This window comes from Endozoicomonas sp. G2_2 (genome assembly GCF_017744135.1).
Lineage (GTDB): Bacteria > Pseudomonadota > Gammaproteobacteria > Nevskiales > Salinisphaeraceae > Salinisphaera.
Window position 1 is genome coordinate 57,421 of sequence record NZ_JAGHQU010000010.1, and the last position, 46,785, is coordinate 104,205.

The window sequence follows — 46,785 nt, forward strand, 5'->3', positions numbered from 1 at the left end:
GTGGTGGAAGCACACGTCGGTGTTTGCGGTCGCGCGGCCCGTGCATGAGCGGCCTGACAGGCACGAGCCGCGGCGGTAAGATCGCGTCATGCACAGATTCGTGATCCGCCCGCTCGTTATCGCCCTGATTTCATCGGCCTGCGCGGCGACGCCCGCGCTGGCACAGCCTAACGAGGCGCGGCCCGCGGTCGACCCGCCCGCACATGCAAAGCCGGTGAGCAGCGACCGACAGGATTTCGCCACCTACCCGTTGATCACCGATCGTATCGCGCAGCGCGGTGGCATCAACGGCAATATTTCGGCCACGCGCACGGTCGAAGGCGCGCTTTCCCGGGTCACCTACGAACTGGCCGACAACGCCGATCTCGACGAGATCGCCGCCGGCTATGCCCAACGCCTGGGCACCGCTGGTTTCGACATCCTCTATGAATGCGAAGGCGGGGATTGCGGGCCGACATTCCTGCGCGCCTCGCCGGGTTACCGTGTGGCCGCCGAGCGATTTCGTTCGGCGACCGATGGGCAGCGCTACCTCGCGGCGCGCAAGGCCGACAGCAGCGGCGATGTGTATGTCGGAATCCAGATCGCGACGACCAACGTGGGCGTATCCGCGCAGGTAGACACGCTGCGGGTGAAACCCCGCGAGATCGGGGCCATCTCCGTGAATGCGGCACAGATGGCCAACGATCTGGATACCAAGGGGCGGGTCGCGCTATACGGCATCTTCTTCAATACCGACAGCGCCGAGGTGAAGCCCGAGTCGCGACCCACGCTGTCCGAAATCGCCAAGCTCATGGCCGAGCGTCCGACCCTGCGCCTGCTCGTGGTCGGCCATACCGACAGCCGCGGCACTTTCGACTACAACATCGATCTGTCGCAGCGGCGTGCCGGGGCGGTTGTCGACACACTAGCCACGCGCTACGGCGTCGAACGCGAGCGTCTCAAGCCCTGGGGCGTCGGCTATGCGGTTCCGCGCGCGAGCAACAACAGCGATGTGGGCAAATCGCAGAACCGCCGGGTCGAGCTGGTCGTCTGGTAGCGGCGGGGCGGGCGCTGCTCAGCGCAACGAGAACACGATCGGCACAACGAGTTCGAGCCGGTTCCGGCGCATCGATGACGGCATGCGCGGCAGCGGCTCGGCGCGCGCGAGCATCTGCTGCGCGGCGCGATCCAGCAGTTCGGAACCCGAACTCCGGGTGATGCGCCGGGTGACGATACGGCCGGACTGGTCGACGACGATATACATCCGCACCGTGCCCTCGGTTTCCGTCTGGCGGGCGGCCTGCGGATATTCCTTGTGGCGTGAGAGCCAGGCGCGCAGCCGCACGATGTAGTCGTCGGTGGACTCGTCGCTGTTGCCATAAGCGCCGTTGGCATCGCTTTCGACTTCGCGGGTTTCGGTTTCCGCGATCTCCGGCGCCTGCGCGGTGACCTGCTCGGTGGGATTCACCGTTTCGGTCATGCTGATCGGCGCGACCGCGACCGCGTCGACCGGTTCTGCCGTTGGCGCTACGGCCGGCGCGGCTTCGATGGTTTCGGCGGCTGCGCTGGACGGCGCGGGCTGGGTCTGGGATGCCGTGCTTTCGGCCGGTGTCGGACCGATATTGGCTACGGCTTCCGGCGCATCGGGCGGTGCCGGGCCGGTGGCCTCCGGCGCGCTGGCTTCGGCCGCCGGGGGCGCGGTCGCCGACGCCACTTCAGGCGCGGGCGCATCGACCGGCGCCTCGGCCGCCACCGCTTCCGGCGGCGGGCCCGGGTCGAGCCGGTCGAGCGAGACCATGACGCCTTCGGGCGTGTCCACCGGCTCGTGCTCGGTCAGGCCACCGATCAGGAACACGAGCAGCAGCAGGCCGTGCGCGAGCGCGGCCACACAGATCGCGAACAGCCATTGAACACGGGTGATATGCATCGCCGTGACCTGGCCTATTCGGGGGCGATGGTGATCAGACGCAGCTTTTCCCCGCCCGCGTCGCGTAGCGCCTGCATCACGGCGACCACGCGCGTGGCATCGCCCGCGCCGTCGGCCTTGAGGCGCAGCGCGAGGGCTGGGTTGGCCTCGATCTGCTCGCCGACGCGTTCCTCGAGCGCATCGAGATCCACGGCCTGGCCGTCGATCGCGATATCGCCGCCGGCCGACAGCTGAATCTCGAGCCCGTCACGCCGCGCCTGGGCCTCGCTGGTCGATACCGGCGGCTGGATATCGAACGCTTCCGGCGATGCAAGACGCCCGGCGAGCATGAAGAAGATCAGCAGGAGGAAGACCACGTTGGTCAACGGCAGGATCGACTCGTCGCCGTTGCCGCGTGGACGTTGTCTGCGTGAAAACTGCATGCGGGCTGCCTCAGCGACGTGCGCCCGCGCGGGCCATTTCCATCAGCGACAGGCGTTGCACGCCGGCGGCCGAGAGCGCATCGAGTATGCGCACCGCATCCTGCAGTTTGACCTGTTCCGCCGGGCGGACCAGCACGCGCCGGTCCGGTGCGTCGGCAAGCGCGATGCGTACGCGCTGTACCAGTTCGTCCATGCCCACGTAGCGGCCTGCAAAGCGAATGCCGTCGAGACGTACATCCACGAGCAGAGCCCCTTCGACCGACGGGGCGCCGCTGCCTTCGGCCGGTGCGTCGAGCACGATCGAGTGCAGATCGAGAAAGCTCGACGCGAGCATGAAGAACAGCAACAGAATGAAGACGACGTCGATCAGCGGCGTGAGGCTGATCAGCGAACGTCGCCGTCCGGTTCGCGCGCTGTCGCTAAACGAACGGGGTGTCGTGGCCGTGTTCGTCGTCATCGTCGCTCAGCGATACGTTGGACGTGCGGGCGAGATCGACCGTGAATACGCGGGTGACCACGCTGTCCATCTCGTGGGCGCAGCGATCGATGGCCCGCTCCAGCCAGTTCAGGGCAACGATCACCGGCATCGCGACCGCCAGCCCGATGGCGGTGGTGAGCAGCGCCTGCCAGATGCCGCCGGACAGCACCGCCGGGTCCACCTGGCTGCCGGCCTGTTCGAGATCGCGAAAGGCCTCGATCATGCCGAGCACGGTGCCCAGCAGGCCGAGCAGCGGCGCGAGCGAGGCGATCACTTCGAGCGGGCGCAGATGGCTGCGCAGCGATTCGAGCATGTCGCCGCCGTATTGCATGATCTCCTCACGCAGTACGGGCTCGGGCACGTCCGGCCGATCGCGCAGCTGAATGGCGCGCGCGAGGGTACGCGCGGCCGGGTTCGGCGAGCGCCGGGCACTCGCGGCAGCCGCAGTCGCGTTGCCGCTGCGATAGATCTTGAGCGCGGCGCGGGCCGTGCGGCGGTCGTTGATGCGCACACGGCGAAACTGCAGCAGCTTGGCCAGCACGATCGTGATCGCGACCAGCGACATGAGCAGCAGCAGCATCACCACCGGACCGCCGAGCGTGAGCATGTCGCGGGCGCCGTTCATGGCCTGCATAAACTGGTTCACGCCGATACTCCTCGCATTCTCGAACTCCGGCCGGTCTGGATGGGCAGGGCTGCTTGCATGTTCCGGCTACTTGATGAAGGGCACGTTCCCGCGCTGGGAAACCGACAGCAACGACAGGCAGTCGTCGCGGGCGCCGCTGTCGTCACGGCATTCGATGACGTCATTGAGCAGCAGCTGGCCGATATCCTGGCAGGCGAGGTTCTTGATATCGAAGACCTTGATGCTGGTCTTGTTCTTCGGCATCGGCCCGATCTGCACGGCCAGCCGGCGGGCCACGATGCCGTCGTTGTCGAACATCACCACATCGAGCTGCACCGCGTCGAAGCGCGCATCGGTCAGATTCTGGGTGACGAGATAGGCGCGGCAGGCGCCATCCACCGGCTCGAGCTTGTTGAGCTCGACCTCGATGCCGCCGGCCTGGGCGAAGGCGCTGGAACTCGCGATCAGGGCGATGGCAGCAATCAGTGCACGTATGAGCATGGCGGTATCCCGAAAATGATGATCGGCCACGAGCAGCGCCGGTCACGCGAAGCCTGCGCGCCGGGCGGCGGCGCCGCTGCGTGTCCGAAGTCCCGCAGCGGCCACCGGCATGTGTGGCTTGTTGTTTTTTAAATCATTGCCAGTATTGCTGTCAGTCCACGCTGGCGCAACCATGAACCCACGATATCGACAGCTGCCCGGCACGTCTGCAGACTGCTGGCTGTTGCATTGATCAGGAGCGACTCTTGACCGTTTTCTCGCAGATGGCGGCCGCGGGCCACGAACAGGTATGTCATGTCGCGGATGCCGATACCGGACTTCGCGCCATCGTGGCCGTGCATTCCACCGCACTGGGCCCGGGTCTGGGCGGTGTGCGCATACGTGAATATGCCGATGAGCAGGCCGCGCTCGTCGACGTGCTGCGCCTGTCGGAAGCCATGAGTTACAAGGCCGCCTGTGCGGGGCTGCGCTGCGGCGGGGCGAAGGCCGTGGTGCTCGGCCCGTTCCCGCGCGACCGCGAAGCGGCCATGCACGCGCTGGGCCGCGCGGTCGACGGCTTGTCGGGCCGCTACGTGGCGACCGAAGACATGGGCATGACCGAAGCCGACATCGCATTGCTTAACGAAGTGACGCCGCATGCCGTGGGTCGCAGCCTGGAAGCCGGCGGCTCGGGCGATCCCTCACCGCACACGGCCGATGGTGTGATCGCGGGCATGCGCGCGTCCCTGCGCGCCGCGGGCCGCGCGGTCGATTTCCAGGACCTGCGGGTCGCGGTGCAGGGCTGCGGCAATGTCGGACTCGGTGTGATCGAACGTCTCCTGGCGGCGGGCGCCACGGTGATCGCATCGGATATCAGCCAGCAGGCCCGCGAGCGCGCAGCCGGCGCAGGCGCGCAGATCGTCGACAACGATCGGATCCACGCCGAGTCGGCCGATATCTTCGCGCCCTGTGGTATCGGCGCGATCCTGAACGCGGGCAGCATTGCCGAGCTCGGCTGCGCGATCGTCGCCGGTGGGGCGAATAACCAGCTTGCCGAGGCCGAGGATGGCGAACGCCTGGCCGCGCGGGGCATCGTTTACGCGCCGGATTTCGTCATCAACGCGGGCGGGCTGATCAACGTCAGCGACGAATTGGACAGCGAAGGCTACAACGCGGAACGGGTGCGTTTTCGGGTGGCGTCCATCGAGAGCACGCTCGACGAAGTGTTCGCGCAGGCGAGCGCGCAGGGCGAAACCACCGAGCGTGTCGCCATGGCCATGGCCAAGACGCGTATTGAGGCCGGGTCGAGATAAATCGGGTAAGTCGCTGACAAAAAAGAGCCGCGCCCCGGGGCGCGGCTCCAGCTGGTCGAGGCGGCGGCTGTGTTCAGGCAGCGTTGTCCCAGTCGGGGGCGAACGATGGGTTGATGATGCGCCCATCGCTGGCATGCAGCGCCGAGATCTCGCGCATTTCCTCTTCGGTCAGCTCGAAATCGAAGATCTCGAAGTTGTTGGCGACATGCGCCTTGTTCGAGGAGCGCGGGATGGCGATTACGTCATCGTGCTGGATCAGCCAGCGCAGCGCGACCTGGCCGCCGTTCTTGCCGTGGGCCTTGCCGATTCGCTCCAGCGTCGGCTCCTTGAACACGCGACCCTGGGCGAGCGGGCAGTAGGCAGTCAGTGCCATGTCGTGTTCGGCCAGCTTGTCGAGTACCGGTTGCTGGCTGATATAGGGGTGATATTCAACCTGATTGGTCGCCAGCGGCGCGCCGGTTTGCGCCGCGGCCTCGTCGATCAGGCGGGTGGTGAAGTTGCTGATGCCGATATTGCGGGCCAGGCCCTGTTCGCGCACGTCGTTAAGCGCGCCCAGCGTTTCCTTGAGCGAGATCTCCGGGTTGGGCCAGTGCAGCAGCAGCAGGTCAACATAGTCCGTGTCAAGTTTCTCGAGACTATCGCGGACCGAAGCCTGCAGATCACCATCGGCGAACCGGTCGGTCCAGACCTTGGTCGTCAGGAAGATGTCTTCGCGGGCCACGTCCGACTGCTTCAGGCCACGCCCGACCGCTTCCTCGTTCTTGTATATCTGGGCGGTGTCGATATGCCGATAACCCACCTCGAGCGCATGGGCGACCATCGATTCCGCCTCGGCGGGCTCCAGCTCAAACGTGCCGAAGCCGAGTGCCGGTATCTTTGCGCCATTCGCATTGATGTGTTGCATCGATAACTCCTGTTCGTGCGTTCCCACTTAGGTAAGGTTTGTTACTCATGCATTCAATCGAGATCGCCGGTATGCACAACACCTTGTCCCATCGGGCAAAAGCGTGACGGGACGCCTCGCACGCGCCTTCAAGCTCGAAGCCGGCGAGTTTGTTCCTGTCGCCTGGTCGTTCGGCTATTTCTTCTGTCTGCTGTGCGGCTATTACATCCTGCGCCCGCTGCGCGACGAGATGGGCATCCAGGGCGGGGTGGATGCGCTGGCCTGGGTTTTCTCGGCCACTTTCGTTGTCATGCTCGCGGTCGTGCCCCTGTTCGGCTGGGCGGTGGCGCGGTTCTCGCGCCGCGGCGTCGTGATCGCGAGTTACGGCTTCTTCGTCGTCAATCTGCTGCTGTTCTTCGTGCTGCTGCGCGCCGAGATCGCGCCGGCATGGACCGCACGCGCGTTCTTCGTGTGGGTGAGCGTATTCAACCTGTTCGTCATCTCGCTGTTCTGGAGCGTGATGAACGACGTGTTCGACAAGCACCAGGCCCTGCGCCTGTTCGGGCTGATCGCCGCCGGCGGCAGCCTGGGGGCGATCGCGGGGCCGGGCCTGACCACGCTGCTGGTGGAACGCCTGGGCCCGATCAACCTGCTGCCGTTATCGGCGGGGCTGATGATCGCTGCCGTGGTCTGCGCGCTGCAGGTCATGCAGCGGGCCGGGGCCGCGTCCGGCGCGCCCCCGACGGCGAGGGTACGCAGCGAAAGCGTCTGGGCCGGGGCGACCCATGTGGCGCGTTCGCCGTATCTGCTCGGTATCTGCGTGTTCATCGTTTTCTATTCGGCGTTGTCGACCTTCCTCTATTTCGAGCAGGCGCGCATCGTCGAAGGCGCGTTCGAGAGCAGCGCCCAGCGCACGCAGGTGTTCGCGGTCATGGATCTGGCCACGAACACGCTTACGCTCGCGCTGCAGTTCTTCGCCACCGCGCGCCTGGTGACCTGGCTCGGCCTGCCGGTGGCGCTCGCCATGATTCCGGTCGCCGTTGGCGCCGGCTTCGGCGCGCTCGGGCTGGCGCCGACGCTTGCGGTGCTCGTGGTGTTTCAGGTCGTGCGCCGGGCCGGCAATTACGCGATCACCAAGCCCGCGCGCGAGATGTTGTTCTCGGTCGTCAGCGCCGAGGACAAGTACAAGGCGAAGAATTTCATCGATACCGTGGTCTATCGTGGTGGCGACGCCGCCAGCGGCTGGCTTTTCACCGGGCTCTCGGCGATCGGCCTGGGCCTGTCGGCGCTGGCGTTCGCGGCCGTGCCACTGGCCGCGATCTGGGCCGGCGTCGGTATCGCGCTCGGCCGCGCGCGGCGCGACTTGGCTCGACAGGACGAAGACCGCGCGTTCACAACGCCCAACCAGAGAGGACGTCAGACATGAACCGATCCGACTCGATACTCGACAAGCCGTTGACCCGCCGCCGTGTGCTCGGCACCGGCGTGGCCGGCGCGGGGCTGGCGATGCTGCCCTGGCAGACCGCGCTCGCGGCGAAGATGGACCCCCAAGCCGCCGACAAGGCCATGATCAAGCGCGCGATCCCGGTCAGCGGGGAGAAGGTGCCGGCGATGGGCATGGGCTCGTCCGGCTCCTACGAGCGCCTGTCGTCGAGCAGTGCCGAGGAGCTACGCACGGTGATGAAGGAATTCGTCGCCATGGGCGGCACGCTGGTCGATACCTCGCCGTCCTACGGCAACGCCGAGACCAATATCGGCAATATCGCGCGCGAGACCGGCGTGCGCGAGCAGTTGTTCATGGCCACGAAGGTGCGCAAGACCAGCCGCGAGGCCACGCTCGATCAGTTCCGTGCTTCGATCGATGCGCTCGGCGAGCCGATCGACCTGCTCCAGATTCACAACTTCATCGGTCTGGACAACCAGTGGGCCACGCTCAGGCAGCTCAAGGAAGAAGGGCGGGTGCGCTATATCGGCATCACCCATTACCTGACCAGCGCCTTCGATGAGCTCGAACATCAGATGGCGACCAAGGAACTGGATTTCGTGCAGTTCAACTACTCGATCATGACGCCCGATGCCGAGGAGCGCTTGTTGCCGATGGCGGCCGATCACGGCATCGCGGTGCTCGTGAACCGCGCTTTCAACGACGGCCGCATCTTCAGCGAAACCAAGGGCCAGGCGCTGCCGGAATACGCCAAGGAATTCGATTGCTTTTCCTGGGCGCAGTTTGCGCTGAAATATGTGCTCGCCAACGAGACCGTCACGTCGGTGATTCCTGCCACCAGCGATCCGGAACATCTGCGCGACAACATGCACGCCGGCTACGGCAAACTGCCGGATGCCGGCCAGCGCAAGCGCATGCGCGAGACGATTGCCGCGTTGTAGGTCCCGGCCTAATAAAAAGCCCGCGCCCGGCGGTTGCCGGGCGCGGGCGTGAGGGCCGCGTAACCTTGCCGACTCAGGCCGCGTTTTCGAAACGCAGCGTGGTGTCGTCGCCGAGGTCGACCTTCACCGTATCGCCAGCGGCGAATTCACCGGCGAGTATGCGCTTGGCCAGCGGGTTTTCCACCAGCGTCTGGATCGAGCGCTTGAGCGGACGCGCACCGTAGACCGGATCGAAACCGGCCTCGGCCAGCTTGTCGAGCGCGGCATCGCTGATCTCGAGCGTGAGTTCGCGCTCGGCCAGGCGTGCGTGCAGTTCGCGCATCTGAATCCGCGCGATGGAGCGGATCTCGGTCTGCGCCAGCGGATGAAAGACCACCGATTCGTCGATCCGGTTGATGAACTCGGGCCGAAACTGACTCGCCACGACCTCCATCACCGATTCGCGCATGGTCTGGTAGTTCTCTTCGCCGGCCAGTTCCTGGATCAGCTGGCTGCCCAGGTTCGACGTCATCACGATCACGGTGTTGCGAAAATCCACCGTGCGCCCGTGACCGTCGGTGAGTCGCCCGTCGTCGAGCACCTGCAGCAGGATGTTGAATACATCGCCGTGCGCCTTCTCGACCTCGTCGAGCAGGATCACCGAATAGGGCTTGCGACGCACGGCCTCGGTCAGATAACCGCCCTGTTCGTAGCCGACATAGCCGGGCGGGGCGCCGATCAGCCGCGCCACCGAATGGCGCTCCATGAACTCGGACATGTCGATACGCACCATGGCCTCTTCGGTGTCGAACAGGAAGGTGGCGATCGCCTTGCACAGCTCGGTCTTGCCCACGCCGGTGGGGCCGAGGAACAGGAACGAGCCGATCGGACGTGCCGGATCGGACAGGCCCGAGCGCGAACGCCGGATCGCGTCCGACACGGCCGATACCGCCTCGTTCTGGCCGATCACGCGCTCGTGCAGCGAATCCTCCATGCGCAGCAGCTTCTCGCGCTCGGACTCGAGCATGCGATTGACCGGAATGCCCGTCCAGCGCGACACGATCTCGGCGACTTCCTCGTCGGTCACGTTGTTGCGCAGCAGCTTGGTTTCGGCCGGCTTCTCCTCGGCCGCCTGCGCCTCGGCCAGCTCGCGCTCGAGCTGCGGGATACGCCCGTACTGCAATTCCGACATGCGATCGAGATCGCGGGCGCGCTGGGCCGCCTCGAGCTCCTTCTTGGCCTGCTCGAGTTCCTCGCGCTTGTTGGCCGCGCCGGTGACCGAGGCCTTTTCCGATTTCCAGATCTCTTCCAGATCCGAATATTCGCGCTCGAGCGCGGCGATCTCGTCGTCGAGTTTTTCCAGCCGTTGCTTTGAGCCCTCGTCGGACTCCTTGGACAGCGCCTGTTTCTCGATCTTGAGCTGGATGAGGCGCCGATCGAGACGGTCCAGTTCTTCCGGTTTGGAATCGATCTCGATACGGATCTTGGAGGCGGCCTCGTCGATCAGGTCGATCGCCTTGTCGGGCAGCTTGCGGTCGGTGATATAGCGCTGCGACAGCTTGGCCGCGGCGATGATCGCGCCGTCGGTAATGTCCACGCCGTGGTGGACCTCGTAGCGCTCCTTGAGCCCGCGCAGGATCGCAATGGTGTCTTCCACGTCCGGTTCGTCGACCAGCACCTTCTGGAAGCGGCGCTCCAGCGCGGCGTCCTTTTCGATGTTCTCGCGATATTCATTGAGCGTGGTCGCGCCGATGCAGTGCAGCTCGCCGCGCGCCAGCGCCGGCTTGAGCATGTTGCCGGCGTCCATCGAGCCTTCCGCCTTGCCGGCGCCCACGAGGGTATGGATCTCGTCGATGAACAGGATGATGCGGCCTTCCTGCTTGGACAGGTCGGAAAGCACGCCCTTGAGACGGTCCTCGAACTCGCCGCGATACTTCGCGCCGGCGATCATGCCGCCGAGATCGAGCACGAGCACACGCTTGTCGCGCAGCGACTCGGGCACCTCGCCGTTGATGATGCGCTGTGCCAGGCCTTCCACGATCGCGGTCTTGCCCACACCGGGGTCGCCCACGAGGGTGGGGTTGTTCTTGGTCCGACGCGAGAGCACCTGAATCACGCGGCGGATTTCCTCGTCGCGGCCGATCACCGGGTCGAGCTTGCCCTGTTCGGCGCGCTCGGTGAGGTCGATGGTGTACTTGTCGAGGGCGCCGCGCTGCTCCTCGGCGTTCGCGTCGTCCACGTTTTCGCCGCCGCGAATCTTGTCGATCTGTGCCGTTACGTTGTCGCGCGTGGCGCCGGCTTCCTTAAGGATCCGCCCGGCCTCGGACTTGTCCTCGAGCGTGGCGAGCACGAACAGTTCGCTGGAGACGAACGAGTCACCGCGCTTCTGCGCGAGCTTGTCGGACAGGTTGAGTACGCGCATCAGCGCCTGGCTGGCACCGACATCGCCGGTGGCCTGGCCCACGGTCGGCAGGTTGTCGAGCGCCTTGAGCAGGCGATTGCGGATATCGCGCACGTCCAGGCCCGCGCCGTCGAGCAGCGGGCGTACGGTGCCGCCTTCCGTATCCAGGAGGGCGAGCAGGACGTGCAGCGGCTGGATTTCATTATGGTCACGGCCGACGGCCAGGCTCTGGGCCTCGCCGAGTGCGGCCTGCAGCTTGCTGGTGAGTTTGTCCATTCTCATCGGGTCGTTCCTTTTGGCTGTGGTCACGCGCCGCTTGGGGCGTGCGTCGTCGCTATGCCCTTGTTTATAGGTGCTGCCGCAAACAATTCAACCATCGTTTGAAAGATATTTGCCGGCGTTCGCGTTTGTCGCTGATACCCGAATACGATAACCGCGCTGATATACTCGCGCGAGCGCCGAATCCGGCCTGCGACGATTTGTTTTCACCGGGGTTTTAATGACCAAGGCCTACAACGACGCTGAGTTCATGCTCAGCGAAGAGGCGCGCCCGTTGCGCCTGCTGTCCGAATATCTCGAACCCAGAACCCGGCTGGCTGAACTCAATGTCCACCGTGCGCTCATTTTCTGGGGCTCGGCGCGTCTGCGCCCGCGCGAGGACGACCCGGTCGACGAAGCCGTGGATTTCTACGCCCAGGCGCGAGAGCTCGCCGCGCGCATGACCCGCTGGACGATGGAGACACACGCCGCCGATGAGCATTACTATGTCTGTACCGGCGGGGGGCCGGGCATCATGGAGGCGGCCAATCGCGGCGCGGCGGACGTCAATCGCGAATTGTCGATGGGCTACAATATCGAGCTGCCGCATGAGCAGGGGTCGAACGCGTATATCAGCGATGCGCTGAACTTCGAGTTCCACTACTTCTTCATGCGAAAGTTCTGGTTCATGAACGTCGCCAAGGCGTTGATCATCTTTCCGGGCGGCTTCGGCACCATGGACGAGCTGTTCGAGATGCTCACGCTGATACAGACGGGCAAACAACCGCGAATTCCGGTAGTACTCTATGGCAAGAACTTCTGGGACCGACTCATCAACTTCGATGTTTTCGTGGAATTGGGGCTGATAGCAGAGCGCGACATCGACCTGTTCTACCGAGCGGATTCGGTCGATGACGCATTTGATTTCCTCACCGATGCGCTTGCGCAAGATACGGTGACCGCACAAAGCCGGCACGGCTGACTGTCATGGCTAACGGATCATTCAAGAAACAAGGCAGCGCTAAGGGCGGCGCAAACCCCAGCGCGCGACTGCTGGTCGCCGGCTGGATCGGCAGCATGGTTCTGGTGGCATTGCTCACGGTGATGCTCACCTACGAGTTTTCGGACGAGGACACCGGCGCCGGCGATGCCGGAAAGCCCGAGGCGGGCCAAGTTGCCCAGTCCGGCCAGGATGACGACGGCGTCGTCGAGTCCTCACCGGACACGCAGATCGAAGACAGCAGCGCGAATGACCAGGTTGCCGCCAACGCGCCGGACGAGCCCGAACAGCCGGCCGAGCCGCAGTTCATGCCGAACCTCAAGTTCGCGGGCCGGGCGGGCATCGTGCAGCTCGCGGCCTCGAGCCTGCCGCCGAGCGACACGGTTGCCGAGTGGTGCCGCACGCTCGCCGAGCGCGTGAATGGCGTAGCGTCCAGCGACTGCATGTCGGGTGCGTTCGCCGACTCGGGCCACAAGTCTGTCAACGGCCGCCCGCTGATCGTGCGTCAGATCGAGCCGACCTCGCGTCCCGGCGCGGGACGCGTGCTGCTGATCGCGGCCACCCACGGCGACGAACTGAGTTCTGTCGGTACGGTGTTCAGCGGGATGAACATGATCGACGAGAACGGCACCGACTACCAATGGCGCGTCGCGCCAGTGATGAACCCGGACGGCCTGTTCCACGAGCCGCCGACCCGCGTGAACGCCAACGGCGTGGATCTCAACCGCAACCTGCCGACCGCCGGCTGGGCCAAGGAATCGCGGGACTACTGGCGCCGCGTGGGATTCGAGAAACGTCGCTTCCCGGGTGAAAGCGCCGGCAGCGAACCCGAAAACCAGTGGCTTGCCGCGCAGATCAAGGAATTCAAACCCAACGTCATCATCTCGATGCATGCGCCGTATGGCGTGCTCGACTACGACGGCGATTTTCCGGCGCCGCAGAAGATGGGCAGCCTGAACCTGCATCGTCTGGGCGTTTATCCGGGCTCGCTCGGCAATTTCGCATCGCGCATGCAGGGCATTCCGGTGATCACGGTCGAACTCGACGACGCCGACGAGCCGCCGAGCGATGGCGAGATCGAGCAGATGTTCACGGACCTCAACGGCTGGCTCGACCGCTACTTCCGCAGCGTCCGCCAGGCGAGCGCCGACGGCGGCAACGCCGCGTCCGACGCGGGCTAGCGCGCATACGGCGTCGCGCATCGCGCGGCGCCGTTTTCCCGACGTTTCATGTTGGATCGAACGCCGTCGTGTCCGGCAGGCACGCGCGGCGTGCGAGATGACTGCGCAGGCCGATCGATAGCCGCTGCCAGTCGCGCGGCTCGTCGATATCGTCTCGAACGGGTGCCTCGCTCACCGCAAAACCCTGGCGAGCCAGCGCGGTTCGCGTCGCAATCGCCACGTGCGGCGTGCTCCAGCGCGGGCCGCGAAAGATCTGCGGGCGAGGGCGATTGAGCCCGATACCCCAGTACCCCCCGTCCCGGGTTGGCGCCAGCCATGCGCGTGGGCCATCGTGCGCGAGCGCACACCGGGCCTCGTGCAGCCACGCACCGGCGAGCGCGGGCTGATCGCTGCCGATCAGGATGACGCGCCGCGCGTAGCGCCGGCCCAGGGCAATGCCCCGGGCCATGCGCGTTCCCAGATCGCCGCGGGCTTGCCGGTGGCAGGTCACCGCGTAGCGGCGCGCGAGATGGCGAAGGAACGGATGGCGGGTATCCGGCGCGCACGCTATAAGTACACGGCCGCACGTCGCGGCGCGGGTCATCGCCACGGCGTGCTCGAGCATCGCACGGTAGATATGCGCTGCACGGCGGCTGCCGACGCCTCGGGCGAGGCGTGTCTTGCAGCGTCCGGCGACGGGTGCCTTGGCAAAGATCACCACGCAAAAATCGTCTTCAAGTGACGAAGCTGCGTGGTTTGCGTTCGGGGGGTTGGCAACAGACATAAGCCTGCTATCATACGCCGCTCGCTCGCCGGCAAGCGGGCAAGAAAACGGGGCCGTAGCTCAGTTGGGAGAGCGTCGCGTTCGCAATGCGAAGGTCGGCGGTTCGATTCCGCCCGGCTCCACCAGTTTTCGAGAAAGCCGCTCATCGAGCGGCTTTTTTTATGCGCGGCATCGGCCACGGCCTGGGCGCCCCTCGGGCTTGTCAAACCTCTCGCAGACGCGATTTCCTTCCGGCCCGCGTTTGACCATCGTCGTAGACGCGGCCGGCCAAGTCGCTGATTTGTCGCGCAGATTAGATTTAGGATAAGACGCTTAACGCCGCGTTCGTTGAATCCGCGCGAATGCCCCACCGACACTCCCTCCCACAACGACAAGACAGGAGGAGAGTCATGATCATCTATGGTGTGGCGCTGCTGGCGGCCTGCATGCTGGCCGGCAACGTCATCGGCGAGCTCATTGGCATCGCCATCGGCGTGAGTTCCAACGTGGGCGGCGTCGGTATTGCGATGCTGCTGCTGGTTTTCGTGGTCTATCGGCTGCAGAAGGCCGGCTGTCTGGATACCTCGTCGCGCCGTGGCGTGGAGTTCTGGAGCTCGCTCTATATCCCGATCGTGGTCGCGATGGCGGCGAGCCAGAACGTGGTCGGCGCCGTCACCGGCGGGCCGGTCGCGCTGGTGGGCGGTCTGGCGGTCGTGGCGGTGAGCTTCGCGCTCGTGCCGGTCATCGCGCGCCTGGGCAAGGGCAAGTACGCCGTGCCGCTCGACGATATCGAAACCGAGCGGGGTGCACGCGATGAGTGAACGTCTGCTCGATGTGTTTGCCAGCAACGGTCTGATCACGGCGTTTGCCGCCGTGGGGCTGCTGATGCTGGTCTGTAATCTCGTGTCCCGGCATCTCACGGCGGGGCGCATACACGGTTCCGCGATCGCCATCGGCGTGGGGCTGGTGCTGTCCTATATCGGGGGCGTGTCGACGGGCGGTGAGGATGGTCTCGCCGACGTCGCGCTGTTCTCCGGCGTCGGGCTCATGGGGGGCTCCATGCTGCGCGACTTCGCGATTGTGGCCACGGCCTTTGGCGTCGACGTCGAGGAGTTGCGCAAGGCGGGCTTCAACGGCGTGCTCGCGTTGTTCGTGGGCATTATCGTCCCGTTCTTTCTCGGCGGTGCGATCGCCTATGCGTTCGGCTATAGCGACCCGGTGGCGCTTACGACGATCGGTGCCGGCGCGGCGACGTACATCGTCGGCCCGGTCACCGGCACCGCGATCGGCGCGAGCTCGGATCTGATCGCGCTGTCGATCGCCATCGGCCTGGTGAAGTCCATTTCGGTGATGATCGTCACGCCCATGGTCGCGCGCACGATTTCGCTGAACAATCCGTCGGCGGCGCTGGTGTTCGGCGGCATGATGGGGACCACCAGTGGCGTCGCCGGCGGTCTGGCGGCCACCGATCCGCGCCTGGTGCCCTATGGCGCCATGACCGCGACGTTCTACACCGGGCTGGGCTGCCTGCTCGGGCCGTCCGTGCTGTATCTGGTGGTGCGTGCGCTGCTCGGTGGCTGATCGCGGGGCGCGGTCGCCCGCGCGGGCCGCGTCAGCCGGTGACGGCGATCGCGGCCTGCTCCAGCGCCACGATGCGTTCGTCGGCCGCGCGCGATTTGAGATAGCACAGCCCCAGGGTCTGGGTGACGCGCTGGTTCGGTGTCACCCGCGCGAAGGACAGTGCACCGGGGTAGATATCGTCGATGCGCTTGGGCAGCAGGGCATGGCCGACGCCGCCCTTGACCAGGCTGGCGAGCGTGAAGATGTCGTTGGCGCGCAGCACGATCCGGGGCGTGATGCCGGCTTCGAGGAACATGCGATAGCTGTCGCGTCCGGTGGCGAACTCCTGGGAGAGCATCACGAAGGGCGCGCCGTCGTAGCGGCGCAGATCGACAGGCAGGGCGGCGTTCGGCGGGGCATCCGCGGCCGCGCTGGCGATATGGATCTCGTCCTCGAACAGCGGTTTGACGACGCGGTGGCGCCGCCGGCCGAGGCCATGCACGCAGATCAGCGCGGCATCGATATCCCCGGCCTGGAGCTTGTCTTCCAGATCGGCGTTGGAGCCGAGCACCAGTTCGATATCGCAGCCGGGGACGCTTTCCTTGAGCGCGTTGATGATGCGCGGCACAACGGCCACGGTGAGCGAATAGAGCGTGCCGATGCGGAAGATGCTCGGCGAGATACCGGCTGCCGCGCGCGTTTCGTCCACGCTGCGCTGGATGCGTTCGATGATGTCGCTGGCGTGGCGTTCGAGCACGAAGGCCGACTCCAGCGGCTCCAGCGAGCGGCTGCGGTGCGCGAACAGCGGGCAGCCCACGGCAGCTTCCAGCGAATGGATCGCCTTGTGCACCGACACGCTCGACAGCGACAGCGCTTCGGCGGCACGCGCCAGGTTTCTTTCGCGCATGAACACGAGAAAGATCTCGAGCTTGCGCAGGGTAATCTCGTCGCTGCTCACGATGGCCGTCCCGTGCCCGAAAAATCGACGTTAACAAAGCAAACGGCGGGTTTATTGAAACCCCGCGTGGCGCATTCTAACTTGAGCGCCGCGCAGGCCAGCCCGACAGCGAGACAGGACAGAGCATGACCGAACGCAAATGGACGACGCGACGCGACGACAAGCGAGCGCGCATGGACAGCGTGGCCTCCTGGCTGGACGCCAAGGTGCTGGCCCGCGAGCGCGTACCCGACGCGCTGCATGCCCTCATTCGCTCGGGCGACCGCGTGATAGCCGAGGGCAACAACCAGAAACAGGCCGACTTTCTCTCGCGTGCGCTGGCCGATCTCGACCCGGAGCGCGTACACGATCTGCATATGATCCAGCCCAGTGTCGGCCGCCCGGAACATCTGGCGGTATTCGAAAAGGGCATCGCAAGAAAACTCGACTTCGCGTTTTCCGGCACCCAGAGCCACCGTATCGGGCAGCTGATGATGGACGGCGTGATCGAGGTCGGCGCCATTCATACCTATATCGAGCTTTATGCCCGGCTGTTCGTGGATCTGATCCCCCGGGTCGTGCTCACCGCCGCCTTCAAGGCCGACCGCGACGGCAATCTCTATACCGGGCCGTCGACCGAAGACACGCCGGCACTGGTCGAGGCGGCGGCATTTTCGGGCGGCATCGTGATCGCGCAGGCGAACGAGATCGTCGACGATGTTTCGCAGCTGGATCGTGTCGATATTCCGGGCTCCTGGGTGGATGTGGTCGTCGAGGCGGACAAGCCGTTCTATATCGAGCCGCTGTTCACCCGGGACCCGCGTCATATCACCGACGTGCAGATCTTCATGGCGATGATGGCGCTCAAGGGCATTTATGCCGAACACGGGGTCATGTCGCTCAACCATGGCATCGGTTTCAACACCGCGGCGATCGAATTGCTGCTGCCCACCTACGGCGAAAAACTCGGCCTGCGCGGCAAGATCGCGAAGAACTGGGTGCTCAACCCGCACCCGACGCTGATCCCGGCGATCGAATCCGGCTGGGTCGAAACCGTGCATTGCTTCGGCACCGAATTGGGCATGGAGAACTATGTCGCCGCGCGGCCCGACGTGTTCTTTACCGGCGCGGACGGCTCGCTGCGCTCCAATCGCGCCTTCTGCCAGCTCGCGGGCCATTACGCGGCCGATATGTTCATCGGCTCCACGCTGCAGATGGACCCGGACGGCAACTCATCGACCGTGACCACCTCGCGCGTGTCCGGTTTCGGCGGCGCGCCGAACCTCGGCTGCGACGCGCGCGGTCGCCGACATGCCACGCCGGCCTGGGCGAATCTCGCGCCCGGCGCTGATCCCATGGCGCGCGGGCGCAAGCTGGTCGTGCAGATGGTCGAGACGTTCCAGGCCGGTCTGAAGCCGACCTTCGTCGATCAACTCGACGCCGTAACCGTGGCCGAGCGTGCCAAGCTCGATCTGGCCCCGGTGATGGTCTACGGCGACGATACGACCCACCTGCTCACCGAGGAAGGGCTGGCTTATCTGTACAAGGCCGAGTCGCTGGAGGAGCGGCGCGCGATGATCGCGGCCGTGGCCGGCGTGACGCCGCTGGGCATGAATGCCGATGCGGCGACCACGCGGCGTCTGCGTGAGCAGGACAAGGTGCGGCTACCGGAGGATCTGGGCGTGAATCGTACCGAGGCCACCCGCGCGCAGCTCGCGGCCAGCAGCATCGCCGATCTCGTCGATTGGTCGGGCGGGCTTTACGAGCCGCCGGCGCGCTTTAGGAGCTGGTAATGGATGGTGACAACGCCGGCGTGGATATTCACGTCCGTACCCTTGCAACAACGCTGGCCGACGCCGCGACCGACGCCTTGCGCGCGGAGGTCGACCTCACGCCCAAGCCCGGGTTGGTGGATGCCCGGGGCAGCGGCTCGCACCACGACATGAGCCACGCGCTCATGCGCGCCTCGGCCGATGCGCTGCATCTGGGGTTTCACGATGCCGCGGTGGCGGCCACCCGTGAACGCGATCTCGTGCGCCTGCGCGCCGAGCTCGGCCTGCTCGGGCGCGAGAGCGAGGCGCGCATGTTGCTGGCCACCGGCGGGGTGAATACGCATCGCGGCGCGATCTGGTGTCTCGGACTGCTGGTGTCGGCGGCAGCCGCCGAGCCGGGCCGCTGGCAGGCCGATGCACTGCTCGGCTGGGTCGGGCGCATGGCCATCATCGACGACCCGGCCGTGTCGGCCACGCGCCGGTCCAACGGGCTGCGGGCGATACGCAACTACGGCGTCGCAGGCGCGCGCGCGGAGGCCGCGGGCGGATTCGTGCAGATCGTCGAGGCCGGCCTGCCGACGCTGCGGGCCTCGCGCGAGGCGGGGTGTAGCGAACGCGTCGCCCGCTTGAATGCGCTGATCGCCCTCATGGCCGTGCTCGACGATACCTGCGTCCTCAGCCGGGCGGGGCTCGAGGGCCTGCGCACGACCCAGGCGCGCGCGGCACGGATCGTCGAACTCGGCGGCGTCGGTACGCGTCGCGGTGCCCGCGAACTCGCAGCGCTCGAACACGCGCTGATCACGCTGAATGCCTCGCCCGGCGGTAGCGCCGATCTGTTGGCGGCCACACTTTTCGTCGATGCCCTCGAGGCCGCGGCTCGCGATCAGCGCAGTGGCGCCCGGGTCGCGATCGATTCTGCACAGGAGAAATCTCATGCAACGACTATCGCTTGACTACGCGGCGGGGGCGCCGGCCGCTCGCCGCGCCCTGGCCGGCGTGGTGGGTTCGGGCGATCTCGAGGTCCTGCTGGAACCCGGTACCGAAGGCCGGTCCACGGTCGAGATCAACACCTCGGTCGATGGCGTGAACGACATATGGACTGCGGTCGTCGGGCGCATCTTCGCGGACGCGACGCAGCCTGCGGTTGCGCTCGAGATCAACGATTTCGGCGCTACACCCGCCGTGGTGCGCCTGCGTATCGCACAGGCCATGGAGTCGGCGGCCGGCAGGGGAGAAGCCTGATGGATACCGCGGCACTCATCGCACGCGAAAGCTTTGTCGAACGCAGCGCGCGCGCCCGGGTGGCCGGCCTGCTAGACGAGGGCACGATGCGCGAACTGCTCGACCCGTTCGAACGCCTGCGCTCGCCCTGGCTGGGGCTGCAGGACATCGTGACCCAGGCCGACGACGGCGTGGTCATCGCGCGCGGCGCCATCGACGGTACTGCCGTGGTCTGCGCGGCGATCGAGCCGGCGTTCCAGGGCGGTTCCATGGGTGAAGTCGGTGGCGCCAAGATCGCGGGCGCGCTCGAGCTGGCGCTTGAAGATGCGCGTGCCGGCAAGCCGGTCATTCCCGTACTCCTGCTCGAAACCGGCGGCGTGCGCCTGCAGGAGGCGAACTGCGGACTCGCGGCGATCGCCGAAATTCATGCCGCTATCGTGGCATTGCGCGCCCATGTGCCGGTCGTGGGGGTCATCACCGGGCCGGTGGGTTGTTTTGGCGGCATGTCGATTGCCGCGGGGCTGTGCTCCGAATTGATCGTGACCCGCGAAGCACGGCTCGGACTCAACGGCCCGCAGGTGATCGAGCAGGAAGCCGGCATCGACGAGTTCGACTCGCGCGACCGGCCGATGATCTGGAGCCTGACCGGCGGCGCGCAGCGCCATGCCTGTGGGCTGGCCGAAACCCTGTGCAACGACGACGCCCGCGAGATCGCGAACGCCGTGTCGCGCGCGGTGGCGGCGCCGGCCCGCGAGCCCGCCCGGCTACGCGATATCGACACCCATCTGGCGCGCCTGCAAGCCGTCGATCCGGCCTGGCGCGCCGAAGCCGCGTGGGTGCGTACGGCGTTCGCGAGCAAACAGGATGAAAACGGGAGCCCGGCATGAGTGAATACGCCTCCGAACGCGGCCGCCGCTGGCTGGCCGCACTCACCGACGATGCAGCTGCCGTCGACGGCTATCCCGACAGCGTGCGCGTTGTCGATGCGCCACTGGATGGGCGGGCCGCGCGTTATATCGCGGTCGTACCCGATGCGCATAATCCGTTCGCCCGCGCGCAGCGGGGCGAGGTGGGTTTGCGCGAAGGCTGGGCCATCGCGCGGGCGGTACGCGATGCGAGCACCGCCGATGCGGTTCGCACCGCCAAGCGCGCCATCGTCGCGGTGGTCGACGTACCGAGCCAGGCCTATGGCCGGAGCGAAGAGGCATTCGGCATCCACCAGGCGCTGGCGGCCGCCGCAGATGCCTATGCGAGCGCGCGTCTCGCCGGGCATCCGGTGATCGCGCTGCTGGTCGGCAAGGCCATGTCGGGCGCCTTTCTGGCGCATGGCTATCAGGCCAATCGTTTGATCGCACTCGACGACGTCGGTGTCGAGGTTCATGCCATGGGCAAGCAGGCGGCCGCGCGCATCACCCAGCGTACGGTCGAGGGTGTGGAAGCGCTTGCACGGACCATTACGCCCATGGCCTACGATATTCACAGCTTCGAGCGGCTGGGCCTGCTGCACGGTCTGGTCAGCGTCGACGACGTCGAGACACCGAGCGCTGTCGACACCGATACCGTCAAAACGTCGCTTGCCGAGGCTCTGGCCGATATCGGCAACACGCACGATATCGACACGCGTCTGAACGAAGGGCGCGCAGCATCGCAGGATGTCCGCCGCCGCCTGCGCGCGCAGTGGTAGCGTCGGTCCGCTTCCGCAATGTTCGATTACAGCGCCAGCGACAACGGTTTTCGACCGCATGATCTCGTCTTTGCAGACGCGGTTGCGCTGATCGGGCCGACGCCGGCGTGGGCGCTGCAGGCCGTTGCCGAAGGCGCGCCGCTGGTGGTGCGTCGCGCACCGAGAAACGCTCGCGGTGTGCCGGTCGGCGTGCGCGGCGAGAGCCGCGGCGAGCGACACGGCGACCGGGTGGCGGCCCATGCGATCGGGCGTCGTCACGCGCCCGAGGCGATTGCCCAGGCCAGGGGCTGGCGTTCTCATGCGCGACGGCGCGATGTGCCGGCGATCGCCGCACTCGATGTCGCTGCCGACGTGCTCGACAGCGCGCGCTGGCCGTGGGGCGTGACCGGCGCAGTGGGCTACGAACTGGCCACGGGCCACCCCGTGACCCATGCGCGATCCGATCTCGATCTGTTGCTGCGCGCGTCTGAACCCGTCGACCGCGCGCAAGCGCGCGCGTTGCAGACCGCGCTCGCGGCCGCGCCTGCGCGCTGCGACGTGCAGATCGAAACCCCGGTGGGCGGCATGGCGCTGGCGGATTGGGCCTCGACGGCACGCCAGGTGTTGATCAAGAGCGATACCGGACCGTTCCTGTGCACCGACCCGTGGGATGCGACGTCGCCAGCCGAGGTTAGCGCGCCCGACGAATGCGCCGGGGCACGCGGGTAGTTTCCGATGAGTGTGCTGTTCACTTTCCCCGGCCAGGGCGCCCAGCGCGCCGGCATGCTCGCGAGCCTGCCGGACAGTCGCCCCGTTCGCGACACCGTGGAAGAGGCGGAAACCGTGCTCGGCCGCGACCGCGCCAGTCTCGATACGGCCGAAGCGCTGGCGGATACCGAAACGGTGCAGCTGGCATTGACGATCGTCGGGGTAGCGAGTGCGCGTCATCTCGAACAGGCGGGCGGCCCCGCGGCTGGCGTGATGGGGTTATCCATTGGCGCCTGGCCGGCCGCGGTGGTCGCCGGTGCGGTGGGCTTTGCGGATGCGCTGGCCCTTGTGGCCCGGCGCGGTGCACTTATGCGCGATGCCTTTCCCGAAGGCTATGGGATGAGCGCGTTGATCGGTTTGGGCGAAAGCGTGGTGCGCGAACTGGTCGACAGCGCACAGGCCGATGGCTGGATCGTGCATGTCAGCAACGTGAACAGCGATCAGCAGATCGTGGTGGCGGGCCGCGACGATGCGCTCGCGGACATGCAGGCGAGAGCGACCGCCGCCGGCGCGTCCCGTGTCGTGCGCCTGGACATGGCCGTGCCGTCGCATTGCGCGTTGCTCGACGATGCCGCGGCCGCGCTCGGCAATGCGGTGGCGGCGTCGACGTTCGTCGCGCCGCGGCTGGCGTACTTCAGCGCGAACGCCCGACGCCGGCTCTGGCGCAGCGCCGATGTGCGCGACGACCTGGTCAACAACATGGCGCGTACCGTCCATTGGGCGGCGAGCGCGCGGATCGCGCATGAGTCGGGTTTCGCGCTGGCCATCGAGATGCCGCCGGCGCGGGTGCTCACGGGATTGCACCCGGCGATGGACGGGCCCGGTGAGGCCGTGGCCGTGGTGGATGCCGGCTGGCATAATGCCGCGGCCCTGATCCGGCGTGCAGGCACGATTGCCGACTGAAACGGCGCCGCGTATCGCCATCCCGGTTGCCGCGCGCAGCCAAAGGAGCCGCCCGCATGGCGCAACCACCGCTCAGCCGCGGCCGCTATTTCATCTTCATCGCCGTACTCGGCATGCTTACGGCGATCGCCCCGCTGTCGATCGACATGTACCTGCCGGCGATGCCGGGGCTGGCGCGGCAGTTCGCGGTCGACCCGGCCTATGTCCAGTACAGCCTGAGCCTGTTCTTTCTCGGGCTGGCGGCCGGTCAGCTGACCTACGGCCCGCTGTCGGACCGCTACGGACGGCGGCCGATTCTGTATTTCGGCATCACGCTGTATCTGGTTGCCGCGGTCGCCTGTGCGTTGTCGACATCGGTCGGCATGCTCATCGTGGCGCGCGCCGCCCAGGGGTTCGGGGCTGCCGCCGCGCCGGTCATGGCCCGGGCGGTCGTGCGCGATCGCTTTGCCGGCGCCAAGGCGGCAAGCGTGATGTCGTTCGTCGTGATGGTGATGGCAACCGCGCCGCTGGTGGCGCCCATCGTCGGTGGACTCGTGCTCACGTTCGCCAGCTGGCAGGGCATCTTCTGGCTGCTCTGCGTTTATGCGCTGATGTGTCTGGTCGCGTTGACGGCGCTGCTGCCGGAATCGCATCCGCCGGAGCGACGCACCCGCGATCGCAGTCTGGTGGCCCAGTACATCGGTTATCTGGCGCTTCTGCGGCGCGGGCCGATCACGCTGTTTCTCGTTTGTGGCGGGCTGATGTTCGGCGCCCTGTTTTCCTATGTGGCGGCGAGTTCGTTCATCTATATCAACCAGTTCGGTGTCGACGAGTCGGTATTCGGTTTCTACTTCGGCGCCAATGTGCTCGCCATGCTGGTCGGTACGGCAGCCAACGGACGGCTCGTGATGCGCTTCGGTTACCGCACGCTGCTCGGTGTCGCGGTCGCGAACACGCTCGGCTGTTCGTTGGTGCTGCTGGCGACCACGCTGACCGGCTTCGGCGGCTTCTGGGGCGTGGCGATTCCGCTGTTCTTCCTGCTGTCCACGGTGGGCGTGGCCGGTGCGAACACGGTTGCCGGACTGCTCGATCAGGCGCCGGACGCCGCCGGTGCGGCCTCCGCGCTGTTCGGCGTCGTGCAATTCAGCTGCGGGGCGCTGGCGACCTGGTTCGTCGGCGTGTTCGGTGGCGATGCCGCAGCCATGGCGATCGTGATGTGCGCGGCCTCTGCCGGTTCGACGCTTGCCTATGTCATGCTGCGTGCGGTCACGCGCGAGGCGTCGGCGGACGCGACAAACGCCTGATTCGGGCGGTATTTAACGGCCCGCGACTCGTTTTTTCGAAAGCGAACAGCGGGCACGAAGGAGCGGTTTGGTCCGGCGCGCGGCCACGCGACAGGCCGGTTCACGGCCCGGCGGGCGGCGGGCTAGAAGGCGAGAATCAGGCCCATGCCGACGGCGATATTGTCGCGCAGGTCGTCGTTCTTCGCCTTGTCGATACGGTCGTCATCCAGGCCCAATCCACCCTGGAATGCGACGCGCTGGTTGATCCAGCTCTGCTTCATGAAGCCGCGCAGACCGTAATCCGGGTTGAAGATGTTGAACGACTCCACTTCCGGCGAGAACTCGACTTCGCCGTCCGCGTTCAGCGTGATGTTGGTGGTCGCGGGCTGCGCAGCGGCGCTGTCTTCGTTGTCCGGCGCGGCGTGGGCTTCGACCAGTGCGGCGACATCGGCGTCGCGCGGCACCTGGAGATTGAGCTCGCGCTGCTCGGCATCGCTCTCCACGAAATCACCGGCTGCGGACGCGTCCACGCCGTTGGCGGCAATCTCGGCGTCGGCACTCGGAGGCGCCGGCTCGACCGGCGTGACGGGCTCGAGCGTGCCGGCTTCGTCGAGACGCAGGGCAATACCGTTCTCGGCGGGCGTCTTGTCGGTTTGCGTTGACCTCGCCGCCGCGCGATCGGCCGGCGCGCTGGTGGGTTCGGCGCTGGCCTGGCGCGGTTCGGTGTCCGGTACGGGAGGCTCGTCGAGGTAGGACAACGCGAACACGCCACCGACACCCGCTGCCAGAAGCAGCGCGCAGGCGGTCTGCGTGCGAATGTTGCGAAGAGTTTTCATCGCCTCTGAATCCTGGTCGCAGCAATGGCGACCACACCGAAACATGTGTGCGAAACCCGTACCGGCTCATATCATCGCGCGAAGCCGCGAAAAGCACAATACGAGCGGCGTTGAAAATCGCCGCGAGTCAGTCCGCTAGAGCGACCCCCTCGAGTCGATTCGCACGCCCTTACGCCCGGCGTCGCGCCATCCCCTCGGAACCGGCGCGCGCCGGTCGCGCTCACGCGTTGCGTTCGGCCTCGACGTTGCGATTCCAGATCGATTCGTCGATACCCTTGGACAGCTGCGGATGATCCTTGATCCGGAACAGCGGCTCATGGCCCTCGCTGCGCTGGGCGAAGTAGTCGCGGGTGAGGGTATAGATGGTCTTCGACAGGATCAGAATGGCGATCAGGTTGATCGTCGCCATCATTGCCATGGTGGCGTCCGCGAAGTTGAACACCGTGGTGACCGGCTGCAGTGCGCCCCAGATCACCATGCCCAGCGCGCCGAGTTTCAGCACCGCGAGCGAAGCGCGCTGGCCGAGCCCCATGAACTCCATCGCGTTCTCGGCATAGGAATAGTTGCCGATGATTGAGGTAAACGCGAAGAACAGGATCGCGATCGAGGCGAACGCCGGCCCCGCGAAGCCGATGTGGGCGCTGAGCGCGTTCTGGGTCAATTCCATGCCGGTGACGCCATCCGGGCCGTAATCGATCACGCCGGAAAGCAGGATCATCAACGCCGTGGCGGTACAGATGAGCAGGGTGTCGATGAACACGCCGAGGCCCTGCACAAGCCCCTGACTGGACGGGTGGTGCGGGTCGGGGACCGCGACAGCGGCGATATTCGGCGCCGAGCCCATGCCGGCTTCGTTGGAGAACATGCCGCGCTTCACGCCGTTGAGCAGGGTCGCCATGATGCCGCCGGTGAAACCGCCGGCCGCCTGTTCGAAACCGAACGCCGACTTGACGATCAGCGCGAGCACGCCCGGCACATCGGCGATATTGACCACGATGACGTAGAGCGCGAGCAGCAGATACAGCCCGGCCATGATCGGTACGACCTTTTCGGCGACACGGGCGATGGAGCGAATGCCGCCGAACATCACGATACCGGCGACCAGCGCCACCGCGATGCCGCTTACCGCTTTGGGAATGGAAAATGCCGAATCCATGGCCTCGGCGATGGAATTCGACTGCACGGCCGAGAACACGAGCCCGAACGAGGCCAGCAGACAGACCGAAAACACCATGCCCATCAAGCGCGAGCCCACGCCCTTGGCCATGTAGAACGCCGGGCCGCCGCGATACTGGGACTCGGCATTGCGTACCTTGTAGAGCTGCGCCAGGGTCGATTCGGCATAGGCGGTCGCCATACCGAACAGGGCGACGAGCCACATCCAGAAGACCGCGCCGGGACCCCCCAGGTAGATGGCGACGGCCACGCCGGCCAGATTGCCGGTCCCCACGCGCGACGCAAGACTGATGGTCAGCGCCTGAACGGGCGAGATGCCGTCGGCGGTCGCGCCGCGCGATCCGACGATGACCCGGAAGAATTCGCCGAAATGGCGAAATTGCAACAGATCCAGGCGAATGGTGAAGAACACGCCGACGGCCAGCAGACCGTAGACGAGCACATAGCCCCAGAGGATGCTGTTGAGAAAGTCGATGATGGCGGACATCGCGGGTCCTTGTTTGCGTGGCGGCGGGCGCGGCGGGGGGGGGGGGCAGGCTCGCGGCAGGCGGCCGACAACAGCCCGTCGTGGTGACAGGCGGCCGGTACACCGCACGCATCTCGCACCCCCCGGTACGACCCAACCGTTCAGGTAATCGAGTTTCAACAAATACACCGCAGCGCAATAAAACGCCAGCGAAACGCCGGGAACAGCAGTGATGCAGGGTGTTGCGCCTGTCGCGCCGAGCAGCCGTTGGGCCGCGGCCGAGCGCGCCGTTTTATCGCGCATTTCAGCAGGTTGTCGGGCACGCGTCGGCCGGTCGCCAACCCCACGCCGCGCGCCTCGCGATGGCAAGTGGTCAACGACTATTGCTTTTTTTGGGCCGTGCAATTGCGCGCGCGGAAACCGTTTGCGCCGCCGCGCCGGCTGCTATAAACCAATAGTGAAAAGGAGAAAGAAGGCCCTACGCCGCCGCGATCGTGTTCGTCGCGACAGGGCGTTTTCTGCAGCCGATCCGCGACAACAATAATCACAGCGATTTCGGGAGGGCAGGGTTGATGATGGATTCGCGACAGCCGGCGGCCGCCCGAGAAAAAGGGCTGTGTGTCCTGGACAGTCGTCGACAGGTGCTCTTCGCGAACGAGGCGCTGGCGGCGCTGCTCGGGCTGGGCGGTGCCGGGGAACTCCTCGGCCAGTCGATCGACACCTTTTTCGATGCGCAAAGCCGGGATTGTCTGAAGCGCAGCGAGTCGGTGCCGGCACCGGCCGATCCCATGCGGGTCACGCTGTTGCCTTGCAATGCCCGACCGCTGCCCGCGTATCTCGCCTGCCACAATTTTCACGGCGACGCCGCGACCTTCGCGGGGGCCGTGCTCATCCTCACGCGTCGCTCGCTCGGCGAATCGTCCGAGCAGGATCTATCGGATCAGCTGGAAGTGGCGCTCGAGGCCGGCGAACTGGGCGCGTGGAGTCTCGATCTGCGTACCGGCAAGGCATGGCGCACGGAACTGCACGACCGCATCTTCGGTTACGAGAACAAGCTGCCGGACTGGTCCTACGAGACCTTTATCGAGCACGTGATCGACAGCGACCAGGCACGGGTTAAACAGAGCCTTGCAGACGCCATGGACGCCGTGCGGCCCTGGGAATTCGAGTGTCGCATCCGCCGCGCCGACGGCGCGCTGCGCTGGATCTGGGCGCAGGGCCGGTTGCAGCGGGACGTGCAGGGCGAGTCGCTGGGCCTGTTCGGCGTGATCCGCGACATCAGTGCACGCAAGGCCGCCGAGGAACAGATCGAATTTCTAGCGTATTACGACCCGCTCACGCGGCTGCCGAATCGCCGCCTCATGACCGATCGGCTCGGTCAGGCCGTGCGCGCGGCGGCACGCCACAAGCTGGCCGGCGCGATCTTTTTCATCGATCTCGATGATTTCAAGACGCTCAACGACACGCTCGGTCATCACACCGGCGACCAGATGCTGCTCGAGGTGGCGCGCCGGCTACTGTCCTGCCTGCGGGCGCAGGACACGGTCGCGCGGTTCGGCGGTGATGAATTCGTGGTGATGATGGAAGGCCTGGGCGATTCGCAGGCCGCGATCGTCAACGCGGTACAGCAGGTAGCCGACAAGATCCTTGAGTCGATCGAGGGGCCGTACGATTTCAGCGTGCTTCGGCACCGTCGCACCACCTGCAGCATCGGGGTCGCGATCTTCGGCAGCACCCACGACACCCCGGATGCCCTGCTGCGCCAGGCCGATATCGCCATGTACCGCGCCAAGGCAGCGGGCGGACACGCGGTGCAGTTCTACGCGCCTCACATGCAGGCGGCGATCGACGAGCGGGTCGCGCTGGAAAGCGAGATCCAGATGGGTCTCCGGCAACAAGAGTTCGAGCTCTACTACCAGCCCCAGGTCGATCTCGCCGGTGATTCGGTCGCCGCGGAGGCGCTGTTGCGCTGGCGTCATCCCAGGCGTGGTCTGGTGTGCCCGGACCAATTCATCCCGGTGGCCGAAACCTCCGGACTGATCGTGCCGCTTGGCGTCTTCGTGGTGCGTGCGGCCTGCCATCAGCTCAGCGTGTGGTCCGAGGACGCCGCCATGGCGCGCATCGCGGTTGCGGTCAATGTCAGCGTGCGCCAGTTTCATCATCCGGATTTCGTCGACGAGGTCTGCGCCGCGCTGGACGCCACCGGGGTCGATGCCAGCAAGCTCGTACTGGAGCTCACCGAGAGCGTGCTGTTGGACTGTGTCGAGGATGTCGCCGCACGCATGATCCAGCTCCGGTCACGCGGGGTGCGATTTTCGCTCGACGATTTCGGTACCGGTTATTCGTCGCTCTACTACCTCAAGCGTCTGCCGATCGATCAGCTCAAGATCGATCAGCGGTTCGTTGCCGACGCGCTCAACGATGCCAACGATCTCGCCATCGTGCGCACCATCATCGCGCTGGCGCAGGGGCTGGGCCTGCGCGTCATTGCCGAGGGCGTGGAAACGCAGGCAGCCAGCGGCTTCCTGCTCGCCCACCAGTGTCATCTGCAACAGGGTTTTCTGTTCAGCGAGCCGCTGCCCACCGAGGCCTTCGAGCAGTTCATGCGGGCGCAGCGGATGGTGGAAGGTGCATCGAGCGAAGACGCCGCGTGTGGAGCGCCGTATGCATGACACGTGTTGCGAGCTGCGTATGTCGAGCGTTATCGCCCGCGGCCCGCGCCCAGTGGAGTGGACCCCACGGCTGCCGCGGTTCACTGACGGCGGATCTTGCGTGGAACCCCCACGGCGGCGTCGGCTTGCCGGTCGTGAAAGATGCGAACCGGCATTGAGGTGCCGGCCGTGGCCGGCGCTAGCGGTGGTCCGCGCTGCCGATCTTGAGGAGCGACACGAACAGCGAAATCACGATCAGGCTGAACAGAAATGCGAAGCCGGCGTGAAAAATCACCAGTGACCAGCTGAGCAGATCCACGGGCTTGAACGCCGGGGTCAACGCGAACTGGATCGATAGCGACTGGATCAGCGCCGCGCCCGTCCCGAGCTGTGCGTCGGCCGTCGCCGGGGCGCCGTCGAAAACGCCCGCCTGGGTATAGACAAACGCCATGAGCAGCGCCGCCGTGAAGTAGTTCTCCAGCGCGAGCACGATCGTGCGGCCGGTGGCGGCGACCATGCGCCCGGGGGTCACCTTGCAGCGGCCGAACAGGATCACGCCCAGTTCCTTGGTCAATATGCCGACCACCCGAAGCAGCGCAGGCCAGATCAGCCATGCGACCAGCCCGCCGTTGCCCAGCCAGAGCAGCAGGGCGCCCAACAGCCACAGTGCGATATAGAGCTCCGACGCGAGATAACGGCGGGCACGCCAGCGGTCGATATCGCCCCGCTTTTCAAAGCGCGCGAGCAGCGCGTCGATCCAGGCGTACGGCGAAAGCCAATAGATCGCCAGTATAAGCCGCTCGACGGCGACAGCGCTGTTCATGTCCCCGGATTCCCGTTCAGATCGATGCATTCGCCGGGCCGCAGCGGGGTGAGTTCGGCCGGCGCCTGCTCGGGCCGGCCGTAGCCGGTGATATGCAGATCGCGTGTGGGGCGTTCCGCGGTATAGGCGGCCACCTGGGTGAAACTTGCGTGCTCGGCATTCGCGCGACCGCGCGCGTCGAGCACGACATGCGGCGCCACCCAGAGCCGGTCGTAGTAATCGTCGTCGCAGGCGGAGTCGCCGCCATAAGCCAGCAGCGGTTTGCCGTTCGCCTCCACAATGAACCCATAGCAGGGTTCGCTGTGGCGTGCGCGCAGCAGCCGCAGCGATAGTGTGTCGGTCAATGCAATCGGCGTGTCGGGCGCCACGTCCTGCCAGTCCGCGAAGGCCGATGGGGACGCGCCGGTGCTGTGCAACTCGTGAAGACGATGCGCGCGCAGCGTGGTCGCGACTTCAGCGGCGGCGATCACGCGCGGGCGATGATCGCGTGCGCATTCGGCCGCAAGGATCACCGGCAGTTCCGCGGCGTGGTCGCTGTGGTTATGGGTGATCAGCAGGGTCCGCGGTACGGCGCCGAACGCCGCCTTGCATGCGCGCACGACACCGAAGCCGGCATCGACGAGCAGCACGGGTTCGCCATCGACCAGCAATGCCGCGGAACTGCTCGCGTCGCCGTCGTACACAGCCGTCGCGCCGCGACCCGTGCCGAGGCATAGCAGGAACAGGCGCGAAGCGTCGGCGCTCATGGGCAAGGCGTGGCAAGGAACAGGGCGCCATCATAGCGGCGCAGCGATTCCGCGTCGCGCATTCCGACGGTCAACAGGCGATGCGGTTACGCCCGGCGAGCTTGGCTCGGTAAAGATTCTTATCGGCGGCGTGAAGCAGGGAGTCGAGCTTGTCCGCGTCGCCGGTTGCCGTCGCCACGCCGATGCTGGCGGTGAGTCGCAGCACGATGTCGCGGTGCGTGCAGCGCATGGCTTCGATGCGCGCGCGAAGGCGTTCAGCCAGCTGCTCGGCATGGTCCGCGTCGGTATTCGGCAACAGCAGGCAGAACTCCTCGCCACCGAGCCGGCAGGCGACATCGGCCTTGCGAATATCTTCTCGCATGATGTCGGCGACGTCGCGTAGTACAGCGTCGCCCGTGTCGTGGCCGTGGGCATCGTTGATGCGCTTGAAATAATCCAGATCGATCATCAGGAGCGACAGGGGCAGATCGCGCTGGGCCAACGCGCGGGCGTGACGCCGCTCGAGCTGGGCGCGATTGGCCAGCCCGGTAAGCGAGTCGGTCAGCGCCATTTCCGAGAGCTGGCGTTCGGCCTGTTCGCGGCTGGCTTCGTACACATGCGAGAACAGGTAGCTGCAGCTGGTCACGGTCACCACGTTGGCGACTGCTCCCGGCGTTTCCAGTACGCCTTCGGTGCCAAAACGCCAGAGAAATATCGCCGCGGACATGATGAGATAGAACGCCGAGAACAGGCCGCCGACCCAACGGCCGAGCAGCAGGTGGGCCAGCACGGGCATCACCAGCACCCAGCTGAAGACCGTGATGGAGGTGCTCGGCGAGGCGAACGCGTACATGGTGCCGCTGTAAAGGGTGATCAGATAGATCAGCGACCAGCGTTTCAGATAGGGCGTGCGGGGAACGACGCTCAGAAGCCAGATGGCGAACAGGCTGATCACGATTTCGATCGTCATCAGGGCGTACTTGCCCGCGCTGAAGTTGATCGCGGTGAAGACGGCGCCGAACAGCACGGTGAACGCGAGCAGCAACCGCAGCAGGTTGCGTCGATGCCGCTGCGACGGATCGGAATCCCGATCGGGCGTGGCCTCGCTCACCCATGCCCTTGCGATCGACGGACGCAGCCCGGGAACGAGTGCCAGTGTGGCCGCGATGCGCGCGCGACGTGCGGGCCGGCCCGCGGGGTCGCTCATGGTGCCGCGTCCATTCGAGCACGCGTCGCGCCCGACGGTTCGAAAACGCCGGCCGTTCGCCCACCGGCAGCCCCGCCATGCGGGCTCACCGAATGCGGTCGCACCGTGTGGGCAGTGCGGTCGTGCATGGCGCGCGGCCGTGCGAACGGGGTGCGTGTGTCCATGAAACGTCTATCGGCCGGGGCGAGCCATTACGTGAATACCGAGTCGGTCAGGTCGAGAACGACGCCGGGCCAGGCCCGACGGTTTCGCCTGGCCGCGCGCCGCGGTTTCGATTGTATCCCGGTTACCGCGCTCGCGATGGGCCGGTCCTTGTCTTGAGAGAGCGGGTAACGCGTCGGTTGGTACGCGACGGTAATCTGTGGTGCCAAAAAACATCGCCCGCAATTGAACGCGACGATTCAAGGGCGATACACCGATAAAAACGACCGATTCACGCGAGATAGGAGGAAACGATGGCAGAACAAACCCTGTACGAGCGTCTGGGCGGCGCCTACGCGATCGCCAGCGCGGTCGATTACCTGATCGACCGACTGCACACCAACGCCACGCTCAACAACGCCAACGACAAGGTCCAGGAATTTCACGCCGATCAGTACAAGGCCGGCTACAAGTTCATGGTCACCGCCTGGAGTATCGAAAAGACTGGCGGCCCGGCCTGCTATCCGGGCCGCGACATGTTCGAAGCCCACAAGCATCTCGGGCTGTCGGAATACGAGTTCGACGTCACGGCGCACGAAATCCGCAACACGCTTTACCAACTCGGTGTACCGCGACAGGAAGTCATCGACTTCATGGACATCATCGAAAGCTACCGAACGATGGTGGTGGCCGACGCGGCTTGAGCGTCATCGTCCGCAAGGCGGGGCGGGCTCGACTCGTCCCGTCTTGTGGCTGAACCGTTATCGATCGCCGACGCGTGGCACCGGCAGATGCCAGCCGCGCCGCATGGCCATGTAGCGCAGAAAGAAACATAGTGTCGCAGCCACGATGACCGTGGGCACGAACGGCCAGCCGAGCGTCATGCCCGTCACGGTGATCGTCGAGCCCAGCAGCGCCGCGGTGGCGTAGAGCTCGGTCGGCGCCAGCACCATGGGCAGGCGATCGATAAGCACGTCGCGCATGATGCCGCCGCCGATGCCCGTGATCATGCCCATCACCGCGGCCATGACCGGCGAAATGCCGTATTCGAGCGCCCGAATCGAACCGCCGACCGCGAACAGCGACAACCCGGCGGCGTCGAAGATCGCCACCGGCCGGCTGATGCGGTCGACCAGTCGATGGCCGAAAAAGACCACCAGCGCGGCTGCCATCGTCGTCAATCCGTAACGCACATCGGCGATCGCCAGCGGCGGCGTGGCGCCGATGAGCAGATCACGCGTGATACCGCCCACCGTACCGGTCGCGAACGCCAGCACCGCCAGCCCGAAGATATCCAGCCGCTTCTGTACCGCGGCCATCGCGCCACTGATGGCGAAAACGAAGGTGCCCGCCAGTTCGAGCACGGAAAGTAAAAGCTGCATGGCGATCGAAGCGGTCGGGTGCATGGCGCGGCGGTGATGCGTGGCATATTAAATGTGCGGGCCCGTACCGCGCCATGCCGGGTCATCGATGGGTCGCCACGCGCGCCGACACCACGCCGCCTGACATCGCAGACTGATAACATCAGCGTCCCGTCTCCCAGCGCAGCCGACCGATGATGGACACCGACGAATTTGCAGGCTCGAAGGCTGAGGTCCTGCTGGACGCGCACGTCGAGTGGGTGCTGGCGCGGCTTGACGGGCAGGCGTTGCAGGCCGAGCTCGAACGCCGCATCGACTGGCTTCTGGCTGACGCCGCGAAGCTTCGGCTCGCCGACGTGATCAGCGTCGAATCCGTGCAACACACCGCGGTGGATTACGCGGTCGACATGAAGATCGGCGGGGCGATTCCGGCACTCGTCGGCGATATCGCGGTCGCGCTTTATGAACACCCGGTACAGGAGCAGACCACGCTCGAAGAACTGCTGCCCGACCGCGAGTTCGAGGAGCTGCTCGACAAGCTCCTGGAAATGCAGCGTCTGCGTGAAGAGGTTATCCACCAGTCGGTATCCAACCCGGTTTTCGCGAACCTCGTGGCGCAGCTGCTGTATTCCGGTCTGCGGGGCTACGTTGCCCACAGCAAGCGGCTCGCCGCGCGCGTGCCCGGCGCCCGCACGGCGATGAAGCTCGGCCGGGCCGTGGTCGACCGTGCGCCGCCACGAATCGGCGATACCCTCGAGCGCGGCATCCGGCGTTATGTCGAACGCAATACCGAAGCCGGCATGCAGGCCAGCGAGGCCTATCTGCACGACGCCTTCGAGTCGGACGAACTGCGCCAGGCCATCCTCGATTTCTGGGACGACAACAAGCACCGCTCGGTTGCCTCGGTACGCGACTTCGCCGGTCAACTCGACATCGAGGAACTGTTCGTCATCGGCTATGAGTACTGGCAGCGGCTGCGGCGTATGCCCATCTACCGCGAGCTCATCGAGCGCGGTGTCGACGTGTTCTTCGAAAACTACCGCGACGCCACGCTCACCGACCTGCTCGAAGACATCGGCGTCACGCGCGACATGATGGTGCGTGACGGCATGCGTTTTCTGCCGCAGGTCATCGAGGCGCTGCGCGCCAAGGGCCTGCTCGCCCCCGCGATCCGTCGCCAGCTGGAAGATTTCTACCGGTCCGACGCCGTGGCGGCGATTCTGGGTTAGCGGGCAGGGCGCGCGTCGCCATCGCGCCAGGATAGCGTTGCGCGGATGACGGCGTGCCCATCGCGGGCGACGCCCTCCCGCGCGCACCCGTCGAAAGCGCGCCGTCCTTGTTGGGTGCCGCCAAGCGACGCGTTATTTCCAGATCCACCAATATCTTGCACGCACACGCAGGCCGTGCGCTCAGCGTGCCGTGCCGCATCGCTCTCCAGACCGGCTTGCCCGGCGTATTGCAATCGCCGCGCGGGCGCACTTAACTGTTTTCAACAACAACAAGGGGCACGCCGCAAACGCTGTTGCAGCGCGTTGGCAGCATTGGCGTGGAAGGGGCACGGGATGGGTAAGCGGGTTGCATGCGGCTGCGTGCTGGTGGCTGTTGTGCTTGGACTGGTGGGCTGCGCGTCCACGATGGACCAAAGTCAGTATGTAAACAGCACGCTACGCGGGGAAAATCCCGAACGGGGGATTCGCGACGCGGCCGTGGCCAAGCGTGGACTGCCGGGCGAAAGCCGGCACTATGCCAAGGCGGCGCGCCTGATCGGCGCCAGCCGCGCGCCCGCGTCGAGCTTCAGCCAGCCGTATCGGTCGCGCTATGGTTACGGGCAGGATGTCGGCGCGTTGAAACGGCTCGGCCTCATCGACGTGGCAGTGCGTTACGACATGCAGGACGACGTGCCCGTCTACCGCTTCGTGCTCACCCCCAAGCGCAATGTATCCGCAGAGGCGATCCGCAGCTGGGCACCGATCGCAAGGGTCGCCGTAACCCTCGGATACAACCAGCGCGCCTATCTTTACGCGCCATTGCCGCCGGTCGGTGAACGACTCGTAAACGGTCAGGTCGTGACGCCGTGGACCTTCTGCCCGGCCTGTATTGCGTACAGCAGCGGCCAGAGCAAGTTGAGCGACGACGACTTCATGCGGGAGTTCAAGACCCGCGCGCCGCGGCTGATTCAGGGCAGTGCCTATCGCGGTATCGATAACCTCGGCTTCGTGACGAAGGCCGAGGGGCTCACGAGCGGCGTGGACGCGGCGGCCGCGGCGCGCCAGGCCTTTGTACAACGGCTTGCCGGGCACGGCGACAAGCGCGTCGCGGCGGCCGAGGCGAACCGCCGCTATACGGATTTCATCAACAACACCTACAAACCGCGCACGATGGCCGCGGCGCTGCGCGAGGCCCGGTGCGGCAGCTATCGGACAGCGCCGAACATCAACCAGAACGCGGAATACAACCGGCGCGAAATTACCGCCAACGAGCGCTATATCCGTTGCGCCGGGAACGTGGCCGACGCCTACGATTTCGCGGCCTATACCGCCGACTGGCCTGAGCTCGAGGCCCGCGAAACCGCCCTCTGGGAACAGACCTACGGCATCGAGCGCAAGGCACTGGTGGACCCGGAGGGCCAGCTGGCTTATGCGCGCTCGGGCATCGAGGAGGCCTATGCCGGCATCGACAACCTGCTGCGCTATGCCAACGCCAAGGAGGCGCAATACGCGCGCAAGCAGCGCTCCCAACAGGCGATGATGACCGCGTTCCAGAACGCGAATCGCAACATACAGACCATGATGGCCGAGACACGAGACCGTCGGGTCGTGGTTACGCCCGAAGGATATGTCTCGACAGTGGGCGCGGAGCGCCGGCGCGCCCTGGAACGCGCCCGTGCCCGAACCTGAAGTCGAGCCCATCGCCGGCGGCATGCAAGGCTGCGTGCAACTCGTCGAGACCATACGTCATCCCGGCAAGTCAGCGCTTTCCTCCTGCACTTACGACGAGCCCGAACGTCTGGCACTCACGCTCAAGTTCCGCAACGCCTGCGGCGTGCCGGTACACGTGATGATGGATCTGCTCTACGACACTGGCGAGACCGAGGAGGCCGGCGAATACAACATCGGCCCTGGTCGTACGCGCACGAGCGTCGGGTTCTGTGGTGCGACGAAGTACAGCTATTCGTACGAGGAGACCAGCGAGTCGGTCAGCAAGCGTAGCGAGTAGCGATCGACCGCGATCGCCACCGGGCGGAGAGTTGTAGATGAAACGCGACTGGCGACGGAGAGCGGCAACATGGTCGTCATCGACAGGCCCGACCGCGTGGTGTGGGACAATCGGGTGCAAACGAATGTCGGTATTTTCGGTAACGACCATCGCATGATCGGCGACGCCTGGCGCTGCTGCTGAGCGTCTCGCCAATACGGCGTGCAACGTGCCCCATGGCAATCCTGGCGTGGAATCGGGGCCTACCTCGCAGGTTGTTGCAGCGCTGCGCGATCGCGGTCGTTCGATGTCATGCACGGAACCACGATGGCAAAGCATTATCCGCAAACGCCGGACGGTCGGTACTTCGTTGCCAAAGGGCGGCTCTGGCGGCGTAGCGATCCTGCGCTGAGCGAGCAAACGCGTGCGCGTCGGGTCAAGCAGCTCATGGCGGCGCGGCGCGCGGTCAAACACGCAGAAAGCGACGAACAGAGAAAGGCGGCGCGTGCCGACGTGCACGACGCCAAGGTCGCGCTCGGCGAACGTGGCGCGATCTGGTGGACAGACGGGGCGCCGGACGAGACGCGCAAGAAGCCGGAGAACAGCCGTTATGCGCATTGGTGGCAATCACTCGCCCCGGAATCGCGCGCTGCAGGCGGCGGCTGATGGGGAGGCTGTCGCGGATCCCGGCGGAAACGCGGTTAAGGCCGGTTGCTCATGCGCGTAGCCGCCGGGCGACCGTGATCACGGCCGCCCGGCGACGATGCAGATTCTCTGGGGCGCAACGCTAGCGGTCGGCGTCGTCGTCCGGCGTCTGGTCCTTGCTCTCGTCGTGCGTGACCGGATTCTGGCCCTCGTAATGGCCGGCCTCATCCTTCTTCACCGGCGACTGCACGCGATAGCCTTCCTCGTGTGCCGCATAGCCGCCGGCAGCACCCGCACCGGCCGCGGCCACCACACAACCCTGCAGGCCTGCGCCGCAAAGCGCGACAGCGAGAACGAACAACAATTTACGCATGGCGGATTCTCCGAAAGAGTCGTCACAGCGCAGTATGCGCCCGCTGCGTGACGCGAAGCTGAACGCTGTGCCACCGCATCGGCGGATCAGCACGAAAGCGCCGGTGTCGCCACGTACCAGTGAGGTTGGTGGTCAGCGGCCTTTATGCGTGCCAGGCCGGCATGGGCCTGGCCGCGCGTACCTGCGCGTTCGACGTGCGAAATGCCGCGGGCCGTCTGGAAATTACGGCCGAATACCCATAGCGTGCGTAGCGGATGCCCGCGCAAGCCCGTTTTCTCCGTGATGGAAACCATGAGCGAACAAGAACTGATCGAAGCCAGCCCCTGCAAACTGCGCAACGGCGACTGGGGCTGCAAGACGGCCCAGCCCGTGAGCGTTGGCGATACGGTGCAGATCGTCACCCGCGCCAATAAACAGTGGCGTGCGCAGATCACGCAGGTGATCTGGACCGACGATCAGACCTGTATCTGTGCCACCGAAAGCGAAAACAGCAGGGCGAAGCCGAGCGCGTCGCAGGACAAGCCGGCAAGGCAGGGTACCCGCGCGCCGAAAGCCGCCGCCAGTCGCGGCGACGCCTCACCAGCGCCGGACGAGCACGTCCCCGCGCCGCCGCGTACCGACGCCATGCCGACCGACGATCTGGACGCCATGGCCGATGCCGCGGCCGAACAGGAAGCGGATTACGACGACGTGATGAGCGCGATGGCCGAGTTCGAGCGCGAGAAGGGGCAGTAGCCGGCACAACGCGAACTCGACGCCACGCGGCTCGTCGGTCACGAGCCGCCGCGTCGTCCATGCCGCACGACGGCGCGCGCTAGAAAAACCGTTCGTAAGGCGCCTTGTCGCCGCCGCGCGGCACGTGAATCATGGTGGATTCGTAGCGGTTGTCGCCGTCGAATTCGACCCAGACGCTCGGGCCGCCGCCGTATTCGCTGCCATAGAACAGCGTGGCGCCAACCTTGCGGAAAAGCCGCGTGTCCTCGTCGTACTCCGCTTCCGGGCCGAAGCGGGCGCGAAAGCTCGATACCGTGCCCCCGGATTGGCCGAATGCGGCCATCGCGGCAGCAATGTCGTTGTTGATTTCGCCCGGCCCGATCACTCCGTCTGCCAGCGCGTCTTCAACGGCCGGCGAGCGCGCGCTTTCGGCGGATGACGCCGTATCGCCGTTCGTTTCCTGCGGCGGCGTCGACGGTTCCGCGGCCGCAGCCGTGGCGGGTGGCTCTACCTCGGCTGCCGATACGCCCGCCGCCGCCCGGCGCTTGTTCACGCCCTCGCTGGTCTGTACCGCCAGCACCGGGCTGCTCGCGCTCCAGGCATCGAAGCCGCCGGGCACGACCACAGAGGCCCAGGGCTGGTCGAAGCCGGTCTCGCCGTACCAGAACAGGTCGGAGGTTTTCTCGCCGCCGCTGGCGTCGACTGAGTAAGCCATGGCCGGGCCATACATCGCGACGACATCCCCGAGCGTCGTCTCGCCCGGCTCGATACTATCGACGAAACGCGAACGGTCCGCGGACGTCCAGACCGGCGAGTTCTCGGCGGTCAACCAGGCGGGCGGGTCGAGATACGGGGAACTCACGCAAGCGGAAAGCAGCATTGCAGGCGCGACGAGAACGGCGAATCGATATCGAAAAGCCATGGTTGACCCCCTTCCATGACAGCTGCGCTTAGCGCTCGAACGTCGAGCCTAGCTCGACTCGCCAATCGGTTGAATTCTTGTTGTACAGCGCAGCTCTTTACGGGCGAAGGCTGTGTTCGGCGCCCGGTCTGTAGGCGAAATCCGGTTTGCGGCGGACGGCGGCTGCTGTCGTCCGTCGCGCTTCAAAGGTTTGTGCAAGGCAGGGCGGCTTGCGTCAGCCGCGCGGCGGCAGCAGGCACGGGTAGCCGATCGCTGCCCGCGTGTCGTCGTCGGCCTGCCAGGGTCGATGGCGTTCGCGCACGGGCAGGGCGCGTAGTTCGGGTAGCCAGTGGCTGACGTATTCGGCGTCCGGGTCGTAACGCTCGGCCTGGGCGAGCACGTCGAAACCGTTGTCGCGCTTGTCGGTGCCCACGCCCGCGACGGTCGCCCAGTTGCCCCAGTTGCTCGCCACGTCGTAGTCGACCAGCTGTGTTTCGAACCAGGCGGCGCCGTGGCGCCAGTCCTGGCCGAGATCGCGGGCCAGATAGCTGGCGACATTCTGGCGCGCGCGGTTGGACATATAGCCCGTCGCCGCCAGTTCGCGCATTGCGGCATCCACGAACGGCAGGCCGGTCTCGCCGCGCTGCCAGGCCGTGAGCACATTCGCGTCAGCGGCCGTTGGCCGGTCGTGTCGATCTTGTATTCCGCCACGGTGGAAAAGACGCGGGCCTTCCGCCGCGAGAATCCAGTGATAGAACTCGCGCCAGCGCAGCTCGAACAACAGCCAGTAGGTGGATTTGTTGGCCACGACGTCGGTCTCGTACTCGGCGAGCGCGGCCGCGATACGCCGCGCGGAAATACAGCCCGCGGCAAGCCAGGGCGAAAATTTCGACGAGTACGCCATGCCCATCAGGCCGTTGCGTGTTGCCTTGTATTCGGCAATGCCGTGCGTACGCCAGAAGTAGTCGCGAAGCCGTTCGCGGGCCGCCGCTTCGCCGCCCGCGAACGGCGTTTCGTTGCGGGGCCAGTCGATGACATGAAAATGGTCCGCCAGGGCGCGGGCCGCCTAGGGTACCGGGGGCAAACGCTCGGGCGCATCCGTTGCAGCCTGAACCGTTGCCCCGGTTTCCACCTGCTTGCGAAACCGCGTGTAAACCCGCGGCATGTCGGCAAGCGCAAACGGCAGGTCTTTTTCCCGGTACAGCGTGTTGGCGCTGGCGGTACGCAGTGCCGCTGCGCCAGCAAGTGCCGTGCGTACGCGTTCGATCTGCGCTGTTTCTTCCGGTGCGATCGCCTGCTCGGTCCAGACCGTATCGGCGCCAAGCGCGGCCGCCAGTTCGGGCAGCACCTGCTCCGGTTCGCCGCGGCGTACGATCAGCCGGCCGCCGGCTTCGGCGACCGCCGAGCGCAGCGCCGCGAGCGATTCGCCGATGAACGCTCGTCGATGCCGACCCGTTTTTGCCGTGCCGTATGCGCTTGTCGCCTCGAAGCGATCGTCCACACAGAACACGCAAAGCAACGCCGGCGCCGCCGCAGCGTTTGCGAGGGCGGGGTTATCGTCGAGGCGTAGATCGTTCTTGAACCAGACGATCGCGCTTTGAGAAGTCGGCGGGCAGGGCATGACTGCACTACGCCACAGGCAAGCGATCGGATTACTGCGCCCAAAAGGCCCGCTGCGTGGTTGACACGGCGCGTTCGCTCGACCGGCGCGATGGACGTGGCGGGTTACGCGCCGGCCCCGCGCGCTGTATCGTTCCGCGCGGCCACCTGCTCCGGACAGCGAACCTCATGCCTGCAGACCGTATTGCCGAACAGCTCGCGTTCCTCGCGGAAATCGACGCGCTGAAGTCCGTGGTGCGTCAGTCGCCGCTCGTCGACCGAAGCCGGCGCGAAAACTCGGCGGAACATTCCTGGCATCTCGCGATGTTCGCGCTCGTGCTCGGCGAGGACGAAGCCGTAGATACCGGCCGGGCCATCCAGCTTCTGCTGGTTCACGATATCGTCGAGATCGACGCGGGCGACGCGCCCATTCATGGGAATCACGACTCGACAGAGATCGAAGCCCGCGAGAACGCCGCGGCCGAGCGCCTGTTCGGGCTGTTGCCGGAAGAGCAAGCCGGCAAGCTGCGCGCACTCTGGCGCGAATTCGAGGCCGCCGAAACGCCGGAAGCCCGCTTCGCCAAAGCGCTGGATCGCCTGCAGCCGCTATTGCTCAACACGCTCACGGGCGGCGGCACGTGGAGAGAAAACCGCGTGTCCGAGCAGCAGGTGCACGAGCGTTACGGCCCGCCCATCGCGCGCGGCTCCGCCGAACTGTGGCAACACGCGCGCGAACTGGTACGCGCCCATTTCAACCGCGCAGACACGCCAAGTTCCTAGGCGCGCGACTGCCCGGCGCATGCGGTAGGCGCGCTGTTTCATCCCGCACGCGTCGTGCCGCGTAACGTCAGCCGAATCGCCGGCGCGATGTGTCCGGGTACAGTGGAGCGCGGTCTACCGAAGCCATGCCGAAGATCATCGAAAAGTTTGCTCACGGCCCCATGTCGCCGGTCCGCGTGATATCCGTGTTTCGAAGGTGCGCGCCCTCGATCGTGTTCGCGAGCCTGCTCGTGTGTTCGGCGGTCGCGAGCGCGGCGTTCGACGCGAACGCGCGAGACGACATCGCCGAGCGCGCCGGCGAACTGGCCCGAACACATACGCTGCTCGTTGCCGTTAACGGCGAAACCGTTATCGAACGCGGGTATCGCGGCCACCGCACCCGCGAGACGGTCAATATCAAGTCACTGTCCAAGACCTGGATCGCCACGCTGGTAGGCGCGGCTATCGACCGCGGCGTTATCGAAAGCGCCGACCAGCCGGTGGCCGAACTGCTGGGCGACCGCGTGCCCGCGGACGTGGACCCGCGCGTTCGCGAGATCACCGTCGGCCAGCTGTTGTCGATGCAATCCGGGCTGGAGCGTACCTCTGGCGGCAATTACGGCGCGTGGGTGGCCAGCGACAACTGGGTCGCCAATGCCTTGCGGCGCCCGTTCGTGGCCGAGCCGGGCGGGCGTATGCTTTATTCCACGGGCAACAGCCACCTGCTTTCGGCTGCGCTCACTCAAGCCACCGGCCGCAGCACGCTCGTGCTCATGCGCGACTGGCTCGGCGAGCCGCTTGGCATCGAAATTCCGCCATGGACGCGCGATCCGCAGGGCATCTATTTCGGCGGCAACGAAATGGGCCTCGCGCCCACCGCGCTTCTGGCGTTCGCAGAAATGATCTGTCGCGACGGCAAGGTCGACGGCGAACAGGTCATCTCCAAGGACTGGATCGAAGCCAGCTGGCAGCCGCGCACCAACTCGGTCTATACCGGCGATGCCTACGGTTACGGCTGGTTCACCACCGAACTCGCCGGCGTCACCGCCCATTACGGTCGCGGCTACGGCGGCCAGGTGTTGTTCGTGGTGCCCGCAAAACAACTGAGCGTGGTGATCACCTCCGACCCCACGCCGCCGTCGAACGGCAGCTATTTCCAGCAGCAGGCCGCGCTTGTCGAACGGATTATCGAAGCGATCTGAACTCGGCGCCGGCCATATGGGGGTGCGACGTGATCGACCACGGCACAGGCGGCGGCGCCTTTTTCCAATGGCAAGCCTTTCTATACTGGCCTGCCAAATTCCGTGCGGTTTCTTAGCCGATTGCCGACGTGCGGCATCATGGCAACGTAGACACGCGCTATTCGACACCCGAGAAAAGCCATAGCCATGAACGACTCGCTGATTCTCCATCATTACGACGGCTCGCCCTACGGCGAAAAGATCCGGCTGATGTTCGGGCTGACCGGTGCGAAGTGGTCTTCCGTGCTTTGTCCGGTGCAGCCCCCGCGGCCCAGCCTCGACCCGCTCACCGGCGGCTACCGTCGCATCCCCGTCGCTCAGGTCGGTGCCGACATCTTCTGCGATACGGCGCTCATCGCGCGGGAACTGGCCACGCGCTTGAGCTGCCCGGCGCTCGATCCCGCGCAGGTGGACGCCGACGCCGCGGCGCTCATGGCGCAGGCCCAGGGCAAGGCGTTCTTCGCGGCGATCGGCGCGGTGCCCACGCCGCGACTGCTCACCACGATGCTGCTCAAGTTCGGGCCAATCGGCGCGGTGCGGTTCGTCAAGGACCGCATCAGCCTGCTCAAGGGCTCGACGGTCCGCGCGCCGCAGGGCGAGAAAGCCAGAGCGGTATTGAACGCTTTGTTGGACGAGCTGGAAACCCGGCTCGAAACGCACGAATGGATCGGCGGCGACGCCGTTTCGGTCGCCGATTTCGCCTGTTTCCATCCGCTCTGGCTGTACGTCAGCTGCAATCGCCGGCCGCTCGAAGCCGGCCCGCAGGTCGAAGCCTGGTACCAGCGTGTCAGCGAGATCGGCCACGGCGAGCGTGAAGAGCTCACGCAGGACAAGGCGTTTGCCATAGCGAAAGAGGCCGAACCGCGAACCCTGCCGGAAAGCGTGTCCGATACGCCGGCCGCGATCGGCGCGAAGGTCGAAGTGGCGCCATCCGACTACGGCAAGGTGCCCGTCGCCGGAACCCTGGCCGCATTCACGGAAGACCGCATCGTCATCGCACGGGATACGCGGGAATTCGGATTGCTGCACGTGTATTTTCCGCGCGCGGGCTACGCCTTGACGGCAGCGTAGTCGATCGCTGTTAGCGAAGTACGTGCGGCATCACTCGATACACCCGTCGGTCGCCCGATTCGCCGGGCGCCAACTGCACGGCGGATACGGGCAGGCTTCGGCGCGCGGTTTTCTGCCCGCACGATGCGGGTGTGGTGCGAAATACGAAGCCAACGCGAATCCATCACGCGCATTCAGTCGGTTCGTTCTTCCGTTATGCGGAGTCAGGCCGGAGCCACAGACCGGCTCGCCGCTCGTGGCGGTCCGCGCTCGACGGCCGGGTTCCGGTGTCTATCGATTGATCGAGACCGTGTCGAACGCAAACGTCGAGCGCGCGGTCAAAAGCATTCGCATCACACGCAAAGGATTACAGGACCATGTCCAGCCCCGAACACAAACAGAAGATCTGGAATCTCATCAAGGAAATCCAGGTCGGCATGCTCGTCACGCAGGACGGCAACGTACCGCGCGCTCGTCCCATGCATCTGGTGCAGGACGAATACGACGGCACGATCTGGTTCTACACCCGTCGCAGCACGGAAAAGGTACTCGAGGCTCAGCAGGGCGATAGCGAAGTCTGTCTGACGTTCTCCGACCAGGAGGCCGGCGTTTACGTCTCCATGTCGGGCAAGGCGCGTATTACCGACGACCAGGCCATCATCGACAAATACTGGAACCCCGGCGTGGCCGCCTGGTTGCCCGAAAAGGAAGACCCGGACGTCGTCATGCTCGAAATCGACATCGAGATGGGCGAACACTGGGCCGCCAAGGAGAGCAAGGTCTTCCAGCTCTACGAAATGGCCAAGGCCAATATCGAGAGCGACAAGACGCCCAACATTGGCGAAAACGAGAAATTCGGCGGCTGATTAGCCTCACAGCCTGTCGACAGAAACGCCCGGTTCGCCGGGCGTTTTTTATGAACACAAAAAATCCGAGCGCGGGCCCTGCACGAACACACCGCAAGTTCCCGCCGCTAACTGGCCGCACGCCGGCGGACGCGACCCGCGCCGGAGTGAACGAGGCGAAGCAACGTGATTACTACGCCCGTTAATGCCGTCTATTCACGGCATGCCAGGCGCCGTCGTGACACGGGGCTCGCCAGGTTTGCGAGGCCCCGTTTGCGTGCGGAAACCTGTGCGTTCTCCTGGCGCGAACTACGGATCGGACTGGACTACCACTACCCGCGATTGGCCGTATCCTGCAGTTCGTCGATCCGCTCCGATGCCTGCGCCTTGGTCAGATTCTCATCGAACGTCTCGCCGGCTTCTTCGCATAGCGTTTGCAGGTAGGAGGCCTGAGCGCCGGTCATGGCTTCGTCGCCGGTCGTCCAGTTTTCTGGAGACTTCTCGACGTTGCTCGTATCCGCAGCCTGCTCGGCGTTCTTGGGATTGTCAGTCATGGCGTACCTTCAATGTAGAAAGAGGGCTGTATATACGTACACGTACCGTATCGTGGATGCAGGAGATGCCAGCGACTGAATAAATCGACGGATGCTAGCCGCGCAGCGCTTAAACCGCTTGAAAGGTCACCGGCCGCTTTATTCGTGCCGGTCGGCCCCGGCGGCTGCACAATGCAAGCCCCCCTGTGGCGGCCACGCGCCGGGACGATTGACGCTTCAAACAGGCTTCGCCATTCTCGAACGCCTTATCCACGCTTGCGATTCAAGCAGGCCGAAACACAACTGCCGGGGACTCGGAATGGATACTGCTGCTCTTTTTTCACTCGAAGGCCGTGTTGCGATCGTCACCGGCGGCTCCCGCGGCATCGGCCGCATGATCGCCGAAGGCCTGCTACGTCAGGGGGCACGTGTTTATATCACCGCCCGCAAGGCCGAAGCCTGCGACGAAACCGCGAAGGAACTCTCGGAAATCGGGCCGTGCGTCTCGTTGCCGGCCGACGTGTCGACCATGGACGGCATCCACGGCCTGGTCGCGGCCTATCGCGAGCACGAGAAGACGCTGGATATTCTCGTGAACAACGCCGGTGCGGCCTGGGGCGCCGAGTTCGACGAGTTCCCCGAAAGCGGCTGGGACAAGGCGGTGGACCTCAACATGAAAGCGCCGTTCTTCCTGGCGCAGGCGTTCAAGCCCATGCTGCTCGAAGCCCGCGCCGCCGGCCCCATCGCCAAGATCATCAATATCGCCTCGGTCGACGGCCTGTCGCTCAACCCGCAGGAAACTTATTCCTACCACGCCTCCAAGGCCGGCGTGATCCATCTCACCAAGCGCATGGCGGTACGCCTGGCACCCGAAGGCATTGCCGTGAGCGCCATCGCCCCCGGCGCCTTCGCCTCGAACATGAACAAGGTCGCCCGCGACCACGGCGACGAGATCAAGGGCCGCATCCCATCCCAGCGTATCGGCGAGCCCGAGGACATGGCGGGGGCCGCGATCTATCTCGCGTCCCGAGCCGGGGATTACGTCGTGGGCTCGACGCTGATCGTCGATGGTGGTGTGAATATCGCGCGCTGAGCCGGGCGGGGCAGAAGGAAGTGAACGTGTAAGGTTTGGCCGTGAGGCTGAGCAATTGCCGGCCGCATTATTTTTCGGCACTTGCTCGTGCAGAGGGGAAACGTTTCCGTTGGCCTGAGTTTAGGCCTATCTCAGTGCGGGTTGTTGCATTTGGAGGGCGAGTCAATCGCGCTATGCACAATGCAAGACCTCGTATCTTGACGAAGCCGAAATAAAACAGGACGTTAGTCCTGATGAAGCGGCCGGGCCGGCAGAGGCTGACAAGACTTAAGGCGATATAGCCTGTGGGTCAGATAAGTCCGCCGGCCCGTT

The 46,785-nt window shown here is 65.6% G+C and carries 48 protein-coding genes and 1 tRNA gene; 29 read left to right on the forward strand and 20 right to left on the reverse strand.

Features of this window, described 5'->3' with window-relative positions:
- Positions 1-88 precede the first annotated feature (88 nt).
- Positions 89-1,036 carry an OmpA family protein gene (locus tag J7355_RS12865; protein ID WP_209063323.1) on the forward strand — a complete coding sequence of 316 codons (948 nt, stop codon included), beginning with the start codon at positions 89-91 and terminating at the stop codon, positions 1,034-1,036.
- An 18-nt stretch (positions 1,037-1,054) separates the two neighbouring features.
- On the opposite strand, the gene J7355_RS12870 is transcribed toward J7355_RS12865, so the two are convergent.
- The 5 genes from J7355_RS12870 to J7355_RS12890 form a co-directional block, all read right to left on the reverse strand.
- Positions 1,055-1,906, reverse strand: coding sequence for an energy transducer TonB (locus J7355_RS12870; RefSeq protein WP_209063325.1), 852 nt, complete (start codon positions 1,904-1,906; stop codon positions 1,055-1,057).
- 14 nt (positions 1,907-1,920) lie between these two features.
- On the reverse strand, positions 1,921-2,328 hold the full coding sequence (locus J7355_RS12875; protein WP_209063327.1) for a biopolymer transporter ExbD: 408 nt from the start codon (positions 2,326-2,328) through the stop codon (positions 1,921-1,923).
- A gap of 10 nt (positions 2,329-2,338) precedes the next feature.
- Complete coding sequence (locus J7355_RS12880) at positions 2,339-2,785, reverse strand: biopolymer transporter ExbD (RefSeq protein ID WP_209063329.1); 447 nt, start codon at positions 2,783-2,785, stop codon at positions 2,339-2,341.
- The gene (locus J7355_RS12885) at positions 2,748-3,452 is read right to left on the reverse strand and encodes a MotA/TolQ/ExbB proton channel family protein (protein WP_293620495.1); all 705 of its coding nucleotides are present in this window, start codon (positions 3,450-3,452) and stop codon (positions 2,748-2,750) included. The genes J7355_RS12880 and J7355_RS12885 overlap by 38 nt, the downstream gene beginning before the upstream one ends.
- A gap of 66 nt (positions 3,453-3,518) precedes the next feature.
- Positions 3,519-3,932 (reverse strand): hypothetical protein, encoded by a 414-nt coding sequence (locus J7355_RS12890; RefSeq protein WP_209063331.1) that lies wholly within the window; start codon positions 3,930-3,932, stop codon positions 3,519-3,521.
- 245 nt (positions 3,933-4,177) lie between these two features.
- On the opposite strand from J7355_RS12890, the gene J7355_RS12895 reads away from it, so the two are divergent.
- Complete coding sequence (locus J7355_RS12895; protein WP_209063333.1) at positions 4,178-5,224, forward strand: Glu/Leu/Phe/Val dehydrogenase; 1,047 nt, start codon at positions 4,178-4,180, stop codon at positions 5,222-5,224.
- A 73-nt stretch (positions 5,225-5,297) separates the two neighbouring features.
- Here the strand turns inward: J7355_RS12895 and J7355_RS12900 are convergent, their stop codons facing one another.
- Positions 5,298-6,128 (reverse strand): aldo/keto reductase, encoded by an 831-nt coding sequence (locus J7355_RS12900; RefSeq protein ID WP_209063335.1) that lies wholly within the window; start codon positions 6,126-6,128, stop codon positions 5,298-5,300.
- A 103-nt stretch (positions 6,129-6,231) separates the two neighbouring features.
- On the opposite strand from J7355_RS12900, the gene J7355_RS12905 reads away from it, so the two are divergent.
- Positions 6,232-7,533 (forward strand): MFS transporter, encoded by a 1,302-nt coding sequence (locus J7355_RS12905; RefSeq protein ID WP_209063337.1) that lies wholly within the window; start codon positions 6,232-6,234, stop codon positions 7,531-7,533.
- Entirely contained in the window at positions 7,530-8,492 is a 963-nt protein-coding gene (locus tag J7355_RS12910; protein ID WP_209063339.1) for an aldo/keto reductase, read from the forward strand. Before J7355_RS12905 ends, J7355_RS12910 begins: the two co-directional genes overlap by 4 nt.
- Positions 8,493-8,565: 73 nt before the next feature.
- On the opposite strand, the gene clpB is transcribed toward J7355_RS12910, so the two are convergent.
- On the reverse strand, positions 8,566-11,154 hold the full coding sequence (clpB, locus tag J7355_RS12915) for an ATP-dependent chaperone ClpB (RefSeq protein ID WP_209063341.1): 2,589 nt from the start codon (positions 11,152-11,154) through the stop codon (positions 8,566-8,568).
- A gap of 217 nt (positions 11,155-11,371) precedes the next feature.
- Between clpB and J7355_RS12920 the strand changes: the two genes are divergently transcribed.
- Together J7355_RS12920 and J7355_RS12925 are read left to right on the forward strand one after the other, a co-directional pair.
- Positions 11,372-12,112, forward strand: a complete 741-nt coding sequence (locus J7355_RS12920; protein WP_209063343.1) for an LOG family protein — start codon at positions 11,372-11,374, stop codon at positions 12,110-12,112.
- A 5-nt stretch (positions 12,113-12,117) separates the two neighbouring features.
- Positions 12,118-13,311, forward strand: coding sequence for a M14 family zinc carboxypeptidase (locus J7355_RS12925; protein WP_209063345.1), 1,194 nt, complete (start codon positions 12,118-12,120; stop codon positions 13,309-13,311).
- 46 nt (positions 13,312-13,357) lie between these two features.
- Here J7355_RS12925 and J7355_RS12930 read toward each other — a convergent pair whose 3' ends face one another.
- Entirely contained in the window at positions 13,358-14,011 is a 654-nt protein-coding gene (locus tag J7355_RS12930; RefSeq protein ID WP_209063347.1) for a TIGR04282 family arsenosugar biosynthesis glycosyltransferase, read from the reverse strand.
- A gap of 112 nt (positions 14,012-14,123) precedes the next feature.
- Here J7355_RS12930 and J7355_RS12935 point away from each other — a divergent pair.
- From J7355_RS12935 to madM, 3 genes are all read left to right on the forward strand, one after another.
- A tRNA-Ala gene (locus J7355_RS12935) sits at positions 14,124-14,199 on the forward strand.
- 264 nt (positions 14,200-14,463) lie between these two features.
- Positions 14,464-14,874, forward strand: coding sequence for a malonate transporter subunit MadL (gene madL, locus J7355_RS12940; RefSeq protein ID WP_209063349.1), 411 nt, complete (start codon positions 14,464-14,466; stop codon positions 14,872-14,874).
- A complete protein-coding gene (gene madM / locus J7355_RS12945) occupies positions 14,867-15,634 on the forward strand; it encodes a malonate transporter subunit MadM (RefSeq protein WP_247739978.1) in 768 nt (255 codons plus the stop codon). The genes madL and madM overlap by 8 nt, the downstream gene beginning before the upstream one ends.
- A 31-nt stretch (positions 15,635-15,665) precedes the next feature.
- On the opposite strand, the gene J7355_RS12950 is transcribed toward madM, so the two are convergent.
- Positions 15,666-16,571, reverse strand: a complete 906-nt coding sequence (locus tag J7355_RS12950) for a LysR family transcriptional regulator (RefSeq protein ID WP_209063353.1) — start codon at positions 16,569-16,571, stop codon at positions 15,666-15,668.
- A gap of 125 nt (positions 16,572-16,696) precedes the next feature.
- On the opposite strand from J7355_RS12950, the gene mdcA reads away from it, so the two are divergent.
- Genes mdcA through J7355_RS12990 form a run of 8 tightly spaced genes read left to right on the forward strand, consistent with a single transcriptional unit; the run spans position 16,697 to position 24,160 of the window.
- The gene (gene mdcA, locus J7355_RS12955) at positions 16,697-18,343 is read left to right on the forward strand and encodes a malonate decarboxylase subunit alpha (RefSeq protein WP_209063355.1); all 1,647 of its coding nucleotides are present in this window, start codon (positions 16,697-16,699) and stop codon (positions 18,341-18,343) included.
- Positions 18,343-19,275, forward strand: a complete 933-nt coding sequence (locus J7355_RS12960) for a triphosphoribosyl-dephospho-CoA synthase (RefSeq protein ID WP_209063357.1) — start codon at positions 18,343-18,345, stop codon at positions 19,273-19,275. The genes mdcA and J7355_RS12960 overlap by 1 nt, the downstream gene beginning before the upstream one ends.
- Positions 19,256-19,564 carry a malonate decarboxylase subunit delta gene (locus tag J7355_RS12965; protein WP_209063359.1) on the forward strand — a complete coding sequence of 103 codons (309 nt, stop codon included), beginning with the start codon at positions 19,256-19,258 and terminating at the stop codon, positions 19,562-19,564. Before J7355_RS12960 ends, J7355_RS12965 begins: the two co-directional genes overlap by 20 nt.
- Positions 19,564-20,430 carry a biotin-independent malonate decarboxylase subunit beta gene (locus tag J7355_RS12970; protein WP_209063361.1) on the forward strand — a complete coding sequence of 289 codons (867 nt, stop codon included), beginning with the start codon at positions 19,564-19,566 and terminating at the stop codon, positions 20,428-20,430. The genes J7355_RS12965 and J7355_RS12970 overlap by 1 nt, the downstream gene beginning before the upstream one ends.
- Positions 20,427-21,227 (forward strand): biotin-independent malonate decarboxylase subunit gamma, encoded by an 801-nt coding sequence (mdcE, locus tag J7355_RS12975; protein ID WP_209063363.1) that lies wholly within the window; start codon positions 20,427-20,429, stop codon positions 21,225-21,227. The genes J7355_RS12970 and mdcE overlap by 4 nt, the downstream gene beginning before the upstream one ends.
- A gap of 18 nt (positions 21,228-21,245) precedes the next feature.
- Positions 21,246-21,935, forward strand: a complete 690-nt coding sequence (locus J7355_RS12980) for a malonate decarboxylase holo-ACP synthase (protein ID WP_209063366.1) — start codon at positions 21,246-21,248, stop codon at positions 21,933-21,935.
- Positions 21,936-21,941: 6 nt separating this feature from the next.
- Entirely contained in the window at positions 21,942-22,877 is a 936-nt protein-coding gene (locus tag J7355_RS12985; RefSeq protein ID WP_209063367.1) for an acyltransferase domain-containing protein, read from the forward strand.
- 56 nt (positions 22,878-22,933) lie between these two features.
- A complete protein-coding gene (locus J7355_RS12990) occupies positions 22,934-24,160 on the forward strand; it encodes a Bcr/CflA family multidrug efflux MFS transporter (protein ID WP_209063370.1) in 1,227 nt (408 codons plus the stop codon).
- 122 nt (positions 24,161-24,282) lie between these two features.
- Here the strand turns inward: J7355_RS12990 and J7355_RS12995 are convergent, their stop codons facing one another.
- Positions 24,283-24,975, reverse strand: a complete 693-nt coding sequence (locus J7355_RS12995) for a hypothetical protein (RefSeq protein WP_209063371.1) — start codon at positions 24,973-24,975, stop codon at positions 24,283-24,285.
- A 220-nt stretch (positions 24,976-25,195) separates the two neighbouring features.
- Positions 25,196-26,638: a sodium:alanine symporter family protein gene (locus tag J7355_RS13000; protein WP_209063374.1), complete on the reverse strand. Its 1,443-nt coding sequence runs from the start codon at positions 26,636-26,638 to the stop codon at positions 25,196-25,198.
- Positions 26,639-27,192: 554 nt separating this feature from the next.
- Here J7355_RS13000 and J7355_RS13005 point away from each other — a divergent pair.
- Entirely contained in the window at positions 27,193-29,289 is a 2,097-nt protein-coding gene (locus J7355_RS13005; protein WP_209063376.1) for a GGDEF domain-containing phosphodiesterase, read from the forward strand.
- Between the two features lie 178 nt (positions 29,290-29,467).
- On the opposite strand, the gene J7355_RS13010 is transcribed toward J7355_RS13005, so the two are convergent.
- The 3 genes from J7355_RS13010 to J7355_RS13020 form a co-directional block, all read right to left on the reverse strand.
- Positions 29,468-30,091 carry a hypothetical protein gene (locus J7355_RS13010; protein ID WP_209063377.1) on the reverse strand — a complete coding sequence of 208 codons (624 nt, stop codon included), beginning with the start codon at positions 30,089-30,091 and terminating at the stop codon, positions 29,468-29,470.
- Positions 30,088-30,837, reverse strand: coding sequence for an MBL fold metallo-hydrolase (locus J7355_RS13015; RefSeq protein WP_209063379.1), 750 nt, complete (start codon positions 30,835-30,837; stop codon positions 30,088-30,090). Before J7355_RS13015 ends, J7355_RS13010 begins: the two co-directional genes overlap by 4 nt.
- A 70-nt stretch (positions 30,838-30,907) precedes the next feature.
- Positions 30,908-32,023, reverse strand: coding sequence for a GGDEF domain-containing protein (locus J7355_RS13020; RefSeq protein WP_209063381.1), 1,116 nt, complete (start codon positions 32,021-32,023; stop codon positions 30,908-30,910).
- Between the two features lie 455 nt (positions 32,024-32,478).
- Between J7355_RS13020 and J7355_RS13025 the strand changes: the two genes are divergently transcribed.
- On the forward strand, positions 32,479-32,868 hold the full coding sequence (locus tag J7355_RS13025) for a group 1 truncated hemoglobin (RefSeq protein ID WP_209063383.1): 390 nt from the start codon (positions 32,479-32,481) through the stop codon (positions 32,866-32,868).
- Positions 32,869-32,925: 57 nt separating this feature from the next.
- Here J7355_RS13025 and J7355_RS13030 read toward each other — a convergent pair whose 3' ends face one another.
- Entirely contained in the window at positions 32,926-33,570 is a 645-nt protein-coding gene (locus J7355_RS13030; protein ID WP_209063385.1) for a trimeric intracellular cation channel family protein, read from the reverse strand.
- Between the two features lie 152 nt (positions 33,571-33,722).
- On the opposite strand from J7355_RS13030, the gene J7355_RS13035 reads away from it, so the two are divergent.
- The 4 genes from J7355_RS13035 (at position 33,723) to J7355_RS13050 (ending at position 37,386) form a co-directional block, all read left to right on the forward strand.
- Positions 33,723-34,754: a hypothetical protein gene (locus J7355_RS13035; protein ID WP_209063386.1), complete on the forward strand. Its 1,032-nt coding sequence runs from the start codon at positions 33,723-33,725 to the stop codon at positions 34,752-34,754.
- A gap of 333 nt (positions 34,755-35,087) precedes the next feature.
- Entirely contained in the window at positions 35,088-36,422 is a 1,335-nt protein-coding gene (locus tag J7355_RS13040; protein ID WP_209063388.1) for a hypothetical protein, read from the forward strand.
- Positions 36,409-36,741, forward strand: a complete 333-nt coding sequence (locus J7355_RS13045; protein ID WP_209063390.1) for a hypothetical protein — start codon at positions 36,409-36,411, stop codon at positions 36,739-36,741. The genes J7355_RS13040 and J7355_RS13045 overlap by 14 nt, the downstream gene beginning before the upstream one ends.
- Before the next feature lie 306 nt (positions 36,742-37,047).
- Positions 37,048-37,386: a hypothetical protein gene (locus tag J7355_RS13050; RefSeq protein WP_209063394.1), complete on the forward strand. Its 339-nt coding sequence runs from the start codon at positions 37,048-37,050 to the stop codon at positions 37,384-37,386.
- 121 nt (positions 37,387-37,507) lie between these two features.
- On the opposite strand, the gene J7355_RS13055 is transcribed toward J7355_RS13050, so the two are convergent.
- Complete coding sequence (locus tag J7355_RS13055) at positions 37,508-37,738, reverse strand: hypothetical protein (RefSeq protein WP_209063396.1); 231 nt, start codon at positions 37,736-37,738, stop codon at positions 37,508-37,510.
- A gap of 291 nt (positions 37,739-38,029) precedes the next feature.
- On the opposite strand from J7355_RS13055, the gene J7355_RS13060 reads away from it, so the two are divergent.
- Complete coding sequence (locus tag J7355_RS13060) at positions 38,030-38,473, forward strand: hypothetical protein (RefSeq protein ID WP_209063398.1); 444 nt, start codon at positions 38,030-38,032, stop codon at positions 38,471-38,473.
- 79 nt (positions 38,474-38,552) lie between these two features.
- Here J7355_RS13060 and J7355_RS13065 read toward each other — a convergent pair whose 3' ends face one another.
- The 3 genes from J7355_RS13065 to J7355_RS13075 all read right to left on the reverse strand — a co-directional run bounded on the left by J7355_RS13065 (position 38,553) and on the right by J7355_RS13075 (position 40,974).
- Positions 38,553-39,374, reverse strand: a complete 822-nt coding sequence (locus J7355_RS13065; RefSeq protein WP_209063400.1) for a hypothetical protein — start codon at positions 39,372-39,374, stop codon at positions 38,553-38,555.
- A gap of 214 nt (positions 39,375-39,588) precedes the next feature.
- Entirely contained in the window at positions 39,589-40,407 is an 819-nt protein-coding gene (locus J7355_RS13070; RefSeq protein WP_209063422.1) for a DASH family cryptochrome, read from the reverse strand.
- 12 nt (positions 40,408-40,419) lie between these two features.
- Positions 40,420-40,974: a deoxyribodipyrimidine photo-lyase gene (locus tag J7355_RS13075; protein ID WP_209063402.1), complete on the reverse strand. Its 555-nt coding sequence runs from the start codon at positions 40,972-40,974 to the stop codon at positions 40,420-40,422.
- Between the two features lie 167 nt (positions 40,975-41,141).
- Between J7355_RS13075 and J7355_RS13080 the strand changes: the two genes are divergently transcribed.
- The 4 genes from J7355_RS13080 to J7355_RS13095 all read left to right on the forward strand — a co-directional run bounded on the left by J7355_RS13080 (position 41,142) and on the right by J7355_RS13095 (position 44,868).
- On the forward strand, positions 41,142-41,732 hold the full coding sequence (locus tag J7355_RS13080) for an HD domain-containing protein (protein ID WP_209063404.1): 591 nt from the start codon (positions 41,142-41,144) through the stop codon (positions 41,730-41,732).
- A gap of 125 nt (positions 41,733-41,857) precedes the next feature.
- Entirely contained in the window at positions 41,858-42,913 is a 1,056-nt protein-coding gene (locus tag J7355_RS13085; protein WP_247739979.1) for a serine hydrolase, read from the forward strand.
- A 186-nt stretch (positions 42,914-43,099) separates the two neighbouring features.
- Positions 43,100-44,023: a glutathione S-transferase family protein gene (locus J7355_RS13090; protein ID WP_209063406.1), complete on the forward strand. Its 924-nt coding sequence runs from the start codon at positions 43,100-43,102 to the stop codon at positions 44,021-44,023.
- 356 nt (positions 44,024-44,379) lie between these two features.
- A complete protein-coding gene (locus J7355_RS13095) occupies positions 44,380-44,868 on the forward strand; it encodes a pyridoxamine 5'-phosphate oxidase family protein (protein WP_209063408.1) in 489 nt (162 codons plus the stop codon).
- Positions 44,869-45,179: 311 nt separating this feature from the next.
- Here the strand turns inward: J7355_RS13095 and J7355_RS13100 are convergent, their stop codons facing one another.
- Complete coding sequence (locus tag J7355_RS13100; RefSeq protein ID WP_209063410.1) at positions 45,180-45,401, reverse strand: DUF3072 domain-containing protein; 222 nt, start codon at positions 45,399-45,401, stop codon at positions 45,180-45,182.
- A gap of 298 nt (positions 45,402-45,699) precedes the next feature.
- On the opposite strand from J7355_RS13100, the gene J7355_RS13105 reads away from it, so the two are divergent.
- A complete protein-coding gene (locus tag J7355_RS13105; protein WP_209063412.1) occupies positions 45,700-46,473 on the forward strand; it encodes an SDR family oxidoreductase in 774 nt (257 codons plus the stop codon).
- The last annotated feature ends 312 nt before the right edge of the window (positions 46,474-46,785 follow it).

Coding starts and splice junctions, on each gene's coding strand:
- J7355_RS12865 (WP_209063323.1), top strand. CDS start 89: ATGCACAGATTCGTGATCCGCCCGCTCGTTATCGCCCTGATTTCATCG.
- J7355_RS12870 (WP_209063325.1), bottom strand. CDS start 1,906: ATGCATATCACCCGTGTTCAATGGCTGTTCGCGATCTGTGTGGCCGCG.
- J7355_RS12875 (WP_209063327.1), bottom strand. CDS start 2,328: ATGCAGTTTTCACGCAGACAACGTCCACGCGGCAACGGCGACGAGTCG.
- J7355_RS12880 (WP_209063329.1), bottom strand. CDS start 2,785: ATGACGACGAACACGGCCACGACACCCCGTTCGTTTAGCGACAGCGCG.
- J7355_RS12890 (WP_209063331.1), bottom strand. CDS start 3,932: ATGCTCATACGTGCACTGATTGCTGCCATCGCCCTGATCGCGAGTTCC.
- J7355_RS12900 (WP_209063335.1), bottom strand. CDS start 6,128: ATGCAACACATCAATGCGAATGGCGCAAAGATACCGGCACTCGGCTTC.
- J7355_RS12910 (WP_209063339.1), top strand. CDS start 7,530: ATGAACCGATCCGACTCGATACTCGACAAGCCGTTGACCCGCCGCCGT.
- clpB (WP_209063341.1), bottom strand. CDS start 11,154: ATGAGAATGGACAAACTCACCAGCAAGCTGCAGGCCGCACTCGGCGAG.
- J7355_RS12920 (WP_209063343.1), top strand. CDS start 11,372: ATGACCAAGGCCTACAACGACGCTGAGTTCATGCTCAGCGAAGAGGCG.
- J7355_RS12925 (WP_209063345.1), top strand. CDS start 12,118: ATGGCTAACGGATCATTCAAGAAACAAGGCAGCGCTAAGGGCGGCGCA.
- madL (WP_209063349.1), top strand. CDS start 14,464: ATGATCATCTATGGTGTGGCGCTGCTGGCGGCCTGCATGCTGGCCGGC.
- madM (WP_247739978.1), top strand. CDS start 14,867: ATGAGTGAACGTCTGCTCGATGTGTTTGCCAGCAACGGTCTGATCACG.
- mdcA (WP_209063355.1), top strand. CDS start 16,697: ATGACCGAACGCAAATGGACGACGCGACGCGACGACAAGCGAGCGCGC.
- J7355_RS12960 (WP_209063357.1), top strand. CDS start 18,343: ATGGATGGTGACAACGCCGGCGTGGATATTCACGTCCGTACCCTTGCA.
- J7355_RS12965 (WP_209063359.1), top strand. CDS start 19,256: ATGCAACGACTATCGCTTGACTACGCGGCGGGGGCGCCGGCCGCTCGC.
- J7355_RS12970 (WP_209063361.1), top strand. CDS start 19,564: ATGGATACCGCGGCACTCATCGCACGCGAAAGCTTTGTCGAACGCAGC.
- mdcE (WP_209063363.1), top strand. CDS start 20,427: ATGAGTGAATACGCCTCCGAACGCGGCCGCCGCTGGCTGGCCGCACTC.
- J7355_RS12980 (WP_209063366.1), top strand. CDS start 21,246: ATGTTCGATTACAGCGCCAGCGACAACGGTTTTCGACCGCATGATCTC.
- J7355_RS12985 (WP_209063367.1), top strand. CDS start 21,942: ATGAGTGTGCTGTTCACTTTCCCCGGCCAGGGCGCCCAGCGCGCCGGC.
- J7355_RS12990 (WP_209063370.1), top strand. CDS start 22,934: ATGGCGCAACCACCGCTCAGCCGCGGCCGCTATTTCATCTTCATCGCC.
- J7355_RS12995 (WP_209063371.1), bottom strand. CDS start 24,975: ATGAAAACTCTTCGCAACATTCGCACGCAGACCGCCTGCGCGCTGCTT.
- J7355_RS13000 (WP_209063374.1), bottom strand. CDS start 26,638: ATGTCCGCCATCATCGACTTTCTCAACAGCATCCTCTGGGGCTATGTG.
- J7355_RS13005 (WP_209063376.1), top strand. CDS start 27,193: ATGGATTCGCGACAGCCGGCGGCCGCCCGAGAAAAAGGGCTGTGTGTC.
- J7355_RS13010 (WP_209063377.1), bottom strand. CDS start 30,091: ATGAACAGCGCTGTCGCCGTCGAGCGGCTTATACTGGCGATCTATTGG.
- J7355_RS13015 (WP_209063379.1), bottom strand. CDS start 30,837: ATGAGCGCCGACGCTTCGCGCCTGTTCCTGCTATGCCTCGGCACGGGT.
- J7355_RS13020 (WP_209063381.1), bottom strand. CDS start 32,023: ATGAGCGACCCCGCGGGCCGGCCCGCACGTCGCGCGCGCATCGCGGCC.
- J7355_RS13025 (WP_209063383.1), top strand. CDS start 32,479: ATGGCAGAACAAACCCTGTACGAGCGTCTGGGCGGCGCCTACGCGATC.
- J7355_RS13030 (WP_209063385.1), bottom strand. CDS start 33,570: ATGCACCCGACCGCTTCGATCGCCATGCAGCTTTTACTTTCCGTGCTC.
- J7355_RS13035 (WP_209063386.1), top strand. CDS start 33,723: ATGGACACCGACGAATTTGCAGGCTCGAAGGCTGAGGTCCTGCTGGAC.
- J7355_RS13040 (WP_209063388.1), top strand. CDS start 35,088: ATGGGTAAGCGGGTTGCATGCGGCTGCGTGCTGGTGGCTGTTGTGCTT.
- J7355_RS13050 (WP_209063394.1), top strand. CDS start 37,048: ATGGCAAAGCATTATCCGCAAACGCCGGACGGTCGGTACTTCGTTGCC.
- J7355_RS13055 (WP_209063396.1), bottom strand. CDS start 37,738: ATGCGTAAATTGTTGTTCGTTCTCGCTGTCGCGCTTTGCGGCGCAGGC.
- J7355_RS13060 (WP_209063398.1), top strand. CDS start 38,030: ATGAGCGAACAAGAACTGATCGAAGCCAGCCCCTGCAAACTGCGCAAC.
- J7355_RS13065 (WP_209063400.1), bottom strand. CDS start 39,374: ATGGCTTTTCGATATCGATTCGCCGTTCTCGTCGCGCCTGCAATGCTG.
- J7355_RS13075 (WP_209063402.1), bottom strand. CDS start 40,974: ATGCCCTGCCCGCCGACTTCTCAAAGCGCGATCGTCTGGTTCAAGAAC.
- J7355_RS13080 (WP_209063404.1), top strand. CDS start 41,142: ATGCCTGCAGACCGTATTGCCGAACAGCTCGCGTTCCTCGCGGAAATC.
- J7355_RS13085 (WP_247739979.1), top strand. CDS start 41,858: ATGCCGAAGATCATCGAAAAGTTTGCTCACGGCCCCATGTCGCCGGTC.
- J7355_RS13090 (WP_209063406.1), top strand. CDS start 43,100: ATGAACGACTCGCTGATTCTCCATCATTACGACGGCTCGCCCTACGGC.
- J7355_RS13095 (WP_209063408.1), top strand. CDS start 44,380: ATGTCCAGCCCCGAACACAAACAGAAGATCTGGAATCTCATCAAGGAA.
- J7355_RS13100 (WP_209063410.1), bottom strand. CDS start 45,401: ATGACTGACAATCCCAAGAACGCCGAGCAGGCTGCGGATACGAGCAAC.
- J7355_RS13105 (WP_209063412.1), top strand. CDS start 45,700: ATGGATACTGCTGCTCTTTTTTCACTCGAAGGCCGTGTTGCGATCGTC.